This window comes from Acidovorax sp. SUPP2825 (assembly GCF_030158995.1).
Classification (GTDB): domain Bacteria; phylum Pseudomonadota; class Gammaproteobacteria; order Burkholderiales; family Burkholderiaceae_C; genus Paracidovorax.
Genome location: NZ_BQXK01000008.1, coordinates 112,672 through 169,449 on the forward strand (window position 1 = coordinate 112,672; position 56,778 = coordinate 169,449).

General features: G+C 69.9%; 48 protein-coding genes and 1 tRNA gene (1 of these 49 only partly in view). 26 read left to right on the forward strand and 23 right to left on the reverse strand.

Annotated features, from left to right (window positions below; all coding sequences use genetic code 11):
* From bamA to rpsB, 9 genes are all read right to left on the reverse strand, one after another.
* Positions 1–812, reverse strand: partial view of an outer membrane protein assembly factor BamA gene (bamA, locus tag AVAK2825_RS12255; protein WP_272568493.1) — the 5' end (the start) only. 1,486 nt of this gene lie to the left of the window's left edge; only the first 812 of its 2,298 coding nucleotides appear in the window; the start codon lies at positions 810–812; its stop codon lies beyond the left edge, outside the window.
* A 42-nt stretch (positions 813–854) separates the two neighbouring features.
* Positions 855–2,219 carry an RIP metalloprotease RseP gene (rseP, locus tag AVAK2825_RS12260; RefSeq protein WP_284398743.1) on the reverse strand — a complete coding sequence of 455 codons (1,365 nt, stop codon included), beginning with the start codon at positions 2,217–2,219 and terminating at the stop codon, positions 855–857.
* A 27-nt stretch (positions 2,220–2,246) separates the two neighbouring features.
* Positions 2,247–3,425, reverse strand: coding sequence for a 1-deoxy-D-xylulose-5-phosphate reductoisomerase (ispC, locus tag AVAK2825_RS12265; RefSeq protein WP_284398746.1), 1,179 nt, complete (start codon positions 3,423–3,425; stop codon positions 2,247–2,249).
* The gene (locus AVAK2825_RS12270; RefSeq protein WP_284398750.1) at positions 3,422–4,276 is read right to left on the reverse strand and encodes a phosphatidate cytidylyltransferase; all 855 of its coding nucleotides are present in this window, start codon (positions 4,274–4,276) and stop codon (positions 3,422–3,424) included. Before AVAK2825_RS12270 ends, ispC begins: the two co-directional genes overlap by 4 nt.
* Positions 4,277–4,288: 12 nt before the next feature.
* On the reverse strand, positions 4,289–5,020 hold the full coding sequence (gene uppS, locus AVAK2825_RS12275; protein ID WP_284399043.1) for a polyprenyl diphosphate synthase: 732 nt from the start codon (positions 5,018–5,020) through the stop codon (positions 4,289–4,291).
* 33 nt (positions 5,021–5,053) lie between these two features.
* Positions 5,054–5,614 (reverse strand): ribosome recycling factor, encoded by a 561-nt coding sequence (gene frr / locus AVAK2825_RS12280; RefSeq protein ID WP_272568485.1) that lies wholly within the window; start codon positions 5,612–5,614, stop codon positions 5,054–5,056.
* A gap of 48 nt (positions 5,615–5,662) precedes the next feature.
* Complete coding sequence (pyrH, locus tag AVAK2825_RS12285; protein WP_272568484.1) at positions 5,663–6,385, reverse strand: UMP kinase; 723 nt, start codon at positions 6,383–6,385, stop codon at positions 5,663–5,665.
* 56 nt (positions 6,386–6,441) lie between these two features.
* Positions 6,442–7,368, reverse strand: coding sequence for a translation elongation factor Ts (tsf, locus tag AVAK2825_RS12290; protein ID WP_284398757.1), 927 nt, complete (start codon positions 7,366–7,368; stop codon positions 6,442–6,444).
* A 104-nt stretch (positions 7,369–7,472) separates the two neighbouring features.
* Positions 7,473–8,225, reverse strand: coding sequence for a 30S ribosomal protein S2 (rpsB, locus tag AVAK2825_RS12295; protein ID WP_272568482.1), 753 nt, complete (start codon positions 8,223–8,225; stop codon positions 7,473–7,475).
* Positions 8,226–8,535: 310 nt separating this feature from the next.
* On the opposite strand from rpsB, the gene AVAK2825_RS12300 reads away from it, so the two are divergent.
* From AVAK2825_RS12300 to AVAK2825_RS12310, 3 genes are all read left to right on the forward strand, one after another.
* Positions 8,536–9,783, forward strand: coding sequence for an FAD-dependent oxidoreductase (locus tag AVAK2825_RS12300; RefSeq protein ID WP_284398762.1), 1,248 nt, complete (start codon positions 8,536–8,538; stop codon positions 9,781–9,783).
* Positions 9,784–9,798: 15 nt separating this feature from the next.
* Entirely contained in the window at positions 9,799–11,364 is a 1,566-nt protein-coding gene (locus tag AVAK2825_RS12305) for an NAD(P)H-hydrate dehydratase (RefSeq protein WP_284398765.1), read from the forward strand.
* A 170-nt stretch (positions 11,365–11,534) separates the two neighbouring features.
* Complete coding sequence (locus AVAK2825_RS12310) at positions 11,535–11,717, forward strand: hypothetical protein (RefSeq protein WP_272568478.1); 183 nt, start codon at positions 11,535–11,537, stop codon at positions 11,715–11,717.
* A 79-nt stretch (positions 11,718–11,796) separates the two neighbouring features.
* On the opposite strand, the gene AVAK2825_RS12315 is transcribed toward AVAK2825_RS12310, so the two are convergent.
* From AVAK2825_RS12315 to AVAK2825_RS12330, 4 genes are all read right to left on the reverse strand, one after another.
* Positions 11,797–12,489 (reverse strand): hypothetical protein, encoded by a 693-nt coding sequence (locus AVAK2825_RS12315; protein ID WP_284398770.1) that lies wholly within the window; start codon positions 12,487–12,489, stop codon positions 11,797–11,799.
* Positions 12,486–13,493 carry an MlaD family protein gene (locus AVAK2825_RS12320; RefSeq protein ID WP_284398773.1) on the reverse strand — a complete coding sequence of 336 codons (1,008 nt, stop codon included), beginning with the start codon at positions 13,491–13,493 and terminating at the stop codon, positions 12,486–12,488. The genes AVAK2825_RS12315 and AVAK2825_RS12320 overlap by 4 nt, the downstream gene beginning before the upstream one ends.
* 144 nt (positions 13,494–13,637) lie before the next feature.
* Entirely contained in the window at positions 13,638–14,441 is an 804-nt protein-coding gene (locus tag AVAK2825_RS12325; protein ID WP_284398774.1) for an MlaE family ABC transporter permease, read from the reverse strand.
* Positions 14,442–14,571: 130 nt separating this feature from the next.
* Positions 14,572–15,033, reverse strand: a complete 462-nt coding sequence (locus AVAK2825_RS12330; protein WP_284398777.1) for a MerR family transcriptional regulator — start codon at positions 15,031–15,033, stop codon at positions 14,572–14,574.
* Between the two features lie 79 nt (positions 15,034–15,112).
* On the opposite strand from AVAK2825_RS12330, the gene AVAK2825_RS12335 reads away from it, so the two are divergent.
* From AVAK2825_RS12335 to AVAK2825_RS12380, 10 genes are all read left to right on the forward strand, one after another.
* Complete coding sequence (locus AVAK2825_RS12335; protein WP_284398780.1) at positions 15,113–17,254, forward strand: heavy metal translocating P-type ATPase; 2,142 nt, start codon at positions 15,113–15,115, stop codon at positions 17,252–17,254.
* 302 nt (positions 17,255–17,556) lie between these two features.
* A complete protein-coding gene (locus AVAK2825_RS12340) occupies positions 17,557–18,192 on the forward strand; it encodes a YitT family protein (RefSeq protein WP_284398784.1) in 636 nt (211 codons plus the stop codon).
* 65 nt (positions 18,193–18,257) lie between these two features.
* Positions 18,258–18,704 (forward strand): hypothetical protein, encoded by a 447-nt coding sequence (locus AVAK2825_RS12345; protein ID WP_284398787.1) that lies wholly within the window; start codon positions 18,258–18,260, stop codon positions 18,702–18,704.
* A 94-nt stretch (positions 18,705–18,798) separates the two neighbouring features.
* A complete protein-coding gene (locus tag AVAK2825_RS12350) occupies positions 18,799–19,167 on the forward strand; it encodes a hypothetical protein (RefSeq protein ID WP_284398788.1) in 369 nt (122 codons plus the stop codon).
* On the forward strand, positions 19,164–20,621 hold the full coding sequence (locus tag AVAK2825_RS12355) for a TolC family protein (protein WP_284398790.1): 1,458 nt from the start codon (positions 19,164–19,166) through the stop codon (positions 20,619–20,621). Before AVAK2825_RS12350 ends, AVAK2825_RS12355 begins: the two co-directional genes overlap by 4 nt.
* Before the next feature lies 1 nt (position 20,622).
* Positions 20,623–22,029 (forward strand): multicopper oxidase domain-containing protein, encoded by a 1,407-nt coding sequence (locus AVAK2825_RS12360; protein WP_272568465.1) that lies wholly within the window; start codon positions 20,623–20,625, stop codon positions 22,027–22,029.
* 125 nt (positions 22,030–22,154) lie between these two features.
* Positions 22,155–22,688, forward strand: coding sequence for a DUF411 domain-containing protein (locus AVAK2825_RS12365; RefSeq protein ID WP_284398795.1), 534 nt, complete (start codon positions 22,155–22,157; stop codon positions 22,686–22,688).
* Positions 22,685–23,131 carry a copper-binding protein gene (locus tag AVAK2825_RS12370; RefSeq protein WP_284398798.1) on the forward strand — a complete coding sequence of 149 codons (447 nt, stop codon included), beginning with the start codon at positions 22,685–22,687 and terminating at the stop codon, positions 23,129–23,131. Before AVAK2825_RS12365 ends, AVAK2825_RS12370 begins: the two co-directional genes overlap by 4 nt.
* 34 nt (positions 23,132–23,165) lie before the next feature.
* Positions 23,166–24,176, forward strand: a complete 1,011-nt coding sequence (locus tag AVAK2825_RS12375; RefSeq protein ID WP_284398801.1) for a P1 family peptidase — start codon at positions 23,166–23,168, stop codon at positions 24,174–24,176.
* Positions 24,173–25,552 carry a TAXI family TRAP transporter solute-binding subunit gene (locus tag AVAK2825_RS12380; protein ID WP_284398804.1) on the forward strand — a complete coding sequence of 460 codons (1,380 nt, stop codon included), beginning with the start codon at positions 24,173–24,175 and terminating at the stop codon, positions 25,550–25,552. The genes AVAK2825_RS12375 and AVAK2825_RS12380 overlap by 4 nt, the downstream gene beginning before the upstream one ends.
* Here the strand turns inward: AVAK2825_RS12380 and AVAK2825_RS12385 are convergent.
* On the reverse strand, positions 25,539–27,926 hold the full coding sequence (locus AVAK2825_RS12385) for a DUF1631 family protein (protein ID WP_284398807.1): 2,388 nt from the start codon (positions 27,924–27,926) through the stop codon (positions 25,539–25,541). The genes AVAK2825_RS12380 and AVAK2825_RS12385 overlap by 14 nt on opposite strands.
* A gap of 51 nt (positions 27,927–27,977) precedes the next feature.
* Positions 27,978–29,639 carry an energy-dependent translational throttle protein EttA gene (gene ettA / locus AVAK2825_RS12390; RefSeq protein ID WP_272568457.1) on the reverse strand — a complete coding sequence of 554 codons (1,662 nt, stop codon included), beginning with the start codon at positions 29,637–29,639 and terminating at the stop codon, positions 27,978–27,980.
* A 400-nt stretch (positions 29,640–30,039) separates the two neighbouring features.
* On the opposite strand from ettA, the gene AVAK2825_RS12395 reads away from it, so the two are divergent.
* The 3 genes from AVAK2825_RS12395 (at position 30,040) to AVAK2825_RS12405 (ending at position 35,060) form a co-directional block, all read left to right on the forward strand.
* Positions 30,040–31,887 carry a DEAD/DEAH box helicase gene (locus AVAK2825_RS12395; RefSeq protein ID WP_284398812.1) on the forward strand — a complete coding sequence of 616 codons (1,848 nt, stop codon included), beginning with the start codon at positions 30,040–30,042 and terminating at the stop codon, positions 31,885–31,887.
* A gap of 59 nt (positions 31,888–31,946) precedes the next feature.
* Positions 31,947–33,020 carry an endonuclease/exonuclease/phosphatase family protein gene (locus tag AVAK2825_RS12400; RefSeq protein WP_284398815.1) on the forward strand — a complete coding sequence of 358 codons (1,074 nt, stop codon included), beginning with the start codon at positions 31,947–31,949 and terminating at the stop codon, positions 33,018–33,020.
* Between the two features lie 150 nt (positions 33,021–33,170).
* Complete coding sequence (locus AVAK2825_RS12405) at positions 33,171–35,060, forward strand: M14 family metallopeptidase (RefSeq protein ID WP_502870531.1); 1,890 nt, start codon at positions 33,171–33,173, stop codon at positions 35,058–35,060.
* Positions 35,061–35,267: 207 nt separating this feature from the next.
* Here AVAK2825_RS12405 and AVAK2825_RS12410 read toward each other — a convergent pair whose 3' ends face one another.
* Positions 35,268–37,013 carry a cation:proton antiporter domain-containing protein gene (locus tag AVAK2825_RS12410; protein WP_284398821.1) on the reverse strand — a complete coding sequence of 582 codons (1,746 nt, stop codon included), beginning with the start codon at positions 37,011–37,013 and terminating at the stop codon, positions 35,268–35,270.
* 225 nt (positions 37,014–37,238) lie between these two features.
* Between AVAK2825_RS12410 and AVAK2825_RS12415 the strand changes: the two genes are divergently transcribed.
* Positions 37,239–37,315: transfer RNA gene (locus tag AVAK2825_RS12415), tRNA-Arg, on the forward strand.
* Between the two features lie 109 nt (positions 37,316–37,424).
* On the opposite strand, the gene AVAK2825_RS12420 is transcribed toward AVAK2825_RS12415, so the two are convergent.
* The 3 genes from AVAK2825_RS12420 to AVAK2825_RS12430 all read right to left on the reverse strand — a co-directional run bounded on the left by AVAK2825_RS12420 (position 37,425) and on the right by AVAK2825_RS12430 (position 42,349).
* Positions 37,425–37,631, reverse strand: a complete 207-nt coding sequence (locus tag AVAK2825_RS12420) for a hypothetical protein (protein ID WP_284398822.1) — start codon at positions 37,629–37,631, stop codon at positions 37,425–37,427.
* A gap of 195 nt (positions 37,632–37,826) precedes the next feature.
* A complete protein-coding gene (locus tag AVAK2825_RS12425) occupies positions 37,827–41,216 on the reverse strand; it encodes a PAS domain S-box protein (RefSeq protein ID WP_284398824.1) in 3,390 nt (1,129 codons plus the stop codon).
* A gap of 149 nt (positions 41,217–41,365) precedes the next feature.
* On the reverse strand, positions 41,366–42,349 hold the full coding sequence (locus AVAK2825_RS12430) for a GlxA family transcriptional regulator (protein WP_284398826.1): 984 nt from the start codon (positions 42,347–42,349) through the stop codon (positions 41,366–41,368).
* Between the two features lie 338 nt (positions 42,350–42,687).
* Between AVAK2825_RS12430 and AVAK2825_RS12435 the strand changes: the two genes are divergently transcribed.
* The 8 genes from AVAK2825_RS12435 (at position 42,688) to AVAK2825_RS12470 (ending at position 52,539) form a co-directional block, all read left to right on the forward strand.
* Positions 42,688–43,794 carry an S-(hydroxymethyl)glutathione dehydrogenase/class III alcohol dehydrogenase gene (locus AVAK2825_RS12435; RefSeq protein ID WP_284398828.1) on the forward strand — a complete coding sequence of 369 codons (1,107 nt, stop codon included), beginning with the start codon at positions 42,688–42,690 and terminating at the stop codon, positions 43,792–43,794.
* A gap of 32 nt (positions 43,795–43,826) precedes the next feature.
* Positions 43,827–44,756, forward strand: a complete 930-nt coding sequence (locus tag AVAK2825_RS12440) for an alpha/beta fold hydrolase (protein WP_284398832.1) — start codon at positions 43,827–43,829, stop codon at positions 44,754–44,756.
* Positions 44,753–45,616, forward strand: a complete 864-nt coding sequence (fghA, locus tag AVAK2825_RS12445; protein WP_284398835.1) for an S-formylglutathione hydrolase — start codon at positions 44,753–44,755, stop codon at positions 45,614–45,616. The genes AVAK2825_RS12440 and fghA overlap by 4 nt, the downstream gene beginning before the upstream one ends.
* Before the next feature lie 82 nt (positions 45,617–45,698).
* Positions 45,699–47,429, forward strand: a complete 1,731-nt coding sequence (locus AVAK2825_RS12450) for a phosphoethanolamine transferase (protein WP_284398838.1) — start codon at positions 45,699–45,701, stop codon at positions 47,427–47,429.
* 29 nt (positions 47,430–47,458) lie between these two features.
* The gene (locus tag AVAK2825_RS12455; protein ID WP_284398841.1) at positions 47,459–48,367 is read left to right on the forward strand and encodes a LysR family transcriptional regulator; all 909 of its coding nucleotides are present in this window, start codon (positions 47,459–47,461) and stop codon (positions 48,365–48,367) included.
* 202 nt (positions 48,368–48,569) lie between these two features.
* Positions 48,570–49,394 carry a putative hydro-lyase gene (locus AVAK2825_RS12460; protein WP_284398847.1) on the forward strand — a complete coding sequence of 275 codons (825 nt, stop codon included), beginning with the start codon at positions 48,570–48,572 and terminating at the stop codon, positions 49,392–49,394.
* A 44-nt stretch (positions 49,395–49,438) separates the two neighbouring features.
* Positions 49,439–50,686 carry an MFS transporter gene (locus tag AVAK2825_RS12465; RefSeq protein WP_284398850.1) on the forward strand — a complete coding sequence of 416 codons (1,248 nt, stop codon included), beginning with the start codon at positions 49,439–49,441 and terminating at the stop codon, positions 50,684–50,686.
* Positions 50,687–50,904: 218 nt separating this feature from the next.
* Positions 50,905–52,539 (forward strand): methyl-accepting chemotaxis protein, encoded by a 1,635-nt coding sequence (locus AVAK2825_RS12470; protein ID WP_272568417.1) that lies wholly within the window; start codon positions 50,905–50,907, stop codon positions 52,537–52,539.
* 140 nt (positions 52,540–52,679) lie between these two features.
* Here the strand turns inward: AVAK2825_RS12470 and AVAK2825_RS12475 are convergent, their stop codons facing one another.
* From AVAK2825_RS12475 to AVAK2825_RS12485, 3 genes are read right to left on the reverse strand one after another with little or no spacing between them, the layout of a single operon-like run.
* A complete protein-coding gene (locus AVAK2825_RS12475; RefSeq protein ID WP_284398860.1) occupies positions 52,680–53,558 on the reverse strand; it encodes a bile acid:sodium symporter family protein in 879 nt (292 codons plus the stop codon).
* A 14-nt stretch (positions 53,559–53,572) separates the two neighbouring features.
* Positions 53,573–54,340, reverse strand: a complete 768-nt coding sequence (locus tag AVAK2825_RS12480) for a class II aldolase/adducin family protein (protein WP_284398863.1) — start codon at positions 54,338–54,340, stop codon at positions 53,573–53,575.
* A gap of 47 nt (positions 54,341–54,387) precedes the next feature.
* Entirely contained in the window at positions 54,388–54,990 is a 603-nt protein-coding gene (locus AVAK2825_RS12485; RefSeq protein WP_284398866.1) for an HD domain-containing protein, read from the reverse strand.
* 120 nt (positions 54,991–55,110) lie between these two features.
* Between AVAK2825_RS12485 and AVAK2825_RS12490 the strand changes: the two genes are divergently transcribed.
* Entirely contained in the window at positions 55,111–55,827 is a 717-nt protein-coding gene (locus tag AVAK2825_RS12490) for a Crp/Fnr family transcriptional regulator (RefSeq protein WP_284398869.1), read from the forward strand.
* A gap of 42 nt (positions 55,828–55,869) precedes the next feature.
* Here the strand turns inward: AVAK2825_RS12490 and AVAK2825_RS12495 are convergent, their stop codons facing one another.
* Entirely contained in the window at positions 55,870–56,745 is an 876-nt protein-coding gene (locus tag AVAK2825_RS12495; RefSeq protein WP_284398872.1) for a pirin family protein, read from the reverse strand.
* Positions 56,746–56,778: the final 33 nt, after the last annotated feature.

A 56,778-nucleotide genomic window follows, 5' to 3' on the forward strand; every position in this document is an offset into this window, starting at 1 on the left:
CCCTCGGTCACGTTGACGGTGATCGTGATGTCCTGCTTGTCCGGGGAGATGGCCACCTGCGTGGAGTCGATGCGGAACTCGAGGTAGCCGCGCGCCAGATAGTAGGAACGCAGGGTTTCCAGGTCGGCATTCAGCTTGGTGCGGGAGTAGCGGTCCGACTTGGTGTACCAACTGAGCCAGCCGCCCGTGTCCTGGTCGAACAGCCCTTTGAGCGTCGATTCGCTGAAGGCCTTGTTGCCCACCAGGTGGATTTCCTTGATGCGCGCGGGCTCGCCTTCGGTCACGGTGAAGGTGAGGTTGACGCGGTTGCGCTCGATGGGGGTAACCGTGGTCACGACCTCGGCGCCGTACAGGCTCTTGTTGATGTACTGGCGCTTGAGCTCCTGCTCCGCGCGGTCGGCCAGGGCCTTGTCGAAAGGCCGGCCTTCGGTCAGGCCCACATCGCGCATGGCTTTCTTGAGCGTGTCCTTGTCGAATTCACGGGCACCGGCGAAGTCCACGTCAGCGATGGTCGGCCGCTCTTCCACGACCACCACGAGCACGTTGCCGCTGGCCTCCAGACGCACATCCTTGAACAGGCCCAGCGCGAACAGCGCACGGATCGCCGCAGCGCCCTTCTCGTCGTTGTAGTCGTCACCCACCCGCAGCGGCATCGACGCGAAGATCGTGCCCGGCTCGACGCGCTGCAAACCCTCCACCCGGATATCCTGCACCTTGAACGGCTCCAGGGCCCATGCCGCATTGGCAGCAAAAACCATGGCGGCCACGGCACATGCCTTGCGCACGCCCAAGCGATTGAATTGTTTTTTCATGAGTGAACTGGTACCGCACGGTGAACGCGCGCGGCAAAAAGGTTAGCCAAAAAGCCGGGTGATATCGTTGAACAGGGCGATGGACATCATCAGGAGGAGCACCGCCACGCCGCCGCGCTGCAATCGCTCCATCCAGGCGTCGGACACGCCCTTGCCGGTCACGCCTTCCCAAAGATAATACATCAGGTGCCCACCGTCCAAAACCGGCAGCGGAAGCAGGTTCAGCACGCCCAGGCTCACGCTGATGAGGGCCAGAAACACCAGGTACTGCGTGAGCCCCATGCTGGCCGAACGGCCCGCGTAATCGGCGATGGTGAGCGGGCCGCTGAGGTTCTTGAGCGAGGCTTCGCCGATCACCATGCGCCCCATCATGCGCAGGGTCAGGGCCGACACCTCCCAGGTGCGCACCACTCCGTTCCACAATCCTTCGAGCGGCCCGTGCCGCACGGTCACGAACTCTGGCTGAGCGCCCACGAACGCTCCCACGCGGCCGACCGGGCCGGAAGGCTCGCTGTGCAAGTCCGGCAGCACATCCAGCGTCAAGGTCTGGCCGCCGCGTTCGATGCGCCACGGCTGGGATACGGCCACCCCGCCACTGACCGATGCACGGATGAGCTCCCGCAACTGCTGGCCATCCACCACATTCGTCGCACCGAGCCTGACGACCAGGTCCCCTTGCCGCAATCCAGCGCGTTGCGCCGCCCCCCCCTGGACCACCTCGCCAAGCACGGGCCGCGTCCACGGACCCACGATGCCGATCTTGCGAAAGAGCTGCGCATCCGCCTCCCGCGCATCGAATTGCGCGAGTTCCAGCACCATCTGGCGCTGCGGCGCACCGGGCGACGGCTGCACCTGCAGGCGGACGTCGGTGCCGTCGAGCGCACCGCGGGTCAGGAGCCAGCGCAGGTCCTCGAAGGATCGCACCGGCTCGGATTCTTCGTTGCCGAGGGCCGCTTCCAGCACGAGCTCGCCGCCTTGCAAGCCGGCTTTCTGGGCCACGGACCCGGGCACGGGGCTGGCGAGAACCGCCTTCGGCTCCTCCACGCCCATCCAGTTCACTGCCGCGTACAGCAGCACGGCGAGCAGCAGATTGGCCGCCGGGCCCGCTGCCACGATCGCAGCGCGGGATCGCAACGGCTTGGCATTGAACGACAGGTGGCGCTCATGGGCATCGACGGGGGCCTCGCGCTCGTCCAGCATGCGCACATACCCGCCCAGGGGAAACGCGCCGATGACGAACTCCGTGGGCGATCCCTTGGGCTGCCAGCGCAGCAGGGGCTTGCCGAAACCCACCGAAAAACGAAGCACCTTCACGCCGCAGGCGACCGCTACGCGGTAGTGGCCGTATTCATGGACGGCGATGAGCACGCCCAGCGCGACGATGAAGGCAATGACGGTCAGCAACATGGTGTCTTTCTGCCCGGAGGCGATCGCTCAGGCGGCCAGCCGCTGCGCACTGCGCAGAGCGACGGACCGTGCTTCGGCATCCAGCGCCAGCAGGGCCCCGAGCGATTCGGGGTTGGAGGGCGTCACCGCCTCCAGAGTTGCAAGGTTCAGCCGATGAATCTGATCGAAACGGATGCGGCGCTCCAGGAACGAGGCCACAGCCACCTCGTTGGCGGCATTGAGCACCGCCGTGGTGCCGCTTTGCGCGCGCAGCGCCTGCCAGGACAGATGCAGCCCCGGGAAGCGGGTGGCGTCGGCTTCCTCGAAGGTGAGCGCGGACAGCGTGGAAAAATCCAGCCGCGGCGTTCCGCTCTCGATGCGCTCCGGCCAAGCCAGCCCGCAGGCGATCGGAACGCGCATGTCCGGCGTTCCCAGTTGCGCCAGCACCGACGCATCCACGAACTGGACCATGGAATGGATGATCTGCTGCGGATGGATCACCACCTTGATCTGCTCCGGCGCCAGATCGAAGAGCCAGCGCGCCTCGATGACCTCCAGGGCCTTGTTCATCATGGTGGCCGAATCGACCGAGATCTTTCGCCCCATCGAGAAATTGGGATGGGCGCAGGCCTGCTCCGGCGTGACATCGCGCAGCGTGGCCGGCGCCCGGGTGCGAAACGGCCCGCCGGATGCGGTCAGCAGAATGTGGTCCACGCGGCGGGCCCAGGTCTGCGGGTCTTCCGGCAGGCATTGAAAGATCGCCGAATGCTCGCTGTCGATCGGCAGCAGCGTGGCCCCGCCCTCCCGGACGGCGGACATGAAGACCTCACCGCCCACCACCAGCGCTTCCTTGTTGGCGAGCAGCAGGCGCTTGCCGGCCCGGGCCGCCGCAAGGCAGGGGCCCAGGCCCGCAGCGCCGACGATGGCCGCCATCACCACGTCCACCTCTTCGTGGGAGGCAATGGTGTCCAGCGCGTCCGGGTCCTGCAACACCCGCGTTGCCAGGCCATGCGCCGCGAGCCGCTCCTCGAGCAGCCGCGCATGCGGCGCGCTGGCCATCACGGCGAAGCAGGGCTGGAAACGGACACACTGCGCCAGCATGGCGTCGACCTGCGTGGCAGCGCTCAGGGCGAACACCTCGTAGCGCTCGGGATGGCGTGCCACCACATCCAGGGTGTTGGTACCGATGGACCCCGTGGATCCCAGGACCGTGATGCGTTGTTTCATGCGGAAGCGAAGTGGGTCAACATCATGGCCAGCGGCAAGGTGGGCAGCAGCGCATCCACGCGATCGAGCACGCCGCCGTGGCCCGGAAGCAAACCGCTGCTGTCCTTGGCGCCGATGCTGCGCTTGACGAGGGACTCGGTCAGGTCGCCAACCACGCTCATGGCCGCCATGAACACGGCACCCAGCAACAGCAGCCACCAGCCGCGCGCGAACAGGTGGGTATAGAAACTCGCGACCGATGCACTGGCGGACGCGTCGGCGACCACCCAGCCCACAGCCAGAACCACCACACCGGCCATGCCGCCCCACACGCCTTCCCAGCTCTTGCCGGGGCTGATCGAGGGGGCCAGTTTGTTCTTGGTGAAGCGCAGGCCGAAGGCCCGGCCTGCGAAGTACGCAAAGATGTCGGCCACCCAGACAAGAACCAGGATCGACATCAGAAAATTGATGCCCGCCATGCGCGCCTGCACCGCGGCCAGCCACGCCAGCCACAGCACGAACACGCCGCCGACCAGCCGCACGGCCTTGGGAACCTGGGGCCAGCCCTGGACACCCGCGCGCAGCATCCATGCACCGACAAGCACCCACGCGGCGCCACCCAGGGTCCACAGCCAGGCCAGCGGTTGCTGCAACCAGCCCAGTGACCAGCTCGCCGCGCAAAGCGCGACGCAGGCGGCCCCCACCCCCACGGCCGCGCCAGAGCCCAGCCCTTGAAGACGGCCCCACTCCCAGGCACCCGCGGCCATCAAGACCAGGATGACCGTGGCAAAGGGCCACGGAGACGGGTAAAAAAGCGCCGGCAGCAAAATGGCCAGCAGGACGATGGCAGTGATGACGCGCTGTCGAAGCATGGGAAAGCCCTTTCAGACCTGCAGCGAGGCAGGTGACGACGCCAGTATTTGCTCGGATGTCTTGCCGAAACGGCGCTCTCGGGCATTGAAGGCGGCAATGGCCTCATCCAGGGCCTTGCCGTCGAAGTCCGGCCAGAGCCGGTCACTGAAGTAGAACTCGGAATAGGCCGACTGCCACAGCAGGAAATTGCTGATGCGCATTTCGCCACCCGTGCGGATCACCAGGTCCGGATCCGGCACGTGCGCCAGGCCCATGGCCGCATGCAGGCTGGCCTCGGTGATGGGCTCGCCCCGCGCCGCGACGGCCGCAGCGGCCTGCGCGATGTCCCAACGGCCGCCGTAGTTGAAGCAGACGTTCAGGACCAGGCGGGTATTGTGCGCGGTGTCCAGCTCGGCCTGGCGCAGGCCCGCACGCACCTTCTCGGACAACCCGGCCTTCTCACCGACGAAATGCAGGCGCACTCCGTCCTTTTGCAACTGGGGGACTTCCCGGGACAGCGCCTTGGCCAGCAAGTCCATGAGGCCCGACACTTCATCGGCAGGCCGGTTCCAGTTTTCCGAAGAGAAAGCGAACACCGTCAGCACGGCCACGCCCCGCTCCACGCAGGCCTGCGCGCAGCGTTTGAGAGATTCCACGCCCTGCTTGTGCCCTGCCAGCCGCGGCAGGAAACGGCGCGTGGCCCAACGGCCATTGCCATCCATGACGATGGCAACGTGGTGCGGAATGGCCGAAGAGGCGGACATGCAGGACATGCGATCGATTCCCGGAACCGGGGATCAGACCGCCATGATTTCCTGTTCCTTGCCGGACACCAGCGCATCGACTTCAGCGATGTGCTTGTCGGTGACTTTCTGGATCTCGGTTTCCGAACGCTTCTGGTCGTCTTCGGAGGCCAGCTTGTCCTTGACCAGCTTCTTGACGGCTTCGTTGGCGTCACGGCGCAGATTGCGCACGGCGATCTTGGCGCTCTCGCCTTCGTTGCGCGCGAGCTTGGTCATTTCCTTGCGGCGCTCTTCGCTCATGGGAGGCATGGGTACGCGGATCAGGTCGCCCATGGAGGCGGGATTCAGGCCCAGATCGCTTTCGCGGATGGCTTTCTCGATCTTGGCGCCCATGCCTTTTTCCCAGGGCTGGACGCTGATGGTGCGCGAGTCGATCAGGGCCACGTTCGCCACTTGCGACAACGGCACGAACGAGCCGTAGTACTCGACCTGCACGGAATCGAGCAGCGCTGGATTGGCGCGGCCGGTGCGGATCTTGGACAGATTGTTCTTGAACGCTACGATGGACTGGTCCATCTTGGTTTCTGCATTCTTCTTGATATCGGCAATGGTCATGTTTTTCTCCTCAGCATGAAGCCGGGCGCGCCAGGGCGCGCCCAACGCTCAAGCGTACACCAGCGTGCCTTCGTCCTCACCCATGACCACGCGCTTGAGCGCGCCGTGCTTGATGATGGAAAACACGCGGATCGGCAACTTCTGGTCACGGCACAGGGCAAACGCCGTCGCATCCAGAATCCCCAGATTGCGCGACATGGCCTCGTCGAACGTGAGCTTGGTGTAGCGGGTCGCCGTCGGGTCCTTCTTGGGATCGGCGGTGTACACACCGTCCACCTTGGTCGCCTTCAAAACCACCTCGGCGCCGATTTCGGCACCCCGCAGCGCTGCCGCGGTGTCGGTGGTGAAGAAGGGATTGCCGGTACCGGCGGCGAACACCACCACCTTGCCCTCTTCCAGGTATTGCAGGGCCTTGGGGCGCACGTAGGGCTCGACGACCTGCTCGATGGCGATCGCCGACATCACGCGGGCCGTCAGTCCCTGCTTGTCCATGGCGTCGGCCAATGCCAGCGCGTTCATGACCGTGGCCAGCATGCCCATGTAATCGGCGGTGGCGCGGTCCATGCCGACCGAGCCGCCGGCCACGCCGCGGAAGATGTTTCCACCACCGATCACCACGGCCACCTGCACACCCATGCGGGTGACCTCAGCGATCTCCTCCACCATCCGGACGATGGTGGCACGGTTGATGCCGAAGGCATCGTCCCCCATGAGCGCCTCGCCAGACAACTTGAGCAAAATGCGCTTGTGGGCTGGTGCAGCGATGGACATGGGGACTTCTCCGTGGGGCAATGGAATGGCGGGTGAGGTGGCGATGGGGTCTGCGATCAAGCGGCAGACTTGGCGGCTGCCACCTGGGCGGCCACTTCGGCAGCGAAGTCGTCCACCTTCTTCTCGATGCCTTCGCCGACCACGTACAGCGTGAACGCCTTGACCGTGGTGTTGGCGCCCTTGAGCATCTGGCCCACGGACTGCTTGCCGTCGGCGGCCTTTACGAAGACCTGGTCGAACAGGGACACTTCCTTGAGGTATTTCTGCACGCCGCCTTCGATGCGCTTGCTGACGATTTCGTCGGACTGCACGGCCTTGCCCTCGGCTTCCGCCTTGGCCTTGTCTTCCGCGGCCTTTGCAGCGGCGACCGAGCGTTCCTTCTCGATCAGGTCGGCAGGCACGTCGGCGCTGGTCAGCGCGACGGGCTTCATGGCAGCGATGTGCATGGCCACGTCCTTGGCAGCGGTTTCGTCGCCTTCGAACTCGACCACCACGCCGATGCGGGTGCCGTGCAGGTAAGAGGCCAGCTTGTTGCCGGAGAAGTGCTTGAAGCGGCGGAACGACATGTTCTCGCCGATCTTGCCGATCAGGCCCTTGCGCACTTCTTCCAGGGTGGGGCCGAAGCCGTCCTGGCTGTAAGGCAGGGCACCCAGGGCTTCCACGTTGGCGGGATTGTGCTTGGCCACCAGTTCGGCAGCGGCCTTGGCCAGCGCGAGGAAGCTGTCGTTCTTGCTCACGAAGTCGGTTTCGCTGTTCACTTCGATCAGCCCGCCGGTCGTGCCGTCGATGTAGCTGGCGACCACGCCTTCCGCGGTGATGCGGGCGGCGGCCTTGCCGGCCTTGGTTCCCAGCTTCACGCGCAGCAGCTCTTCCGCCTTGGCCAGGTCGCCTTCGGCTTCCGTCAGGGCCTTCTTGCATTCCATCATGGGGGCATCGGTCTTTGCACGCAGTTCGGCGACCATGCTTGCGGTAATTGCAGCCATCTTTTTCTCCAGTCTCAGTTCAGTTCGTTACAGCATTCGGGCTAAAAAAAAGGGGGCTAACCAGGAGCCCCGCTTTCATTCGCGACAGGTCGCGCGGCCGGGAATCAGGCAGCGGTTTCTTCCACTTCCACGAATTCGTCAGAGCCTTCGGCAGCCACGGCCTTGACCACGTCGTTCACGGCATTGGCACGGCCTTCGATGATCGCGTCGGCGATACCGCGGGCATACAGGGCCACGGCCTTGGCCGAGTCGTCGTTGCCGGGGATCACGTAGTCGATGCCTTCAGGGGAGTGGTTGGAGTCCACCACGCCGATCAGCGGAATGCCCAGCTTCTTGGCTTCAGCCACGGCGATCTTGTGGAAGCCCACGTCGATGATGAAGATGGCATCAGGCAGTGCATTCATTTCCTGGATGCCGCCGATGTCCTTTTCCAGCTTTTCCATTTCGCGGGTGAAGGTGAGCTGTTCCTTCTTGCTCATGGCGTCGAGGCCGCCTTCTTGCTGGGCCTTCATGTCCTTCAGGCGCTTGATGGAGGTCTTGACCGTCTTGAAGTTGGTCAGCATGCCGCCCAGCCAGCGCTGGTCGACATAGGGCACACCGGCGCGCTGCGCTTCGGTGGCGAGGATTTCGCGGGCCTGGCGCTTCGTGCCTACCATCAGGATGGTGCCGCGGTTGGCGGTGAGCTGCTTGGCGAACTTTTGGGCGTCCTGGAAGAGCGGGAGCGACTTTTCCAGGTTGATGATGTGGATCTTGTTGCGATGGCCGAAGATGTACGGGGCCATCTTGGGGTTCCAGAAACGGGTTTGGTGACCGAAGTGGACACCGGCTTCCAGCATTTCGCGCATGGTGACGGACATGAGAATTTCTCCGAAGGTTGGGTCTAAAATCCAGCCCCAATAACTGCCGGCTTGCAAGAAGAAGGCAGCACCTTGAAAGGGCTGGTTTGCGATTTGTCTTGCCAAGTTGTCGGCCACGCACTGCGCAGCCACCAGCAAAACCCAAAGATTCTAGCATGGCAGATTGACCGAGCCCAAACGGACCCTTGCGCCACCGGCGCGGCCGGCGCCGGCAGGGCCCGCCTGGAAACAGGCCCTTGGAAAACACAAAAACAGTAGCAGCCAGCGCAGTGTCCATTAGCGCCGGTGCCTGAAAGAGCTCAGAAACCAAATGCACATCGCCATCGTGGGCGCCGGGATCGTCGGCGTCACCACTGCTTACGAACTGACGTGCGACGGCCACGAGGTTTCGGTTTTCGAACAACGCAGCGCCGCGGCCGAGGAATCGAGCTTCGCCAATGCCGGCCTGTCCTCGCCTGCCCTTCTCATTCCCCTGGCGGCCCCCGGCATCGGCGGCCCGCAAAGCACCCGGCTCTGGGGACGCCATGCGGCGGTGCGGATCGCGAAGGGGGTGACGGCTTCCGAGCTGCGATGGCTCTGGCGTTGGCGCAAGGCCGGCCGTTCGCCGGCCCTTCCGATGGCCCTTTCCGCACTGGAGCAACTGGGCCGCTACAGCCAGGCGCGCATGCGGTGGGTGTCGGAGCAGTTGCAGGTGGACGCGGAAACCGGCCGCGGCGCGCTGGTCCTGCTGCGCACGGTCGAAGACCTGGCGCACGTGCAGCCGGCCCTGCAACTGCTCCGGGACGCGGGCATGGCCATCCACGACGTGGATGCCGAGACCGCTCGCCAGATCGAGCCGGGCCTGTCGCCCGACGCCCCCATGATCGGCGCCCTGCACATTCCCGACGGCGAGTCCGGCAACTGCCGCCTCTTCGCCCAGATGCTGCGCTATGCCGCGCAGGAGCGCGGGGCGCAATTTCATTTCAATGCCCAGGTCACCGGGCTGGATGCGGCGCCCGCGGGCCTGCGGATCGCCGGCGAGACGCTGCCGCGCCGGTTCGATGCCGTCGTCGTCTGCGCCGGCGTGGCAGCGGCGGCGCTGTTGCGCCCCTTGGGCGCCGAGCTACCGATGGCCGCGCTCCACGGCTACTCGATCAGCGCCCCGGTGCGCGAAGACTCCCATGCCCCGCAAGGATCGGTCGTGGACCCGCTCCACCGGGTGACGATCACGCGCCAGGGCCAACGCGTGCGCATCGCGGGTGGCGCTGAACTCGGCCGGGGCGATGGCGCGCACCATGCGCCCACGCTGCAAACGCTCTACCAGGCCATCTCCGGCTGGTTTCCCGGCGGGGTGCAGGTTTCGTCGGGCCAGGTGCAGGTGTGGCGCGGCGCCCGCCCCACCCTGCCGGACGGTGCCCCGGTCGTGGGTCCGAGCGGCCTGCCGGGGGTGTGGGTCAACGCCGGCCACGGCGGATGTGGCTATGCGCTCGCCAGTGGCAGCGCGCGGGCCCTGGCCGACCTGATGGCCCAGCGCGCGCCCGAGGTGGATCTGCAGCACTTCGCGCTGCGCCGCTTCTGAGCCGGACCTTCCGCCATGCGCTCCGAGCCGCCCGCAGCAACAGCGCCGCAGCCCACCCTGCGCCGGATCACGGCCGATCGGCCCCATCCCCTGTTCGACACGCCGGCCACGCGCCGGATCGAACAGGCCCTGGCAGCGCAGTGCCCCCCGCACACCCTGATGCAGCGGGCCGGTTGGGCGGTGGCCCGGCTGGCCCAGGCCATCGCCCCGCACGCACGCAACGCATGGGTGGTCTGCGGCGCGGGCAACAACGGCGGCGACGGCCTGGAAGCGGCGTTCCACCTGCACCGGGCGGGGCGCATCGCCACCGTGACCTGGCTGGGCCAGCCGGACACGGCGCCGCCCGATGCGCTCGCGTCCTATCGGCGCGCTGCGGCCGCGGGTGTCGTTTTTTCCGATGTCCCGCCGCCCGACATGGGGCCCGATGACGTGTGCGTGGACGCGCTGCTGGGCATCGGCCTGGCGGGCGGCGGCAAGCCCCGTGCGGCCGACCCGCGCATCCAGCACCTGCTGGCCCAACTGCATGCCACGCCTGCCCCAGTGCTGTGCGTGGATACGCCCTCGGGCCTGTCGGGCGACACGGGCCAGTTCTCGGCCGGACTGACGCCGCCGCCGGGCGCCGCGGCGTCTGCGCGGCACACCCTGGCCCTGCTCACCTTGAAGCCCGGGCTGTTCACCGGGAACGGGCGCGACGCGGCCGGACAGGTCTGGTTCGACGACCTGGGCTGCGGCGCGACGGACGTGGCGCCCTGCGCCTGGCTGGCGGCAGCGCCACCGCCCGCCCACCGCGCCCATGCCAGCCACAAAGGCAGCTACGGCGATGTGGCGGTGGTGGGCGGAGAAGGGCTGCGGGCCCGGGGCATGGGCATGGCGGGCGCAGCGCTGTTGGCGGCATCGGCGGCGCTGCACGCGGGCGCCGGGCGGGTGATGGTGGCCCTGCTGGACGGGGGCGACCTGTCCCTCGACCCCATGCAGCCGGAATGCATGTTCCGGCGTTTCGAAGCGCTGCACCTGGAGCAAGGCACCGTGGTCTGTGGATGCGGCGGGGGCGAGGCCATCCGGGCGGTGCTGCCGAAGGTCCTGGCCGAGGCGCGCCGCCTGGTGCTGGATGCGGATGCGCTCAATGCCGTGGCCGGCGACACCTCCTTGGCGAAGGCGCTGCGCGATCGCGCGGCGCAGCCGGGCCGGCATACCGTACTCACACCCCACCCGCTGGAAGCGGCCCGGCTCCTGGCGGTGGACACGCCAGGCGTGCAGGCCGACCGGCTGGCCGCGGCCTCCCGGCTGGCGGAGCAATTCGGCTGCGCCGTGGTGCTCAAGGGCTCGGGCAGCGTGATCGCTGCCCCGGGGCAAACGCCCCGCATCAATCCGACCGGCAACGCACGCCTGGCGACGGGCGGCACGGGCGATGTGCTGGCGGGACTGGTGGGTGCGCGGCTGGCCGCGGCGTCCGACGTGCCGAACGCCGCCTTCGATGCGGCCATGGCAGCCTGCTGGATGCACGGCGAGGCGGCAGACCAATGGCCTGACGGCACCGCCCTGACGGCGTCGGCACTCGCCCGGCGGCTGACGCCTGGGTGAATTCAGCCCAAAACGGTTGATTTGCGTCAACGGATCGCAACCAACCGTAACTGTCGTCGCAACAGCCTTCCAAAAGGCCTTGTCTGACAGACCGGGCCAGAACGCAAGCGGTTTAATGCGTTCACTCCACCCGCCGTGCAGGCCCCCACCCCTCTTGAAGGACATCTGTCATGAAACGCAAAATCCATTCCGGAACCCGCGCTTTCGCAGCCTTTACGGTGACAGTGCTTCTCGCGGTGGCCGCCACCGCCATGACGCTGGTGCCGGACGAGGCGGTGCAGGCCGCCGACTCGCTGGTGAATCTGCCGGGCAACCTCGAGCAGATTCTTCCCGCGGAATCGTTTCTCAACTGAGTCCGGCATCCCGGCACGGCGCGGGCCGGGGCCGTCCCCTGAACCTCCGCGCCACCCCCTCCCCCTTTGGGTTTCTGCGTCAGCGCTTCTCAGCGCTGAGCCCCTGCTCCAGCACCGACAACCGCCTGCGGGCGGCGGCAGCCGCGGGCCCATCGCCCCTTTGATCGGCACGCTGCGCCGCCAGGGTCAGCCAAGCCAGCAACGGCCGTCGCCACCCCTGCGCAGAGGCGGCCTCCACGGCGGAGTCGACCACCTGCGGCGTTTCCCGGCCGGATTTCACCCACACCCCTGCGGCCACCAGGCGCGACAGCGGATCGGCCAGGCCGGCTTGCGCAGCCGGGCCGGCCGCCCAAGCGCTGCGTTGCGGCTCGGGCAGGTGGGCAGCGGCGGTACTGTCGATGGTGCCGGCCAGGTAATCGGCATAGGCCTGGTCCTGCGGCGCGGCGTCGGCGCGCAGGGCCTCGAAAGCCGTGCACGGCTCCACCACCAGGCTGGCGACCTGGGCGGCGCAGCGCATGAGTTCCACGCGCGCCAGCAGGTCGGGCCGCCCCGTGCGGGCCACTTCCGCCCGGGCCCGGTCCCACTCCAGCTGCGCGATGCGCGGCTCGCCCGACAGGTATGCCTCGGTGGCCTTGCGGGCCGCGCCGTGGGCATTCATCTGCCATTCCGGCGTGGGCGGCTTGGCCGAGCAGGCCCAAAGGGCCAGGCAGGGGAGCAGCGCGGCGGCACGCAACACCGGTGTACGCAGCGGGGAAGACAGCAGGGGTTTCATGGCAGCTTGAGTTCCGTGTCGCGCGCAAACGGCCATTTGCGCTGGATGTCGTTGACCAGCCCCTCCACCTTGCGCAGGTTGCTCTCCACTTCGGCCCGCAAGCTGCCCAGATCGGTGGTGGCTTCGCGCGCGTTGGCGCCGATGGCCTGGGCTTCGGCCAGCACGGCATCGACCTTTTTCAGGCTCTGGCGCGTGTCGGCCAGCAGGCCGTTGAGCTGCACCACCGTGGCCCGCACCTCGGGCACGAGCCCCGGATCGCCCGCCGCTCCGAACACCTGCCGGTCGGCCTTGGCGGCCATGCCGTCGATGCGCGCCAGCAACTGGTTGGTGCGATCCAGCGTGGCGGTGATCTTTTTGGCGTCCGCTTCACTGCCCATGAGCACGTTGAGCGCGCCACCCGGCGCGTTGAGCCGTTCGGTCAGCGTGCGCACGTTGGACAGCGTGCCGCCCAGCGCGGCATCCTGGGCCGTCATGGCCTGCAGGTTGGACAGCAGTTCGCGCGCCGAGGCCATGAGCTGCGGGATCTCGGCCGTGGCATCGCCGCGCAGCACCGGGCGTTCGGCGCCGTCGGCCAGCAGCGGATCGGTGAGGATGCCGCTGTAGGCCTTGATGGTGGTGCCGCCCACGATGCCGCGCACCAGCGTGAAGACGCTGGACTCGCGCAGCCAGTGCGCGTCCTTGCGCGGCACGTCGATCAGGATGCGCACGTTGCCGTCGGGCGACAGCTCGATGCCGCGCACCCGCCCGATCGGGAAGCCCGAAAACGTCATGTCCATGCCGACCACCACGCCCTCGGAGTCGTCGGCCGTGAGCACCAGGCGCTGCGTGGGCTCGAACACGCCGCGTGCGTATAGCAGGTAGAACGCCGAGCCCACGATGAGCGCCAGCGTGAACAGGAGCAGCGCCGCGGCCTTGCGCTCCAGGTTCGCCACCGGGCGCTGCGCTTCGAGCAGCGCCTCGCTGGCGGCATCGTCCGCTTCGGGGGAAGGGGGCCGCTCAGCCATGGCGCGCACCGCCGTGGGCCCGCGGGCCGAAAGCGCCGGCGGGGAAGGTGTCTGGGTCGGGCATGAAAGCGTTTCCTCGGTGAGGCCACGGCGCGCAGCGCGGGCCATGGCCGGTGTCGTTCGTCATATGGGTCACGGAACGGGTTAGTAGTAATTGCCCAGCAGGGACGCGACTTCGATCAGCAGCAGCACGGCGAACATGCGCGCGAGCCCGCCCAGTTCGGAGCCGTGGCGGCCCCGGCCGTCGCCGTTTTCGTAGAGCCCCGCCGCCATGGGAATGAGGGCCACGGCCAGGCTGAAGAACAGGGTCTTGAGCACGAACACCAGCGTGACGGCCGGCGTGAACACCTGGCCGAACATGCGCGTGTAGCTCGGCAGCCCTGCGGTGTTGAGCCCATACACCCCGAAATAGGCCATGGCGAGCGCGACCACGCACGACAGCGCCGCAAGCGTGATGCTGGCGTAGATGCCGGCCACCACCCGGGGCAGCAACTCGACGCGGATCGGGTCGGCGCCGTGCCGGCGCAGGCTGTCCAGGCGGCCGGCCTGGCGCATGAGGGCGAGCTGGGTGCCGTTGGGGATGGTGGTGCGCATGGCAACGAAGAGCGCGGCGGTGAGCGGGATCAACTCCAGCACCAGCACGCGGATGACCATCTCCAGCGCGTAGCGCGACAGGCCGTAGCTCAGCGCCGTGACGACGACGATGCGGGTGATGACCAGGCTGACCAGCGCCGCCAGCACCGTGAACCCCAGCAGGATGGGCGCCGTGTCCTGGTACATGTGCCGCGCGAGCCGCCAGCGCGTGGCGCGCCCGTAGCTGGACGGCGAAAGCATGAGCACCAGCGCCACCGACCCGAGGTGCACGATGCGCCACCAGGCCACCGCCCAGCCCCGCGCGGCGCGCCAGATGCGGTCGATCAGCGAGGGGGATGGCAGGCCGGCGATCATGCGGCCATCATAGTGGACGGGCCGCCGGCGATGCGTAACAAAATTGGCCTCCAGCGCATATTCCACTAGGGCGTTCCGCTATCAATTTCATTGCAATGCGGGTGGTGACCGGGGGTCGCGTGGCCTGGCGTCACACGTGCCGTTTGGCCATCGGCGCGGGCGGCGGCACGGTTTCGGCATCGGCGCGGGCGTGCAGCGCCTCGATCACGCGGCAGCGGCCGGCATCGGTGCCGTCGCAGCGGCCGCGCAGCGAAAGCAGCTCTTCCTCCAGCGTGCGCAGCTCCTGCAGCCGGGTGCGCACGTGCTGCAGATGCTCGTCCAGGGTGTCGCAGGCCGCGTGGTCAGCCGCTGCGCCGCTGTGGTCCAGCGCCAGCAGGGTGCGCACCTCGTCCAGCGACATGTCCATGGCCCGGCACAGCCGGATGAAGCGCAGGCGGTGCACCTCGTCCGCGCTGTACAAGCGGTAGCGGTTGTCGGCGCGGGTCTGCTGGGGCAGCAGGCCTTCCTTCTCGTAATAGCGGATGTTGGCGGCCGGCACGCCCGACAGGCGGGCGGCATCTCCGATACGGTGGCAGGGGCTTTGGGCAGACATGGCTTGACCTTCGAGCGGCTTCAAGGTTTTCAATCATGGCACGGCGGCATCGCGCGCGCCCCGACACACCAGGAAAACCATGACGAAACACAGCCACGACCTTTCCCCTGCCGGCCACGACGGCCATGACCACGCGGGGCACGGCCACGGCCCGACGCCGGCCCCGGCCTCCTCCGCCGCCGCCCGGCCGGCCACCGCACCCCGCATCGATGTGTCCTGCTGCGGTGGCGGGTGCTCGGCCCCCGCGCCCCAGGCCGGCACGAAGGCGGCAGCCGCTCCGGCGGGCGAAGCACACGGCGAACACGGCCATGCCTCCGAAGGCGACCACGACGGACACGACCACGGCGCCCTGCCCGGCTGGGGCCGCCTCGCCGCCGCCCTGGTGGCGGCCACCGGCGCCGAACTGCTGCACCTGCTGGGGCCGGACACCACGCCGTGGCGCGTGGCGGGCATGGGCGTCGCCGCGGCGGCCATCCTGCTGGCGGGGCTGGGCATCTACCGCAGCGGCCTGCGCTCGCTGATGCGAGGCCAGTTGGGCATCAGCGCGCTGATGGCGGTGGCCGTGACGGGCGCGTTCCTGATCGGCCAGTGGCCCGAGGCCGCCATGGTGATGGCGCTGTACGCCCTGGCCGAGCGCATCGAGGACCGCGCCGTCGGCCGTGCGCGGGACGCCATCGGCGCCCTGCTGGCGCTCAGCCCCGACCAGGCCGACGTGCGCGGCCCGGACGGCCAGTGGCGCACGGTGCCCGCCGCCGACGTGGCCGTGGACAGCACCGTGCGCATCCGCCCCGGGGGCCGCGTGCCGCTGGACGGCGTGGTCACCACCGGCCGCAGCGCGGTCGACGAATCCAGCGTGACGGGCGAGAGCCTGGCCGTGGACAAGGCGCCGGGCGATCCGGTGTACGCCGGCACGCTCAATGCGCAGTCGGAACTGGAGTTCCGCGTGACGGCCGCGGCCGGCCAGACCACGCTGGACCGCATCATCCGCGCCGTGGAGCAGGCCCAGAGCGCCCGGGCGCCCACGCAGCGCTTCGTGGACCGCTTCGCCGCCGTGTACACGCCCGCCGTATTCGCCATGGCCGTCGCCGTGGCGATCGGCGCCCCGCTGCTGTTCGGCTGGACCTGGCTGGATGCGATCTACCGCGCGCTGGTGCTGCTGGTGATCGCCTGCCCCTGCGCGCTGGTGCTGGCCACGCCCGTCACCGTGGTGAGCGGCCTGGCCGCCGGGGCCCGGCGCGGCATTCTCATCAAGGGCGGCAACTGGCTGGAGTTGGCCCGCGGCGTGCGCGCCGTGGCCTTCGACAAGACCGGCACCGTGACCGCCGGGCGCCCGGTGCTGGTGGGCCGCGAGTCCTTCGGCAGCGATGGCGCCCAGGATGTGGCGGCGGCGCTGGCCGGGCGCTCGGACCACCCCGTCTCGAAGGCCATCGCGGCCGGGCTGGGCACCCCCGCCGACCTTCCCGAGGTGGAGGACTTCACCGCCCTGCCCGGGCGCGGCGTGCAGGCGCGCATCGCCGGTGCCACCTGGCTGCTGGGCAACCGCCGGCTGGCCCAGGAAAAGGGCCTGTGGACCGATGCCGTGGAGGCCGCCGCCGCCGCGCACGAGGCCCTGGGCCGCAGCGTCACGCTGCTGGCCGACGGCCAGGCAGTGCGGGCGCTGTTCGCCGTGGCCGACACGCTGCGCCCGCAGTCGGCGCAGGCCGTGGCGGACCTGCGCGCGCTGGGCATCGTGCCGGTGATGCTCACCGGCGACCACGCCGCAGCGGCCCAGGCGGCCGCGCGCGAGGCCGGCATCGACGAAGTGCAGGCGGGCCTGCTGCCCGAGCAAAAGCTGTCGGCCATCGCCGCGCTGCAGCAAAAGCACGGCATGACCGCCATGGCGGGTGACGGGATCAACGACGCGCCGGCCCTGGCCAAGGCCGACATCGGCTTCGCCATGGGCGGCGCCGGCACCGACGTGGCGATGGAGACGGCCGACGTGGTCATCATGAACGACGACCTGCGCCGCGTGGCCGAGACCGTGCGCCTGTCGCGCCGCACGCATGCCGTGCTGATGCAGAACATCGTGCTGGCACTGGGCATCAAGGCGGTGTTCTTCGGCCTGGCGCTGGCGGGGCACGCCACCATGTGGATGGCCGTGTTCGCGGACATGGGCGCCAGCCTGCTGGTGGTGGCGAACGGCCTGCGCATGCTGCGCAGCGAATCGCTATCAAAACAATAGCATCCGGCACAATCAAAACCCCGGCACCGGCCCGTTTTCGCTGGATTTTCTTGGCGCAGCCCGCCGGCCCCGGGGAGGGGCCGGTCCGCGGCCTTCCCGGGCGGACGGCGCGCTGGCGGCACGGCAGGCCCGGATTTCGCTCTTTGAAGGTCGCGCTTCGCACATTCGCGTGCGGGCGCAGGCGCAGCGTGGGGTAATCATGGGTTCGACACCTCCTAGAATCCGCCCACCTTCTTCAACGGCGCCAGACCGCGAGCCCTTCAAGAGGCCCCGTTCCCCGGCCACGCCGCCCCTCTTCCCGCATGAGCACCCCCGCCCCGCCCACCCCGACATCCCCGCCCACCATGGTTCCCCACACCGCCACCGAAGACACCGCCGCCCTGTTCACGGGCGTGCTGCTCATTTCGGTGGGTGTGGGCTTTTTCGGCAGCGCCGGCCTGCTCACGGGCGGCACGGCGGGGCTGGCCTTTCTTTTGCACTACGCGACCGACATGGGCTTCGGCAAGCTCTTCTTCCTGCTCAACCTGCCGTTCTACTGGCTGGCCTGGCGCAAGATGGGGCGCAGCTTCACCCTGAAGACCTTCGTGGCCGTGGTGCTGCTGTCGGCGCTGACCGAGGCCCAGCCGGGTCTGATGGAATTCGTCGCGCTGCAGCCGCTCTATGCCGCGGTGGCGGGCGGGCTCATCACGGGCACGGGCTTTCTGGTGCTGTTCCGCCACCGGTGCAGCCTGGGCGGCATGGGCATCCTGGCGCTGTACCTGCAGGACCGCTACGGCTGGCGCGCGGGCAAGGTCCAGATGGCGGTGGACTGCTGCATCGTGCTGCTGGCGCTGTTCACGGTGGACCCGATGCGCGTGCTCTGGTCCATCGCGGGCGCCGTGGCGCTCAACCTGGTCGTGGCGATGAACCACCGCCCGGGCCGCTACATGGCCATGTAGCCGGCGCAGGCTCCGCCCGGAACTCCCGCAGCGCGGGGCTATCATTCCCGCCTATGCGCCGCGGCATGTTCATCTTTCTCATCGTGCTCATGGCCCTTCGGGGCCTGGCGGGCAATGCCATGGCGGCCGGCATGCTGCCGGCGGTGGGCACGGCGGTGCATGCGGCCCATGCAGCGGCCGAACCGCGATCCGGCACGCCCCCGGCGCACACCCTGCACACCGCGGCGCCCTCCGATGCCGCGGCGCTGCCGCCCTGCCATGGCGAGGCCAGCGCCCCGTCGGCCGAAGCCGCGGAGGCCCCCCACGGCGGCGCCGGCGATGCGTCCCCCCACACCAGCCACCACGCCCATGACGGCGGTTGCTCGGCCTGCGGCATCTGCCACTCGGCCATGTTGACGCCCGCGCTGGCGGACCCCGCGCGCACCGCGCTGCCCCGTGCGCCCCTGCCCCTGGCAGAGCGCCGCTTTGCCAGCGCCCTGGCCGCGCAGGCCATCAAGCCACCCATTTCCTGAGCCCCGACGCCCGAAGTGCGTCCGCGATCCGCACCCGCCACCGGCGGCGCGCGGGTCGGCGGCCGCTGGTTTCGCCCTTGCTCAGGAGATCGCCGTGCGCGCCCCCTCATCCCTTTCCGTTCGTTCTTCGCTCCTGCGCGGTGCCCTGGCCGCCGCCGCGCTCTTGCCGCCATGGCCGGCCCTGGCCCAGGCCCCCGGGCCGGTAGCCGACCCGCTGGCACCTGCCGGTGCGCTGGTCCACCGCAGCGTGTTCACCGCCGCCGCGCCGCCCGTCGAAACCGGCACGGTGGCCTGGCGCGATGCGCAGGCCGCCGTGGCGGCCACGCCGCGCGGCCATGCCGACATCGTGGCGTGGGAAGCCCGCCAGGCCGCGCCCTCGGCGGCATCGGCAATGCCGGCAGCAGGCCACGGTGCGCACCACCACCCGCCGTCCGACCCCACGCCCGCGCGGGGGGCGCCATGACCGCGCCCCGCACCGCCGCATGGGGCGCGCTGGCCGCCGCCCTGCTGCTGGCCGGCTGCGCCAGCGTGTCGCCCGACGGCCTGCGAGGCCAGGTGCAGGCGCTGGCCGATGGCCGCAGCGCCGGCGTGCCCGCGCCCGCGCTGCCCTCCGCCGACCCCGCAGCGCGCGCGCAGGCCGACGCGGCCATCGCGCAATGGCTGGCCGGGCCGCTCGCCGCCGACGACGCCGTGCGCATCGCGCTGCTGCGCAACCCGGGCCTGCAGGCGCAGCTGGCGGCGCTGGGCGTGGCCGATGCGCAGCGCGTGCAGGCCCTGACCCTGCCCAACCCCACGCTCACGCTGGGGCGCTTTCGCAGCGGGCACGAGCGCGAGATCGAGCGCACGCTGGGCCTGGGCCTGATCGATCTCGTCACCCTGCCCTGGCGCACGCGCTGGCAGGGCCAGCAGATGGAGCAGGCCACACTGGACGCCGCGCAGGACGTGGTGCGCCTGGCCTTCGACACGCGGCGCGCCTGGCTGCGCGCCGTGGCGGCCGAGCAGGTGGCCGCCACGCAGGAGCGCATGCACGAGGCGGCCGACGCCGGTGCCGAACTGGCGCGCCGCATGGCCCGCGTCGGCAACTGGAGCCGGCTGCAGCAGGCCCGCGAACAGGCGCTGTGGGCCGACAGCGCCGCCCAACTGGCCCGCGCGCGGCTGGACGCCGCCACCGAGCGCGAGCAGCTGTCGCGGCTGATGGGCTTGTGGGGACCGGATGCGCACTACACGCTGCCCGACCGGCTGCCCGACCTGCCGGCACAGCCCGAGGCCAGCGAAGGCATCGAGGCCCGGGCCCTGCGCGCACGGCTGGACGTGCGCGCCGCACGGCTGGAGCTGGACCGCGTGGCCGACACCGAAGGCTTTGCCGGCGTGGCACCCTGGGCCGGCGGGATCGGCCTGGCCTACACCCGCAACACCACGACCGATCAGGACACCGGCCACGCCGACGTCAAACGCGGCTGGGAGGTGGAACTGGCCGTGCCCCTGTTCGACTGGGGCGGCGCCGCACGCTCCCAGGCCCGGGGCCGCACGCTGCAGAGCGCGGCGCAGCTGCAGGACGTGGCCCTGCGCGCCCGCAGCGAGGCGCGCACCGCCTGGCTGGGCTACCGCACCGCCTACGACCTGGCGCGCCAACAGCGCGACGCGGTCGTGCCGCTGCGCCGCTTCATCAGCGAGGAAACCACCCTGCGCTACAACGGCATGCTCGCCAGCGTCTGGCAGATGCTCACCGAGGCGCGGGCCAGCAGCCAGGCCGTGGCCGATGCGATCCAGGCCCAGCGCGATTTCTGGCTCGCCGAGGCCGACCTGCAACGGGCCCTGGCCGGCACCTCGGGCGGTGCGTCCAGCGCTGTCGCATCCGCCGCCCTGCCCGGTGCCGCCGCCGGCCGCGCCGCCAACCCCGAATCCCAAGGCCACTGACATGAAACGCCGCCACTTCTTCTCCGGCGCCGCCACCGCCGTGGCCGCCGCCTCCGTGGGCCGCGCCGCCCTGGCCGCGCTGCCCGAAATCCCCCAGCACGGATCGGCCGACACCGCCGTGCCGCCCGCGCCGCCCACCGGGCGCCCGTTCCGCCCCGTGGTCACCCTGAACGGCTGGAGCCTGCCCTGGCGCATGAACGCCGGCGTGAAGGAATTCCACCTGGTCGCCGAGCCCGTGGTGCGCGAGTTCGCACCCGGCTTCGTGGCCCACCTGTGGGGCTACAACGGGCAGAGCCCCGGGCCCACGATCGAGGTGGTCGAGGGCGACCGCGTGCGCATCTTCGTCACCAACCGCCTGCCCGAGCACACCAGCGTCCACTGGCACGGCCAGCGCCTGCCCAACGGGATGGACGGCGTCTCGGGCCTGAACCAGCCGGCGATTCCCGCGGGCAAGACCTTCGTGTACGAGTTCACCGCGCGGCGCCCGGGCACCTTCATGTACCACCCGCATGCCGACGAGATGACGCAGATGGCCATGGGGCTGATGGGCCTGTGGATCACCCACCCGCGGCTGGATGCGCGCGGGCGCCACCCGCTCATCGCCACGGCCGACCGCGACTACGCCTTCCTGCTCAACGCCTTCGCCGTGGAGGCCGGCACGCGCACGCCGCGCGTGAACGAGATGACCGACTTCAACATCTGGGCCTGGAACAGCCGCGTGTTCCCCGGCATCAGCCCGCTGGTGGCGCGGCGCGGCGAGCGGGTGCGGGTGCGCGTGGGCAACCTCACCATGACCAACCACCCCATCCACATCCACGGCCACGAATTCGAGGTGACCGGCACCGACGGCGGCGCGGTACCCCCCGGCGCCCGCTGGCCCGAGGTGACCACCGACATCGCCGTCGGCCAGATGCGGCAGATCGAGTTCGTCGCCGACGAGCCCGGCGACTGGGCCGTGCACTGCCACAAGAGCCACCACACCATGGGCGCCATGGGCCACGACGTGCCCACCATGATCGGCGTGGACCACCGGGGGCTGGTGGCGAAGATCCAGAAGATCGTGCCCGATTACATGGTGATGGGCGAGCGCGGCATGGCCGACATGGGCGCCATGGAGATGCCGCTGCCCGAGAACACCCTGCCCATGATGACCGGAACCGGCCCCTACGGGCCGCTGGAGATGGGCGGCATGTTCAGCGTGCTCAAGGTGCGCGAGCACCTGGCCGCCGGCGACTGGCGCGACCCGGGCGACTACGTGCAGCCGCCCGGCACCCAGGCCTGGGAATGGCAGGGCGCCGCGGCGGACCTGCCCCCCGCGCCGGCGGCCCCGGCCGCCTCCACCGCGCCGCAGGCCGGGGCCGCCACCGTGCGCAAACCGGGCCCGGGCGGCACCGGCCACGCCCATTGACCGGCCATGCAGGCAACCCCATATGCTATTAATTTAATAGCAACATGCCCTAGAAGAATATGCACTGGAGCCGTTTTTTACTTGAAACCCGGGTGGACAACCCCACCCACCGAAAGGACCCAGCCATGCCCCTGACCCCTCCCGCCACTGGCGCCGCCCGGACCCCGCTGGCCGCGCGCCGCCGCGCCCTGCACGGCATCGCCGCATGGAGCGCTGCCGCCGCCCTGCCCTGGCCGGCCTTCGCGGCCGGCCCGCAACCCATTGCCATCGAAGTCTGGAAGGACCCCAGCTGCGGCTGCTGCCAGGACTGGGTGGACCACATGCAGGCCAACGGCTTTCGCGCCACGGTGCATGAGACCGGCAACGCCGCCGTGCGCAGCCGCCTGGGCCTGCCGCAAAAGCTGGGCTCGTGCCACACGGCACTCGTCGGCGGCTACCTGATCGAGGGCCATGTGCCGGCCGCGGACGTGCAGCGCCTGCTGCGCGAAAAGCCCAAGGCCCTGGGCCTGGCCGTGCCCGGCATGCCGGTGGGCTCGCCGGGCATGGACGGCGCGATCTATGGCGGGCGCAAGGACGCCTACGACGTGCTGCTGGTGGCGCACGGCGGCGCCAGCACCCGCGTTTTCAGCCACTACCCGCCATCCAAGGAGCCCGCATGACCCGCCGCCCCTCCACCACGGGCCGTGCCGCCCTGCCCCCCTTCATCGCCGCCATCGCCTCCATCGCCGTCTTTGCCCTGGCGGGCACGGTCCCCGCGCAGGCGTCATCGCACGGCCAGGCCGGGCACGGCGGACACGATGGACATGCCGGCCACACCGCCGCGGCAGCCGCCCCGTCCGATGCGGCGTCCGCTCCGAACAACGCCACCGCGGTGGACGCCGAACTGTCCCAGGGCGAGGTCGTGCGCTGGGATCCGTCGGCCGCCCGGCTCACGCTGCGCCACGGCGAACTGAAGAACCTCGCCATGCCGCCCATGACCATGGTGTTCCGCCTGCAGGACCCGGCGCCGGACGTGCCGCTCGCGCCCGGCACGCCGGTGCGCTTCCATGCCGAGAGCCAGCGCGGCGCGCTCGTCATCACCCGCATCGAGGCGGCCCGCTGAAGGCCTCCGGCGCGGCGCCATAATCGCCGCCCATATGACCGCAGCAACCCGTTCGGCCAGCGACGCTGGCAGCATCACCCGCGTGGCGGGCATCGAGGTCGGCCACTACACCGACGCCCGCCGCCCCACGGGCTGCACCGCCATCCTCGCGCGCGAGGGCGCCGTGGGCGGCGTCGACGTGCGAGGCGCCGCGCCGGGCACGCGCGAGACCGACCTGCTCGCGCCCTCCAACCTGGTCGAGAAGGTGCATGCCATCGTGCTCGCCGGCGGCAGCGCCTGGGGCCTGGAGGCCGCCACCGGCGCCGTGCGCTGGCTGGAGGAGCGCGGCGTGGGCCTGGACGTGGCCGTGGGCCGCCTGCCCATCGTGCCGGCGGCCGTGCTGTTCGACCTGCTGGTGGGCGACATGCGCATCCGCCCCGACGCCGCGGCCGGCTACGCCGCCTGCGCCGCCGCGTCGCGCGACGATCCGGCCGAAGGCAACGTGGGCGCGGGCACCGGGGCCGCGGTGGGCAAGCTCTTCGGCATCGGGCGCGCGATGAAGGGCGGCATCGGCACGGCCTCGGTGTCGCTGGACGGCATCACCGTGGGCGCGCTCATCGCCTGCAACGCCGTGGGCGACGTAGTCGACCCGCACACCGCCCGCCCCGTGGCCGGCGCGCGCTCGGAAGACGGCCAGCGGCTGATGGACACGCGGCGCGCGCTGCTGGGCGGCGTGCCGCCCGAGCCCGTGCTGCCCGGCACCAACACCACCATCGGCGTGATCGCCACCGACGCGGTGCTGACCAAGGCCCAGGCCCATCGCCTGGCGGTGTCGGGCCACGACGGGCTGGCGCGCAGCATCAACCCCGTACACACCCAATTGGACGGCGACACGCTGTTCACCCTGGCCACCGGCGCCACGGGCCGCCACGCGGGCATGCTGGTGCTGGCCACCATGGCGGCCGAGGCCGTGGCCCGCGCCACGCTGCGCGCCGTGCAGGCCGCGCAGTCCCTCACCACCCACGAAGGCCTGTACCTGCCGAGCGCGGCGGACCTCGGCCGATGAACGCCCTCGCCGCCCGCTCCCGCACCGTCACGCGACGGGTGCACACGGCGCTGCTGAACCTGCGCGACCTGATCCTGTCGGCCGGTCCGATCGCCTTCCTGGCGGTAGGGCTGCTGGTGCTGGCCTACTGGTGGCTGCAGCCCGCGCCCCCGAAGCGCGTCACCCTGGCCACCGGGCCCGCGCAGAGCGCCTATGCGGACTTCGGCCAGCGCTACCAGAAGGCGCTGGCGGCCGACGGCATCGAGGTCGTCCTGCGCGAGACGGAAGGCTCGTCCGCCAACCTGCAACTGCTGCGCAGCGGCGAGGCCGACCTGGCCTTCGTGCAGGGCGGCACCGGCGAACTGCGGCCCGAAGACGCCGACGCCCTGGAATCGCTGGGCAGCCTGTTCGTGGAACCGGTGTGGATCTTCTACCGCACCGAGGCCGCGCGCCGCGTGGTCAAAAGCGGCCGGCTCGACAGCCTGGCGCAGCTGCGCGGCCTGCGCGTGAACGTGGGCACCGCCGGCAGCGGCGTGCCCACGCTGATGGAAAAGCTGCTGGAGGCCAACCGCATGGAGCCCCGCGCGCTGCGGCTGTCCGAGCTGGGGCAGACGCCGGCGACGGTGGAGTTCCTCGCGGGCCGGCTCGACGCGCTGGTGTTCGCCTCGGCGCCGCAGTCGCTCATGGTGCAGATGCTGCTGCAGACGCCGGGCGTGCGGCTCATGGACTTTCCGCAGCACGAGGCCTACGGGCGGCGCTTTCCGTTCCTCACGCCCGTCACGCTGCCGCGCGGCGTGGTGGACCTGGCCGGCAACGTGCCGCCCGCCGACGTGCGGCTGGTGGCCTCCACCACGTCGCTGCTGGCGCGCGAGGGCACGCACCCGGCGCTGCTGCAGCTGTTCGCGCAGAACGCGCAGTCCCTGCACGGCAGTGCCGGCTGGTTCAACCGGGCACGGGAATTTCCGAGCACCCGCCACAGCGAGCTGCCCATCGCCGCCGAGGGCGAGCGCGCCATCAACGAGCCCGCGCCGCTGCTGCAGCGCTACCTCCCCTTCTGGATGGCCAACCTGATCGAGCGCATGTGGCTGGTGCTGGGCATCCTGCTGGCCGCCATGCTGCCGCTGTCGCGCGTGGTGCCGCCGCTCTACCAGTTCCGCGTGCGCTCGCGCGTGTTCCGCTGGTATGGCCGCCTGCGCGAGATCGAGGACGAAATGGACGCCGGACAATCCGCGCCCCAGGCGCTGCACGAGGCCCTGGACCGGCTGGAAGCGCAGGTGGAAAAGGTGAGCGTGCCGCTGTCGTATGCCGACGAGCTGTACGCGCTGCGCAACCACATCCAACTGGTGCGCAAGAAGCTGCGCGCGGCGCCGGGCGTCGCGCCGGCTAGCGCGGCCTGACGGGCTTGCCGGCGCCCTTGCCGCGCTGCGCGCGGCCGTGGGCGGCCGCCACCGCGGGCGGCGGGCCGGGCAGCACCCGCAACGCCCCTTCGGCCATCAGCTTGTCGCGCATGCGGCGCGTCATCGACTGCGTGCTGCCGTCGGCCGCGGTGAACAGGAACAGCGTGTGGTGCGGACTCGACCAGGTCAGTTGCGTGTACACAGCGCGCTGGTTGGAGATCAGCTCGACCCAGCTGCCCAAAGGAAAGTCGTTGGTGGCCTCGGCGCCGCTGGCGGCGGCATCGCCGCCCTCGTCGGCCACGCCGGGTTCGTGCAGCGAGCCATAGAGCGATTCCGGCGGCACGATGGTCTCCATGCCGTCCGGCTCCTCGGCGGACGCACCGGCCGGCTGCAAGGCCAGGCTGGCGGCACGCTCCATCGCGGCCTGGTGCAGGCCGGCGATGCGCTCGAGCACGGCGCCTGCCATGGCCTCGGCATGGCCCACGCTGTCCAGGCCCTGGCGCACGGTGCCGAGCATGCGCGTGACGGTGCCGCCCAGCCGCTCGGGCTCGGCCGCGGCCACCTCGGGCTGGGCGATCCAGAACAGCTCGGGCACCAGGGCGAGGTAGCCGCCGGGGTCGCCATCGGCACTGCCGGGGTCGTCCATCTGCGCGAGCGCCACCACGTCGGCCCAGGGGCCGGCGGCGAAATCGAGAATGTCCCGGGGCACCTGGTCCGCCCCCGCCAGCGCGCGGATGTCGGCCGCGATGCGCTTGGACAGGGCCTCGCGCTGCTGCACGCGCAGGGCGGCCTGCCGCTCGGCCTCCTGGGCCTCGCGCAACTGGCGCTCCTGCGACGCCCAGGCCGATTCAAGCGCCGTCAGCACCGTGGCGAAGGTGTCGGCGTCCTGGCTTTCGCTGGTGGCCAGGTGGCTCACCGCCTCGTCCACGAGCCGCATGAAGCGGTCGAAACGGGGGTCGGCATCGGATTCGAAGTCCAGCGCGCGCTGCGTCAGCTCGTCCAGCAGGCGGCGCGCGGGGTGCTTTTCGTCGGTGAAGAACCGCCGGTCGTGCCGCACCAGCTGCTTGATGGCGGGCCGCAGGTTCTGCACGGCCCGCTGGATGGGCGGGGGCAGACGCTGGTCCTGCGCGATGTTGTCCATCATGCGGCTCACCACCTCGGTGGCCGTGCGCGATGGCGAAGGCGGCGCGGGGGCGGCGACCGTCGCCGGGGCCGCGACGGCCGCAGCGCCGCTCCAGGCCCCCAGCGCCGCGGGCTGGCTGCCGGCCAGCCGGCCCACGAGGCGCTCCAGCTGGGCGATGTCTTCCATCGCCTCGGCGGCCGCCGCGGAGCTGGGCGCAAAGTAGTCCGAGCCCCCGGCGCCCATTTGCGAGCTGGCCGGGCCGCCGCCGCGGGCCTCGGTCCAGGCCGCTGGCTGCGAGGGTACGCCGCCGAACGCGGCGACGGGCGCCATGCCGTAGGCGAAGGCATCGCCGGAACTGGCGAGCATCTGGCGCAGCATGCCCACGGTCAGCAGGGCTTCCTCGGCCTCGGCGGCGAGCGGCATGCCCAGCGAGGCCGGGCTGCCACCGCTGCCCATGCCGCCGGGCATGCCGTACTGGCTGGGGTACGCACCGGGATGGGGCGCGCCGTAGCTGCTCACGGGGCCGCCGTAGCCGCCGCCGTGGCTGCTGGGATACGCGCCGCCATAGCCGGTGGCACGCCCCGCTGATTGGCCCGCCTGCCCCGCCACCGCGTAGCCCACCGGGGCGATGCCGTTGTCGCGAAGGCTCTGGGCGGCGGTTTTGTAGACGGAGACGAGTTCGTCGCCCAGCACCTTGCGCATGTGGGCCATCCACACCTGGCGGACCTCGGCGGACACGCCCGTGTCGCCCACCACCTGCTGCAGGGCGCGGATGTAGTTCTCGGGGCGCAGGGGATTGCGCTCGGGCTGCACGCGCTGCAGGCCCTGGGCGGAGCTGACCAGGGTGTTGAGTTCGGCCAGCGTGGCCTCGGTGGCATGCACTGCGATCTGCTGGGCCCGCGACAGCTCGACCTGGGCCAGCACCTCGGACTCGTCCATGAGCGACAGCTCGCCGAAGTCCATGCCCGTTTCGTCGCCCGGACGGGCGCGCGCGGTGGAGGGACCTTCGGCGAACACCTCCAGCAAGGCCATGGGGTAGGCCTTGGCCAGGGCGTCCTCGTGCTGCTTGATCAGCCGCAGCGCATCGGCCAGCAGCGTGCGCTGCTGGATGTTGCGCTCGGTGGATTCATCGCTGGCCAGCGCCCCCTGGGTCACGCTGGTCAGCCGTCCCATCAACGCCTCGCCCTGCCGCACCGCGTTGACGACGCAGGCACGAAAGACCGTTCTGGACCGGGACGCGGGCAGGGACATGGTGGCGGGCGAGGAAAAGCGGCAGCAGCGACGATCCTAACGGGTTGTTGCTTACTTGAGTGCCTTGTAACGCATGCGCTTGGGCTTTGCGCCCTCTTCGCCCAGGCGTTTTTTCTTGTCGGCTTCGTATTCCTGATAGTTTCCGTCAAAGAACACCCACTGGCTGTCGCCTTCCGCGGCCAGGATGTGCGTGGCGATCCGGTCCAGGAACCAGCGGTCATGGCTGATCACCAGCACGGTGCCTGCGTATTCCAGCAGCGCGTCTTCCAGGGCGCGGAGGGTTTCCACGTCCAGGTCGTTGGAGGGCTCGTCCAGCAGCAGGACGTTGCCGCCCGCGATCAGCGTCTTGGCCAGGTGCAGGCGCCCACGTTCGCCGCCCGAGAGGCTGCCGACCTTCTTTTGCTGGTCCGAGCCGTTGAAGTTGAAGCGGCCCGCGTAAGCACGGCTGGCCATCTGGAATTTGCCGACGTTCAGGATGTCCAGGCCGCCGGAGATGTCTTCCCACACGGTCTTGTCGTTGCCCAGTTCGTCGCGGTGCTGGTCCACGAACGCCATCTTGACGGTGGAGCCCACCACCACCTGGCCGCTGTCCGGCTGCTCGCGGCCGGCCAGCAGCTTGAACAGCGTGGACTTGCCAGCGCCGTTGGGGCCGATGATGCCCACGATGGCGCCCGGGGGAACGCTGAAGCTCAGGTCGTCGATCAGCACGCGGTCGCCGAAGGACTTGCTGACGTTATGGAACTCGAACACCTGCTGGCCCAGGCGCTCGGCCACGGGGATGAAGATTTCCTGCGTTTCGTTGCGGCGCTGGTATTCGAAATCGCTCAGTTCCTCGAAGCGGGCCAGGCGCGACTTGCTCTTGGCCTGGCGGGCCTTGGGGTTCTGGCGCGACCATTCCAGCTCCTTCTTCAGGGCCTTGGCGTGGGCTTCCTCGCTCTTTTGCTCCTGCGCCAGGCGGTCGCCCTTTTGCTCCAGCCAGGTGCTGTAGTTGCCCTTCCATGGAATGCCGCGGCCGCGGTCCAGCTCCAGAATCCATTCGGCGGCGTTGTCGAGGAAGTAGCGATCGTGGGTGATGGCCACGACGGTGCCGGAAAAGCGCTTGAGGAACACTTCCAGCCACTCGACCGACTCGGCGTCCAAATGGTTGGTGGGCTCGTCGAGCAGCAGCATGTCGGGCTTGGACAGCAGCAGGCGGCACAGGGCCACGCGGCGCTTTTCGCCGCCGGACAGCAGGCCGATCTTGGCGTCCCAGGCGGGCAGGCGCAGGGCGTCGGCGGCGATTTCCAGCTGGTGCTCGGAGTCGGTGCCGGCCGTGGCGATGATCGCCTCCAGCTGGGCCTGCTCGGCCGCCAGGGCGTCGAAGTCGGCGTCTTCGGCGCCGTAGGCCACGTAGACCTCTTCCAGGCGCGCCTTGGCCGCGAACACCGCGCCCATCGACTCTTCCACGCTCTCGCGCACGGTGTGCTCGGGGTTGAGCTTGGGTTCCTGCTCCAGGTAGCCGATGGTCAGGCCCGGCATCGGAATGGCTTCGCCTTCGATTTCCTTGTCCACGCCGGCCATGATCTTGAGCAGCGTGGATTTGCCCGAGCCGTTCAGGCCGAGCACGCCGATCTTGGCGCCGGGGAAGAACGACAGGGAGATGTCTTTCAAGATCTGCCGCTTCGGCGGCACGGTCTTGCTGACGCGGTTCATCGAATACACGTATTGGGCCATTGGCTTTCTTTCCTTAGATGGGGGCTGCGCTGCCGGGGTGCACGAGCGGCCGGGGAGGCCTGCCGGAAAAGCGCGTTCAGGCGGATTATCGGATGCTTTGGCGCCGGCGCTTTCGGCAACCCCGCAACGCGGTGCCCGCGCGCGACAGTTTGCCCCAGGGGCGGCCCGCCCGCGCCGCCTGCGTAAAGCCCCGACCGCCGGCGGGCATCTCGTGCCACAATAGCGCCCAGCCACCGGCTCCAGTGATCGGTGGCCTCAGCAACCTGCTGGGGACGACGAAGCCGCCATGCGGCGTTCTGGCTCCCATTCGTGAATCCCATCTGCCTTGACTGGCCGCAGCCCCGACATGGGTCCTGCGACAGGCCGATGCCCCCAGCGCCCGGACAGGGCGTTTCCTTGAATGAACTTTGACGAACTGAATCTGGCCCCAGCCATTCTGAAGGCCGTGCACGAACAGGGTTACGAAACCCCGACCCCCATCCAGGCACAGGCCATCCCCGCCGTGCTCGAGGGCCACGATCTGCTCGCCGGCGCACAGACCGGCACCGGCAAGACCGCCGCCTTCACCCTGCCCATGCTGCACCGCCTCTCGCAGGGCACGGCCCCCAAGAGCAAGTTCGGCGGCAAGGGCGTGCGCGCCCTGGTGCTCACGCCCACGCGCGAACTGGCCGCCCAGGTCGAGGAATCCGTGCGCGACTACGGCAAATACGTCGACATCTCGTCCACCGTCGTGTTCGGCGGCGTGGGCATGAACCCGCAGATCGACCGCATCAAGCGCGGCGTGGACGTGCTGGTCGCCACCCCCGGCCGCCTGCTGGACCTGCAGCAGCAGGGCTTCCTGGACCTGTCCACGGTCGAGATCCTGGTGCTTGACGAAGCCGACCGCATGCTGGACATGGGCTTCATCCACGACGTGAAGAAGATCCTCGCCCTGGTGCCCAAGGACAAGCAGAGCCTGCTGTTCTCCGCCACGTTCAGCGACGAGATCCGCGAGCTGGCCAACACGCTGCTCAAGAACCCGCAGAGCATCCAGGTCACGCCGCGCAACACCACGGTGCAGCGCATCACGCAGGTGATCCACCCCGTGGGCCGCGGCAAGAAAAAGCAGGTGTTGCTGCACATCATCCAGGAGCACGACTGGAGCCAGGTGCTGGTGTTCACCCGCACCAAGTTCGGCGCCAACAACGTGGCCGAGTTCCTGACCAAGAACGGCGTCAACGCCATGGCGCTGCACGGCAACAAGAGCCAGAGCGCCCGCACGCAGGCCCTGGCCGGCTTCAAGAGCGGCGACATCCGTGCGCTGGTGGCCACCGACATCGCGGCCCGCGGCATCGACATCGATGAGCTGCCGCACGTCGTCAACTACGAAATCCCCAACGTGTCGGAAGACTACGTGCACCGCATCGGCCGCACCGGCCGCGCGGGCGCCAGCGGCCAGGCGGTGAGCCTGGTCTGCATGGACGAAGAGGGTTTCATGATGGAGATCGAGCGCTTCACCAAGCAGGAGATCCCGGTCCAGATCCTGGAAGGCTTCGGCCCTGAGCCCGGCGAGAAGGCCGAGCCCATCGCCATGGGCCGCCAGACCATCTGGGGCGGCGCAGGCAAGCCCCCGAGCCGCGAAGTCATGCAGGCCGCCGCCAAGGCCGCCCGCAGTGAAATGATGGATCGCATCCGCACCAACAAGGCCACGCAGGGCGGTGGCGGCGGCGACCGAGGCGGCAAGCCCGCAGGCGGCGGCGCACGCTCCGGCGGCGGCCCCCGCGCCGCGGCCGGCGAAGGCGGCGGCAACGGCGCTCCCCGCGGGCGCGGCGGCAACGGCCCGCGTGCCGGCGGCCCTGGCGGCAATCCCCGCGGTCCCGGCGCCCAGGCGGCCGGACGTGGCGGCCGCGGCCCCGGCGGCGGCAATGCCGGTGCTGGCGGCTACGGCGGTGGCAACGGCGGCGGTGGTGGTGGCGGTGGCAACCGCTTCGACGACGGCCAGCCGCGCCGGGAGAACGCGCACCTGGGTACCCAGACGGGCGGCCATCTCGGCGCCCCTCGCCATGCCGGTGCCGGCGGCGGCCAGCCCGACCCCATGCGCACGAGCGTGGACAGCATGGCCGGCTCCGGCCGCCGCGGTGGCGGTGGCTACCGCAGCGGTGGCGGCGGTGGTGGTGGCGGCTACGGCGGTGGCGGCAACCGCGGTAATTCCGGTGGCGGCTCGCGTGGCGGCCCCCGGGGTGGTGGCGGTGGCGGCTACGGCCGCTGAAGCACCGGCCCCGCCCGTGCACGGCCGCAGCCGGCCCGCGCCCCGATCCTGAGGAACGCATGCGCCCTGCCGATCCCGCGCGGCCCATGGACACCTTGCTGGTGTCCACCTGCAACACCCTGAACCTCGCCCTGCCCGGGCGGGTGTTCTATCCCAACCAGGACGCCTATACCCAGGCCGAATTCGAACGCAAGGTCGATTGGCTCGGCGGGCGCCTGTGTGCGCTGAATGCCGATGTGCTGGCCGTGCAGGAGGTGTGGGACGAACAGGCGCTGCAGACGGCCATCGGCCGCAGCGGCCTGCGCTACGACTTCGTGAGCGTGCCTGGCGCCGAGAACACCGGCGCCTCGCACGGCGCCCAGGGCACGCCGCGCGTGGGCATCGCCACGCGGCTGCGCGTCGAATCGCTGCGCTCGATAGTGGAGTTTCCTCCCGCGCTGGCGGTCGATGTGCCGGGCTTGGGAACGCACCACCGGTTCGAACGCCCGCCCCTGCTGGCCACCCTGCGCATGAAGCACGGCCAGACGGTGAACGTGGTCACGGCGCACCTCAAATCCAAACGCCCCAAATTCCTGCTCGACGCCCTCGGGCAGCCGCTGGAGGACCGCGACGACCGCAAGGTCGCGGCCCTGGCTTCGCTGCGCTCGCTCATCATGCGCGGCGTGGAGGCGGCGGCGCTGCGCTGCCTGGTCGTGGACCTGCTGCAGCGTACCGACGTGCCGCTGGTGCTGCTGGGCGACTTCAACGACACGCCCGACAGCGTGACCACGCAGCTCATCTGCGCGACCACCGAGGTCGCCTACGACCGCAGCGCGCGCGACGTGGCCCTGTACAACGCCTACGACGTGCAGGGCGACGCCGCCCTGAAAAAGGACGTGGCCTACTCGCACATCCACCAGGGCATGCCCGCGGTGCTGGACCAGATCCTGGTCAGCGAGGAATTCGTGCCCAACGCCCGGTCGGGCGCGAACACCGGCGACGTGCGGCGGGTCGATTACTTCAACGACCACCTGCACGAGGGGCGCGACCGCACGCGCTCCGACCACGGCTTCGTCCGCGCCTTGCTGCGCCTGCAGATGCCCGCCCCCGCGCCCACGAGGCCCACGCCCCCCGCCGTGCCACCTGCGGCCTGACCGGCGCCCGCCGCGCGCAGCCCGGCCGCGCCGCCGCGGCCTTGCGCGAAAACCCGGCAGAGCCGCGTGTTTGGCCGACAGGCCCCGTCTGCAACGCCGGGTAACATCGGCGCAGCCCCATAGCAGCCCCCTTGGCCGGATCCACAGACCATGAAACAGCCCATTCCCCACCGACGTGCCCTTTCATCGCCTCCCCTGACCGGCCCTGCCGGCGCGGAGCCCTGGAAAGCGCGCACCTTGTGGACTTGCAGCACGGTCCTCGCCTCGGCCGTGCTGGCGGCATGCAGCAGCACCCCGCTGCCGCCCTGGCCCTCCTCCGCGCCGCCCCAGGCCACGGTGCCCGCGGCGCCCCGCCCCCAGACCGCGCGCGTGGTGCCGCCGCCACTGGGCACACAGCGCGCCGAGGTCGTCACCTCGCCGGTGCTGTCCACCCCCATCATTCCCAGCGCGGAGCCCGCGCCCGGCGCCACGCCGCCCGCCGCGGCCGCGCCACCGGCCGACCTGCCCTACAGCGCGGCGGTCGCCGCCCGCTTCCCCGCGCCGGCCGTGCACTACGACACCCCCGGCCTGGCCGACGGGCGCCGCGCGTTCACCACCAATGCCGAGGCCGCCCAGTGGCTGCGGCAGCTCGCCGCCACCCCGCAGGGCGCCACCAAGGCCACGGTGCTGGACCTGGGCATGTCCCAGCGCGGCACGCCCCTGCAGGCCCTGGTGCTCACGCACGCGCCCAACACCGACGTGGCCAGCCTGGATGCGAGCGGCAAGCCCACGGTGCTGCTGATCGGGCAGCAGCACGGCGACGAGCCCGCCGGCGGCGAAGCCCTGCTGGTGATGGCGCGCGAACTGTCGCAGGGCCTGCTGGAGCCGCTGCTGGACCGCATCAACGTGGTCGTGGTGCCGCGCGCCAACCCGGACGGCGCCGAGGCCGGCACCCGCGCCACGGCCAACGGCACGGACATGAACCGCGACCACCTGCTGCTGAACACGCCCGAGGCCCAGGCCCTGGCGCGGCTCACGCGGGACTACCGCCCCATCGCCGTGCTCGATGCGCACGAATACACCGTCGCCGGCCGCTTCCTGGAGAAGTTCGGCGCCATCCAGAAGTACGACGCGCTGCTGCAGTACGCCACCACGGCCAACGTGCCCGAGTTCCTCACCAAGGCGGCGCGCGAGTGGTACCACCAGCCCATGGCGGCCGCGCTGCAGGGCCAGGGCCTGACCAGCGAGTGGTACTACACCACTTCCACCGATCCGCAGGACCGCCGCGTGTCGATGGGCGGTACGCAGCCCGACACGGGCCGCAACGTGAACGGCCTCAAGAACGCGGTCAGCCTGCTGGTGGAGACGCGCGGCGTGGGCATCGGGCGGCTGGACATCCAGCGCCGCGTGCATGCCCAGGTGACCGCGCTGTCCAGCGCGCTGCGCAGCACGGCCGAGCGGGCCGGCAACCTGGAGCAGGTGCGCTCGTTCGTGGTGCGCGACACCGCGGCGCAGGCCTGTCGCGGCCAGGTCGCCATCGAGGCGGCGCCGACCGCCACGCAGCGCGACCTCGTCATGCTCGACCCCGCGACGGGCGCGGACCGCACCGTGCGCGTGGACTGGAACTCGTCGCTCGAATTGCGCACCGTTGCATCGCGCCCCCGGCCCTGCGGCTACTGGCTCTCGCCCACGGCGGGCCAGGCGGCCGAGCGGCTCAAGCTGCTCGGGCTGCAGGTCATGCGCGTGGCCGAGCCGGGTTCGCTCCTGAGCGACAGCTACCAGGAAACCGGCCGCGAGGAAGGCGTGCGCCAGGACGTGCGCGGCACCATCGCAGGCCAGCAGGACATCACCCGCGTGCGCGTGACCACCGTGCGAACCGCCATCGACGTGCCCGAAGGCAGCTACTACGTGCCGCTGAACCAGCCCCTGGCCAACCTGGCCGTCGCCGCGCTGGAGCCCGACACGCAGAACAGCTACTTCGCCAACCACCTGATCCCGGCGCTGGGCGACACGGCCCGGGTCATGGCCACGCCGTCGCTGGTGTTCGAAGAGGCCGACTGAAGCCGGGGAAAGACAGGCGCGGGGCCAGCCCCACGGCGCCGGCCAGCCTGCAGACGACCTGACGACCTGACGACCTGACGACCTGACGACCTGACGGACAGACGGACAGACGGACAGACGGGATGAGGCGCGCCAAGGCCCCTGTAGATTGCTACAAAAATAGTAGCAATATGCCCTAGTCAATCATGCCGTGGAGCCCGATTCGGCTCAAACCGAAGCGTGCCGCTCCTCCAGCGCACCCGGCGCCGTCGCCTCGGCCTGGCGCTCGCCGGCGCGGCCCAGCACATGCGTGGTCATCGCCGCGGCCAGCGCCTCCTCGCCGAGGAACACCTTGGCCACGCCCTCTTCCTGCTCCAGCAGCCGGGCCTCGGCCTCGTTGTGGCTGCGGACCACGGTTTCGATCTCCGGGTTGAGCGTGCGTGCCGTCGCGATGATCTGGCGCACGTCCAGCGTGTTCGGCGTGGCGATCACCAGCATGTGCGCCCGGGCGATGTGCGCCTGGATCAGCACGGCCGGCTCCACCGCGTCGCCGTAGACCGCCGCCATGCCGCCGTTGCGCAGCGTCTCCACCAGATCGCGGTTCTGCTCGGCCACGACGAAGGGAATGTCGCTCTCCGACAGCGCCGCCGCGATGCGCCGTCCCACGCGGCCGTAGCCAACCAGCACCACCTGGCGCGCGAGGTACCGGCGGTGCGTGCTCAGGGGCAGCTCCGCCAGCGGGTCGTCGCGCTGCTCCAGCCGGCGCGCCAGGGCCGAGCGGGCGCGCAGCCACTCCTGCAGCGGGGCGATGGCATGGAACAGCAGCGGGTTGACCGCGATCGAGATGAGCGCACCGGCCAGCACCAGGCTGGCCCCTTCCGGCGGCAGCAGCCCCAGCGAGGCGCCCAGGCCCACCAGGATGAAAGAGAACTCGCCGATCTGCGCCAGGCTGGCCGACACCGTGAGCGCCGTGTTCAGCGGGTAGCGGAAGGCCAGCACCAGGGCGGCCGCCGCGAGCGTCTTGCCCAGGATGATGATGGCCACCACGGCCAGTACCTGGAAGGGGCGCTCCACCAGCACCCAGGGGTTGAACAGCATGCCCACGGAGACGAAGAACAGCACCGCGAACGCATCGCGCAGCGGCAGCGACTCCTGGGCGGCGCGGTGGCTGAACTCCGACTCGCGCATCACCATGCCGGCGAAGAACGCCCCCAGCGCGAACGACACGCCGAAGAGCGCGGCGGAGCCGAAGGCGATGCCCACCGCCGCCGCCACCACGCACAGCGTGAACAGCTCGCGCGAGCCGGTGCGCGCCACCTGCCAGAGAATCCACGGGAACACCCGCCGCCCCACCACCAGCATCAGCGCCACGAAGCCGCCCACCTGCGCGATGGTCCAGCCCAGCGTCTTCCACAGCTCGCCCGTGCTGCCCGCCCCGGCGGTGCCGTTCAGCCACTGCGCCAGCGGCGGCAGCAGCACCAGGACCAGCACCATGGCCAGGTCCTCCACCACCAGCCAGCCGACGGCGATGCGGCCGGTGTACGAATCCAGGATGCCCAGCGTCTCCAGCGCCCGCAAGAGCACCACGGTGCTGGCCACCGACAGGGCCAGGCCGAACACCAGCGCCCCGCCCAGGCCCCAGCCCCACCACAGCGCCAGGCCCATGCCCAGCAGCGTGGCCACCGCCATCTGCACCAGCGCCCCGGGCACGGCGATCTTGCGCACCGCCAGCAGGTCGCCCAGCGAAAAATGCAGCCCCACGCCGAACATCAGCAGCATCACCCCGATCTCCGCCAGCTGGCTGGCCATTTCGCCATCGGCCACGAAACCCGGGGTGAAGGGGCCGATCACCACGCCCGCGAGCAGATAGCCCACCAGGGCCGGCAGGCGGATGCGGGTCGCAATGAAGCCCAGCACGAGCGCCAGGCCCAGCGCCGCGGCAATGGTGTTGATGAGTGAGAGGCTGTGCGGCATGGGGTGATGGGGGAGCGGGCGCACCCGATGCGCGCCTGCCCTTGCGTTATACCCGCAAGCCCCCGGTTGCCGCAAAACGCCAGGGGCCAAAAAGACCGGGGAGGCCCCGGCAGGCAGGTATCATTCACGCCTCGCACGGACCCGCCTGCCATCGTCCCGATGTGCCACACGGCGTCTGGCCCGTGCTGCAGGGCCTGAAGCCCCGCGTCTTTTTTCTTTTTCCGTCTGCCCGTAGCTCAACCGGATAGAGCAATTGCCTTCTAAGCAATAGGTCGGGGGTTCGAGTCCCTCCGGGCAGGCCAATCCATTTTTTACAACCACCGGGGGCGCACTCCCCGGCATCGCTTCAGTGCCTGCCCACGCCTTGCATCCAGCAGCGGCGCGGAAAGCGCGCTGTCGACAACCCCGGCTTCAGCCTTGGGCCTGGGTCTCGAAACGGCAGCTGTCGCCGTATTGGTATTCGGATGCGGCAGAGCGGAAGGCCTGCTGGCCGTCTCCGTCGATGGCGCCATCGCCCTGTTGCCACTGGAGGCCGAAGCCGCCGAATTCCCCCATCTGGGTGGAGGGGGCGCTTTCGCCGAAACGCAGCGGCGAGGGAACAGCCGGGTTGGAAAACATGGGGAAACCCTCCAAAAACAGACCCGTCGTCTGGGGCTGCCATTGGGCGCCCGCACCGCAGAGCAGCGCGTCGGAAGGCCGGGCCGGCCGGCGTAGGCGCAATCCGACACCCCCCGCGCCCCGCCCCCTCCTCCGCCGGCTGGCGGATCAAAGGCGGATCAAGGTCCGGTGGCCGGGCGGAATGCGGCAGACGGGCTACTGCGGAGGGGCCTGCCGTGCCGGCGCATCCGGCAATGCGGCGCGGCGCGATTCCAGCCGTTCGACCAGCTGGGCGGCCAGGAACTGCAGCATCTCCACCTGCCGGGCCTCCAGCTCCCGCGGCACGCGGTCGATCACGCACAGCGTTCCGAGCGCCTGCCCGGTCGAGGTGATGAGCGGCGCGCCGGCATAGAACTTGATGTTGGGCTCGCCCGTGACCAGCGGGTTGTCGGCAAAGCGTTCGTCCCGCGAGGTATCGCTCACGATCATCACGCTTTCCGGCACCTGGATCGCGTGGGCGCAGAAGGAGTGCTCGCGGGGCGTCTGCCGCGCTGCCAGCCCCACCTTGGCCTTGAACCACTGCCGGTCGGCATCCACCAGCGAAACGAGCGCGATGGGCGTCTGGCACAGGGCCGCCGCCAGCCGGGCGAACTCGTCGAAGGCCGCTTCCTCGTCGGTGTCCAGGATGCGCATGGATTCCAGTTCGGCCTGGCGCAGCAGTTCCGACTGCGCCGCATCCGCCGCGGCCGATGGGGGCAGTGCCGCGCGCACCTTGCGGCGGCGCGGCCGCGCGGCGTCCGCGCCGCGGTGGATGCTGTCGTGCAGCACCTGGGCCAGTTCGTCCAGCGAATAGGGCTTGGGCAGCAGCGTGAAGCCGTGGTCGGGGCTTTGCGCCAGCACGTAGCTGTAGCCGCTGGACAGCACGATGGGCAGGGTCGCGCCGTAGCGCTGGCGGATCTCACGGCCCAGTTCGATGCCGCTCATGCCGGTCATGACCACATCGGAGAACACCGCCACGAAGCGGCCCGGGCCGGCCTTCAAGGCCTCCAGCGCCTTTTCGCCGCTGGCCGTGACCACGGTGGTGTAGCCCAGTTCGTGCAGGGTCTGCTCGACGGACGCGGATACTTCCGCGTTGTCCTCCACCACCAGCACGCAGCCGCCGTTGCCCAGGGCCAGCCGGTCGTCGCCCTCGGCGGCCTGCGCATCGTAGCCAGGGCGCGCGGCGCGCGGCAGGTACAGGGTAAAACGGCTGCCCTCACCCAGCGTGCTTTCCACACGGATGTCGCCGCCGGACTGCTTGGCGAAGCCGAACACCTGCGACAGGCCCAGTCCCGTGCCGTGGCCCACGCCCTTGGTGGTGAAAAAGGGCTCGAAGATCTGCGTGAGGTGCTCCGGCGCGATGCCCGTGCCGCTGTCGATGATGGACACGGCCACGAATTTGCCCGGCACCGCGGGCTGCGACTGCAGCGCGGGAATCTCGGAGACGGCCCGCACCTCGATGGTGAGCTTGCCGCTGCCCTGCATGGCGTCGCGGGCATTGACGGCCAGGTTCACCAGGGCGGTGTCGAACTGGCTCGGGTCGGCGTGCACGAAGCAGGCCGTCTCCGCCAGGTTCAGCTCGATCTCGATGCGCGCGCCCGCCAGGCTGGCGATCATGTCGCTGACCGCCCGGGTGTTGTGCCCGGCATCGAACACCGTGGGCTGCAGGGCCTGGCGCCGCGCGAAGGCCAACAGCTGGCCCGTGAGCTTGGTGGCCCGCGTCACCGCGTTGGAGATGGACTCCATGAAACGGTGGCGTCGCTCGTCGGTGAGCTGCACGCGCCGCAGCAGGTCGATCGACGTGCGGATGACCGCCAGCACGTTGTTGAAATCGTGCGCGACCCCGCCGGTGAGCTGGCCGATGGCTTCGAGCTTTTGCGACTGGCGCAGCGCCTCTTCGGCCGTGCGCTCGCGCGTCACGTCGCGCGCCACCGCATGGACCAGGCCCTCCTCGGGCACGGCGGTCCAGCTCAGCAGGCGGTAGCTGCCGTCTTCCTTGCGCCAGCGGTTTTCGAACACCAGCGTGGGCGCGCCGGCCTCCAGCTTGGCCAGTTCGGCGGCCATGCCCTCGGCATCTTCGGGGTGGATGAATTCGGCCACGGCGTGGCCGGCCATCTGGGGCTTTTCCCATCCCAGAAGGCGCGTGGCGGCGGGATTGACCGCGGCGATCACGCCCTGGAAGTCGCACACCAGCATGAGTTCGCGCGAAAGCGCCCACAGGCGGTTGCGGTCGCGCACGCTTTCGGCCTGCACCAGCTTTTGCTCGTGGATGTCGGTGCTGGTGCCGATCCACCGGCTGATGGCCCCGCCCCCCGTGCGCAGGGGCAGCGCCCGCACCAGGTGCCAGCGCATCTCGCCGTCCGCGCGGCGGATGCGGAATTCGGTTTCGTACTGCTCGCCGGAGGCGACGCTCGCCTGCCAGAGTTGGGACACCGCCGGCATGTCTTCAGGGTGCACGAGGCCCGTCCATCCGTCGCCATCCAGCGTGCCCGGCTCGGCCTGGCTGTATTCGTATACCCGGTCGTTAAACCAGTCCAGCTGGCCATCGCTCCGGGAGGTCCACACGTGGCTGGGCAGCGACTGGGCGAAGGTGCGGAACTCCGCCGCGCTGTCGGCCACCGCCTGCAGCGCCGCCTTGCGGTCGGTGATGTCCTGCACCACCCCGACCATGCGAACGATCGCGCCGTCCGGGCTGCGCACGAATTCGGCCTTGCGGGCGATCCAGCGCAGGGCGCCATCGGTGGCGCGTCGGATGCGGTACTCCACATCCAGCGGGGCCGATTCGGCGTTGCGGGTTTCGCGGGCGGAGCGCACCTCGGCGTCCTCGGGGATCACCAGCGCCTCCAGCGCCTTGGCGGGAATGGTTTCGGCTTCGGGCACGCCGAAGATGCGATAGAACTCGCGCGTGCCGTACAACAGGTCGGTGGCCAGTTCGAGGGAGAACGTGCCCACGCCGCCCGCCTTCTGCGCGCGGTGCAGGCGTTCTTCGGACTGGCGCAGCGCCTCAGCGGCGCGGTGCTGCTCGGTGCGGTCGCGCAGCACCTTCACGAAGCCGATCGGCGTGCCGTCACCATCGCGGATCGGCGTCATCTCGCCGTTGGCCCAGAAGCGCTCGCCGGATTTGCGCACATGCCAGCGCTCGTCGGTGCCCACGCCCCGCGTGAGCGCGGCCTGCATCTCCATCTCCATGCGGTGCGCAGCACGGTCTTCGGGGGTGAAGATCCGGGCGGCGTCGTGGCCCAGCATTTCGGACTCCGTCCAGCCGAGCACGCGGCGGGCACCTTCGTTCCACCGCGTGACCTGGCCCTGCAGGTCGAAGGCGATGATGGCGTAGTCGATGGCGCTGTCCAGGATCTGGCGGTTGCGGATGTCGGTATCCGGCAAGGGTGCCGATGGCGCGGCGGCCTCGCTCCACTGCGCGATCGCGGCCTGCACGGACTGCGGCCAGCGTGCTACGGGCCCCAGGGGGGTCAGGGACCAATCGAACTCGGCGATCGCTCGCGCGTCGGGACGGCTACCCAGGGGATCGGCAGGGCCGGCGGCCGCTGGGCCGGGGACGGTGTGCATTGAGAAAAAACCTTTGAATCGCTCGCTCGTTTGGGTGTCGATGTGCAGTCGGGCCCGGCCGTTGCCGGCGGTCTCGCAGCGCTGCGCAACTTGTCATCATGCCTTTTTTCCAAAAGGCCCGGCGACCCGCCGGGCCGCCGGGCGGAGGCTCAGCCCGGCCCGCCGAACCGCTCGCGGTAGGCCTGCGGAGTGATCCCCAGGCGGCGCAGGAACAGCCGGCGCAGCGGCTCGTCCGACCGAAAGCCCACCCGCGCCGCCACGGTTTTGAGCGGCAGGCCGTTCTGTTCCTCCAGCAGCCGGCGGGCGCCTTCGAGCCGGGCGGTCTCGATGAAATCCGACGGGCTTTGCCCGCATTCCTGCAGGAACACACGGCGGAAGTTGCGCTCGCTCATGGCCGCCCGCGAGGCGAGCTGCTGCAGCGCCAGAGGCTCGGCCAGGTGCGACAGCACCCACGCCTGTACCTCGCGGATGCCCGGGTGGCGCGTGCCCTGGCTGGCCAGGTGCATGCTGAACTGCGATTGCCTGCCGGGGCGCTTCAAGTACATCACCAGGTCGCGCGCCACCTCCAGCGCCAGCGTGCGGCCGAAGTCCTCCTCCACCAGGGCCAGCGCCAGGTCGATGCCGGCGGTGACCCCGGCCGAGGTCCACAGGTTGCCGCTGCGCACGTAGATCGCGTCGGCATCCACGCGCACGGCGGGAAAACGGCGCTGCAGCAGATCGGCCACGCTCCAGTGCGTGGCCGCCTGCGCGCCGTCCAACAGGCCGGCCGCCCCGAGGAAGAAGCTGCCCGAGCACAGCGCCACCATGTGCCGCACCCGCGGCGCGGTGGCCGCCGCCCAGGCCACCACGCCGGGGGAGGCAGCCAGCGCCGTCTCGATGTCGCGGGACCCCACCACCAGCGCGATGTGCGGGTCCGGCCCCTGCCCCAGCTGGCGCGTGGCCCGCAGCGACATGGCCGTGTCGGAAGACACGTCGCCCAGCCCTTCAGCCGCCACCGACACCGCATAGCCCGGTGGCTGGCCGCGCCGCGCCAGGTGCACGTTGGCATAGTCGAACACCGACATGGGGCCGATCGCCTCCAGGGCCTTGAAGCCGGGGTAGACGACGATATCGACGGTGTAGGGAGTGGACATGACGGGCAGAAACCAAGAAATCAAAAGACTGCGGGCGGCACGACCCGCTCCAGCGGCCAAGATGCCCAGCACGGCGGCCAAACACGGCCGGGGCCCGCGCGGCGCGCGGCGGAGCGGGCCAAACGCTTTTACGCTCGCGGCACCAGCATGCAGGACCGTCCGGGCGCCGCCCGGGCAGGATTGTCGCCGGCCGATCCGGCCATGCCAGGCGGCCGGACCTGCCGCATCTGCTAGAAAGACTGCTGAAGACGCCCGAGGCGCCGCGCCCGCCGGCATAAGACGCCGCCGTGCCCCCCTTTGCGAGCCACCGAACCACCCACTGACAGGAGCCCCATCCCATGAAAACCCAAGCCGCCGTCGCCTGGAAGGCCGGAGAACCCCTCACCATCGAAACCGTGGACCTGCAGGGCCCGAAATTCGGCGAGGTGCTGGTCGAAATCAAGGCCACCGGCATTTGCCATACCGACTACTACACCCTCTCGGGCGCCGACCCGGAAGGGATCTTCCCCGCCATCCTGGGCCACGAAGGCGCGGGCATCGTGGTGGACGTGGGGCCGGGCGTGACCACCCTCAAGAAGGGCGACCACGTGATCCCGCTGTACACGCCCGAATGCCGCCAGTGCAAGTTCTGCCTGTCGCGCAAGACCAATCTGTGCCAGTTGATCCGCGGCACGCAGGGCAAGGGGCTGATGCCGGACGCCACCAGCCGCTTCAGCATCGACGGCCAGCCCATCTTCCACTACATGGGCACGAGCACGTTCAGCAACTACACCGTGGCCCCCGAGATCTCGCTGGCCAAGATCCGCGAGGACGCCCCGTTCGACAAGGTCTGCTACATCGGCTGCGGCGTGACCACCGGCATCGGCGCGGTGCTGTTCACTGCCAAGGTGGAGGCCGGCGCGAACGTGGTGGTGTTCGGCCTGGGCGGCATCGGCCTGAACGTGATCCAGGGCGCCAAGATGGTGGGCGCGGACAAGATCATCGGCGTGGACATCAACCCCGCCCGCCAGGAGATGGCGCGCCAGTTCGGCATGACGCACTTCATCAACCCGAATGAGGTCGAGAACGTGGTGGACACCATCGTGCAGCTGACCGACGGCGGTGCGGACTATTCCTTCGAATGCATCGGCAACACCAAGGTGATGCGCCAGGCGCTGGAGTGCACGCACAAGGGCTGGGGCCGCAGCATCATCATCGGCGTGGCCGAGGCCGGCGCCGAGATCAGCACGCGCCCCTTCCAGCTCGTGACGGGCCGCAAGTGGGAAGGCTCGGCCTTCGGCGGCGCCCGGGGCCGCACCGACGTGCCCAAGATCGTGGACTGGTACATGGAAGGCAAGATCGACATCGACAGCCTGATCACCCACACCATGCCCCTGGCCGACATCAACCACGGGTTCGACCTGATGAAGCGCGGCGAGTCGATCCGCGGCGTGGTCATCTACTGACCGCCCCGCGGCAGACCCCGATGGTGCCCGCCATGGACCGCATGGAACCCCTGCGCCGGATCGAGGCCGGCGTGCTCAATATCGCGTATTTCGAGGCGGGCCCCGCCGCGGGGCCGCCCGTCGTGCTGCTGCACGGCTTTCCCTACGACATCCATGCCTATGCCGAGGTCGCGCCGCGGCTGGCTGCGCAAGGGTGCCGGGTGGTGGTGCCGTTCCTGCGGGGCTACGGCCCCACGCGGTTCCTGAGCGCGGCCACGCCGCGCTCAGGCGAGCAGGCGGCGCTGGGCGCGGACCTGCTGGCGCTGCTCGATGCGCTGGCGATCGAGCGCGCGGTGCTCGCCGGCTACGACTGGGGCGGGCGCGCGGCCTGCGTGGTTGCGGCGCTGTGGCCCGAGCGGTGCGCCGGGCTGGTCTCGCTCAACAGCTACAACATCCAGGACATCGGCCGGGCCATGGTGCCCGACACGCCGGCCAACGAACAGCGCCTGTGGTACCAGTACTACTTTCACAGCGCACGGGGCGCGGCCGGCCTGGCAAACGACCGGCGGGCCCTCACCCGCCTGCTGTGGCAGTCGTGGTCGCCGACCTGGGCGTTCGACGAGGCCACCTTCGAGCGCAGCGCCGCCGCGTTCGACAACCCCGACTTCGTGGACGTGGTGATCCACTCGTACCGCCACCGCTTCGGCTTGGTCACGGGCGATCCGGCGTACGCCGGGATCGAATCGCGCCTGGCGGCGCAGCCGGCCATCCGCGTGCCGGCCATCACCTTCGACGGCGTGGACGACGGGGTTCGCCCGCCGGCCGATGCCTCGGCCCATGCCGCGAAGTTCAGCGGCCTGCGCACGCACCGCTGGGTGCCCGGCGCCGGCCACAACCTGCCGCAGGAGGCCCCCGAAGCCTTTGCCGATGCGGTGCTCGAACTGGTCCGTGCCACGCCTTCTTCTTCACTTCCCACGCCATGACCCATCCCCTTCAGACCCTGTCGGAACACCGCAGCTTCGGCGGCACCCAGCGCTTTTACCAACACGACTCCACCGAGATCGGCCTGCCGATGAAGTTCTCGGTGTACCTGCCGCCGCAGGCCGCCCACGGCCCGGTGCCCGCGTTGCTGTACCTGGCAGGCCTGACGTGCAACGAAGAGACCTTCATGGTCAAGGCCGGCGCGCAACGCCGGGCCTCGGAACTGGGCCTGGCACTGATCGCGCCCGACACCAGCCCCCGCGGTGCCGCGGTGGAGGCCCTGCCGGACGCCACCGCCCGCTGGGATTTCGGCATCGGCGCGGGCTTTTACCTCGATGCGACCCAAGCGCCCTGGCGCACGCACTGGCGCATGGAAAGCTACCTGGTGCAGGAACTGCTGCCCCTGCTGGGCCGGCACCTGCCGATCGACCTGGATCGCCTGGGCGTCTTCGGCCACTCGATGGGCGGCCATGGCGCGCTGACACTGGCGCTGCGCCACCCCGGCCGCTTCCGGTCGCTCTCGGCCCTGGCGCCGATCTGCGCGCCCACGCAGTGCCCCTGGGGCGAGCGGGCATTCACCGGCTATCTGGGCGCGGACCGCACGGCGTGGGGCGAGCATGACGCCACGGTGCTCATGGAAAACCAGCCGCTGGCCCCCTACCCGGCCGGCATCCTGATCGACCAGGGGCTGGGTGACAAATTCCTCGCCGAGCAGCTTTACCCGGAGCGCTTCGAAGCCGCATGCCAGGCCATCGGCCAACCCCTCACCCTGCGCCGCCACGAGGGGTACGACCACGGCTACTACTTCATCCAGACCTTCATCGAAGACCATCTGGCACACCACGCAGCGCTGTTGGAATAGGCCGGCGGGCCCACCTACCCGTTTTGTAACGCCACGGGTAAACCCTTAATTTGCTCTTAAGGCTGGCGCTCAAGAATGCGCCATGACTCACATTCCGCAGCCGCAGTTGCGGCTTATTACAAAGACGAGCAAGGGAGCGTTGGGACATGCGGGGCTGGACCCCCGCAACGCCCTGCATCCGGCTTGGATCATCACCATCATCAGCCTCTGGCTGGCCACGGCCTGCAACGTGCCGTTGTGGCGAGCCCTGCTGCAATTGCCCAATGCCCACAGCCTGCGCGGCTGGGCGTTCCTGATGGCATTCGTCTTGGCAGTGGCCGCCGCCAATGCCGCGGTCATCGGCTTTCTCGCGTGGGGTCGCCTTCTCAAGCCCATGCTGGCCGTGGGTATCTTGCTGGCCGCTCTTGGTTCTTACTTCATGACGGCCTACGGCATCGTGATCGACACCGGGATGATCACCAACGTGCTGCAGACCGATCCGCGCGAGGCGGCCGACCTGCTCGACTGGCGCCTGCCGCTCACGATCGTGGCGCTGGCAGGGCCGCCCCTTTGGTGGCTGGCGCGCACCCGCGTGAAACCGCTCGGCTTTGCCCGGCAGATCATGTTCCATGGCCTGCTGCTGCTGGGCTCGCTGGCCCTGGCCGCGGGCTTGGTCTTCGCCGTGTTCCAGGATTTTTCCTCCGCCATGCGCAACCACACGCAGCTGCGCTACCTGATCAACCCCCTGAACAGCCTCTATGCCGTGGGCAATGCCGCTGCGCGCCCCCTGCGCCGGGATGCCGGCCCGCTGATGCCGCTGGGGCGCGATGCCAGGCTGGGGGCGTCCTATGCCGGCCAAGGCAAGCCGCCGCTGCTGGTGCTGGTGCTGGGCGAGACCGGGCGCAGCGGCAATTTCGGCCTCAACGGCTACGGCCGCCCGACGACGCCCGAGCTGTCCGCCCGCAACGACCTCGTCAGCGCCCGCAACGCCTGGTCCTGCGGCACCAGCACGGCGGCATCCGTGCCCTGCATGTTCTCCAACCTGGGGCGCACCGCCTACGAGGCCAGCCGCATCCGCTCCGAGGGGTTGCTGGACGTGCTGCAGCATGCCGGACTGGCCGTGCTGTGGGTGGACAACCAGTCGGGCTGCAAGGGCGTGTGCGACCGCGTGGCCGAAGCCAGCACCTCGGCCAAGCCCGATGACCCCCAGTGGTGCGCCGACGGCAAGGAATGCCTGGACGACGTGATGCTCAAGGGCCTGGACGCCCGCATCGCGGCGCTGCCGGCCGAGCAGCGGGCGCGCGGGACCGTGGTGGTGCTGCACCAGATGGGCAGCCACGGCCCGGCGTATTTCAAGCGGTCGCTGCCTTCGCAAAAGCCCTTCCAGCCCGAATGCCGGACCTCGGCGCTGCAGGAATGCCAGCGCCAGGAAGTGGTCAACGCGTACGACAACAGCATCGTGTCCACCGACCATTTCCTCAATGCCACCATCCAGTGGCTGGCCGCGCAGTCGGGCACCGCGCAGACCGCGATGATGTACGTGGCCGACCACGGCGAGTCGCTGGGCGAGAACAACATCTACCTGCACGGCATGCCCTACGCCATCGCGCCCGATGTGCAAAAGCACGTGCCCTGGATCACCTGGCTGTCGCCCGCCATGCAATCGCGCACCCGCACCACCACCGCCTGCCTGCAAAAAGACCTGGGCGAGCGGCGACTGTCGCACGACCACTACTTTCACTCCATCCTCGGGTTGATGGACGTGCAGACCAGCGTTTACGAGGCGTCGAAGGACATGTTCGCCACCTGCCGGGGCGTGGCCGCCGCAGGCTGATCCCCCGCCGCGCGGCGACAATCGCGCCCATGAACCTGCGGTTTGTCGAAGCCTTCCACTGGGCCGCCTCGCTCAAGAGCATCACGCGGGCGGCCGAAAAGCTGCACATCACGCAGTCCGCCCTGTCCAGCCGCATCGCCGCGCTGGAGGAGGAACTGGGCGTGATCCTGCTGGACCGGCGCGAGCGCCTGTTCCGCCTCACCGCCGCCGGGCAGCGCTTTCAGCTGCTGGCCGTGCGCCTGCTGGAGCTGCAGCGGCAGGTGAAGGAAGAACTGGGCACCAGCCCGCACGCGCCGGTGGCGCTGCGCATCGGGGCCATCGAATCGGTCGTGCACAGCTGGCTCACCGGCTGGTTGCAGGAGATGCACAAGACCCGCCCCGACTTCGAGCTGGAGCTGACCGTGGAAACCTCGCCCGTGCTGGTGGACCAGGTGCGGCGCGGGGCGCAGGACCTGGTGTTCACCTCCCTGCCCGCCACCGACACCGCGGTGCGCACACGGACCATGCCGCCGCTGGAACTGGTGTTCGTCGGGCACCGCACCCTGCACTCCGCGGGGCGGTACGACCTGCAGCGGCTGGCGCAGCACGACCTCATCACCTTCCAAAAGGGCTCGCACCCGCACCAGAGCCTGCTGCAGCTGTTCCAGGAATCGGGCGCGGCCGTGCCGCGCATGCACGCCATCTCGTCGATTTCGGCCATGCTGCAGTTCGTGGAAGCGGGATTCGGCATCGCGGTGCTGCCGCGCGCCGTGACGCAGCGGCTGTCGCACCGCATGCCGCTGCACATCTTGCGGGCCTCGTGCGCGCTCACCGCCCTACCCATCCACGCCAGCTACCGCGAAGACCCCGGATCGGGAATCACCGAATCGGTGCTGGAATCGGCGCAGGCGTACGTGGCCCAGACCCAGACTGCCCGAAAAAAGCGCACGCCGCGCTGACCGCACCGTCGCAGTGCACGCGCCCCCGGGAAAGCCCGGATGGCATTGGCATGCTTTTCGCAATATTGAAAATTCAGTGGTCGCCATCGATTTTTTCGATGACGTGAACGCAAAATTTTGCGTTGGATTCGCCGCCGTGCGGCTTTCAGAATCCGCGGCATTGCCACCACCGCAAGCCCCGCATTCCAGGGCTTTCACGACGATGCCATCCCCTGTTCTTTCCCCCGGCGCCGCCGCCGGTCTGACCGCCCGGTCCACCGCCCGCGACGTGCGCGCGGCCGCCCGCGCCGGGCACCTGTCCGACCACACGAGCGGCCTGGCCAGCGACTACGTGCAGGTCAACCTGGCCATCCTGCCCCAGGCGCTGGCCACCGAGTTCCAACGTTACTGCGAGCGCAACCCGCGCGCCTGCCCGGTGCTGGCGGTCAGCGAGCCCGGCTCGCCCGCCCTGCCCGCGCTGGGCGCGGACATCGACATCCGCACCGACCTGCCCCGCTATGCCGTGTGGCGCGACGGCGTGCAGGTGGACGCGCCCACCGACCTCTTCGCCCACTGGCGCGACGACCTCGTGACCTTCGCCATCGGCTGCTCGTTCTCGTTCGAGCACGCGCTGCTGGCGGACGGCATTCGCCTGCGGCACATGGACCAGGGCCGCAACGTGTCCATGTACCGCACCGACCGCGCCACCGAGCCCAGCGGCGCGTTCCGCGGGCCGCTGGTCGTTTCCATGCGCCCCATGGCAGCTGCGGACGCGATCCGAGCCATCCAGATCACCTCGCGCATGCCGCAGGTGCACGGCGCCCCCGTGCACCTGGGCGACCCGGCACTCATCGGCATCCACGACCTGTCCCGGCCCGACTACGGCGACGCCGTGAGCGTGCAGCCGCACGAGCTGCCGGTGTTCTGGGCCTGCGGCGTGACGCCCCAGGCCGCCATCGCGGCGGCCCGCCCCGCCTTCTGCATCACCCACGCGCCGGGGCACATGCTGGTCACCGATCTGCTCAACCGCGATCTGGTGACCGCCTGACGCCGCCCTTACTGTCCCACCCCTTCCAAGAAAGACTTCGCACCATGTGGCTCCGGCACACCTCCCCCACCGAGCGGCGCACCCTGGCCGCCACCTTCGCAGGCTATGGCGTCGATGGCTTCGACTACATGATCTACACCTTCCTCATCCCCACGCTGCTGGCCGCGTGGAACATGTCCAAGGCGGAGGCCGGCTACATCGCCACCGGCGCGCTGCTCACCTCCGCCATCGGGGGCTGGGCCGCGGGCGTCCTGGCCGACCGCTACGGCCGCGTGCGGGTGCTGCAGTGGACGGTGCTGTGGTTCACACTGTTCACCTTCCTGAGCGGCTTCACCGAATCGTTCGGCCAGCTGTTCTTCACCCGGGCCATGCAGGGCTTCGGCTTCGGCGGGGAGTGGGCCGTGGGCTCGGTGCTGATCGCGGAGACCATGTCGGCCAAGCACCGCGGCAAGGCGGCCGGGCTGGTGCAAAGCAGCTGGGCCGTGGGCTGGGCCGCTTCGGCGCTGGCGTTCTGGGGCGTGTATTCGGTGCTGCCGCCGGAGATCGCCTGGAAGGTGCTGTTCTGGATCGGCATCGTGCCCGCCGTGCTCATCATCTACATCCGCCGCAACATCCAGGAGCCCCCGGTCTACCTGGCGGCCCAGGCCCGTGCCCGCGCCGCCGGCACGCAGGGCAGCTTCCTGCGCATCTTCCACCCCTCGCTGCTGCGCACCACCGTGCTGGCCAGCCTGCTGGCCACCGGCATGCAGGGCGCCTACTACTCGGTCACCACCTGGCTGCCAACCTTCCTCAAGACCGAGCGGCACCTGTCCGTGCTGGGCACCAGCACCTACCTGCTGGTGCTCATCGCCGGCTCGTTCTTGGGCTACCTCGCCAGCGCCTGGCTGTCGGACGTGATCGGCCGGCGCCGCTGCTTCATCCTGTTCGCGGCGATGGGCATGGCGCTGGTGCTGGCGTACACACAGATCCCGATCACGGACGGGTGGATGCTGGTGCTGGGCTTTCCGCTGGGGTTCTTTTTGTCAGGCATCTTTTCCGGAATGGGCGCATTTTTGTCAGAACTGTTCCCCAGCGACGTGCGGGGCTCGGGCCAGGGGTTCTACTACAACTTCGGCCGCGCCATCGGCGCCATCTGCCCGGCGCTGGTGGGCACGCTGAGCAACACGCTGCCGCTGGGCCAGACCATCGGCTGGATCACCGCGATCTGCTACGGGCTGGTGATCGTGGCGGCGCTCGCCCTGCCCGAAACGCTGGGCCGGGAACTGGGCGCCGAGGCCGCGCCCATCCACTGAGCCGGCATTGCGCGGTGCGGAAACGCGCAAAAGGAAGCCCCGTTTTCGCCGGGTGGCAGGCCGCGGGGTGCGGATCGAGCACGTAACTTGCATATGTATCAAACCGTTGCGAACACCCGACAGAAAGGGGTAGCCCGACTGCCAGACGAGGGGTGTTCACGGCCATACTGCGACCCATCCCAATGCCTTCCGTACGCCCTCCTGAAAGGACCCCTTCCATGAAAAAACTGACCTTGCGGCAAAAGCTCTGGCTCCCGCTGGTCCTCGCGTTGCTGGGGCTGCTGGCACTGACCTTCGTGAACGCGTGGCAGACCCGGCAGATCCAGTACCAGGCCCGGCAATCGGCCCTCTCCGACATCACCGACATGGCGCTGACCGTGGCCAGCGATTACGAAAAGCAGGCCCAGGCCGGCAAGATGAGCCAGGAGGAAGCCCGCAGCGCCGCCCTGGCGCGCATCGCCTCGCAGCGCTACGGCAAGGACGGCTACGTCACGGTGATCGGCTCCGACTCCATCATGGCGATGCACCCGATCAAGCCCGAGCTGAACGGCAAGAACATGATCGCCTTCAAGGATGCCAAGGGCAACCTGCTCTACGTGAACATCGCCGCCGCCGGCGCGCAGGGCCGCGGGTTCCTCGAATACTGGTGGCCGCGCCCGGGCAGCGACGCCCCCAGCCCCAAGATCGGCTACGTGGTGCGCTTCAAGCCCTGGAACTGGGACCTGGTGGCCGGCGACTACGTCGACGACATCGAACAGGCCTACCGCGCCTCGCTGTACCGCGCGATCGGCTTGCTGGCCCTGCTGGGGCTGGTGATCTCGGCCCTCACCGGGCTGGTGGTGCGCGACATCGAACGCTCCGTGGGCGGCGAGCCACGGGCCGCTGCCGGCGCCGCGATGCGCATGGCCGACGGCGACCTGCAGGCGGAGATCCCGCTGCGCGCCCGCGACGAGCAAAGCCTGATGTACGCCATCGGCTTCATGCGCGACCGGCTCGCCAGCATCCTGCACCGCATCCAGCAGGCCACCAGCACCATCGACCATGCGGCCAGCGAAATCGCCCAGGGCAACGGCGACCTGTCGCGCCGCACCGAGCAGCAGGCCTCTTCGCTGCAGCAGACCGCCTCCAGCATGGAAGAGCTGACCGCCACCGTGCGCCAGAACGCCGACAACGCCCGCCAGGCCGCGCAGTACGTCTCCAGCACCGCCCAGACCGCCGTGCAGGGAGGCCAGGTGGTCAACCAGGTGGTCGAGACCATGCGTTCCATCAGTGCCAGCTCGCGCAAGATCAACGAGATCATCGGCGTGATCGACGGCATCGCGTTCCAGACCAACATCCTGGCGCTGAACGCGGCGGTGGAAGCCGCCCGCGCCGGCGAGCAGGGCCGCGGCTTCGCCGTGGTGGCCTCCGAAGTGCGCGGGCTGGCCCAGCGCAGCGCGGCCGCCGCCAAGGAAATCAAGACCCTCATCAGCGAATCAGTCAACGAGGTCCACACCGGCTCCGAGCTGGTCGAGAAAGCCGGCAAGACCATGGGCGAAGTGGTCGAGTCCGTGCACCGCATCTCGGGCCTGATGGAAGGCATCGCCTCGGCCAACGTGGAGCAGACGGCCGGCATCGAAGAGGTGAACCGCGCCGTCTCGCAGATGGACGAGATGACGCAGCAGAACGCCGCCATGGTGGAAGAAGCCAGTGCCGCCACCTCGGCCATGGCCTCGCAGGTGGCCGTGCTGCGCGAGGCGCTGGCCGTGTTCCAGCTGGGCGAGGCCGCAGCCCTCGCGGCCGAGCACCACCCCACGCCGGCCCCGGCGCCCAAGGTCTCGCCACGGCCTTCCACCCGGCTGCTGCGCGCCTGACCAGGCCCGCAGCGCGGGCCGGCCGGAACGGCGCCGGCGGCCCGCGGGGGGCAGATGGTTCTGGGTGGTGTGCGCCGCGGCACCCTCGCGTGAAACGGGCACCGCAGGCGCTCTAGCTCTGAGCCGGCACCGCAGGCGCACTAATTCTGAGCCGGCACCGCAGGCGCCGGACGGCGAAGCAGCAGCCAGCCGAACAGCGGCGCCGTGATGTACATCAGCACCGAGTAGATGGCCGCGGGCAGCGCCAGTGTGTAGCTGCCCAGCACGCTCAGTGCGATGAAGATGGCCAGCGTCGAGTTGTGGATGCCGATCTCATAGCTCACCGCGGTGGCCAGCGGCTTGTCCAGCCCGGCCGCGCGGCTCAGGTAATAGCCGGACAGCAGGCTCGCCAGATTGAACACCAGCACCGCCGGCCCGATCTCGGCGAAGGTGCTGGCGATCGAACTCCACTCCTTGGCGATGGACAGGATGGACACCACCGCCAGCACCAGCGCGCTGAAGACCTTCACCGGCTTTTCCATGCGCGCCGCGAAGGCCGGCCAGCGCGCCGCCGCGGCCATGCCCAACCCCACCGGCACCAGCACGATGGCGATCACCTCCAGGAGCTTGCCGGTCTGGATCGGCACCACCTGCCCGCTCTGGGCGAAGTGGGCGATGGCCGCGTTGGCGATGATCGGCAGCGTGACGATGGACAGCAGCGTGTTCACCGCCGTCAGCGAGATGTTCATCGCCACGTTGCCGCCGAACAAATGAGAAAACAGGTTGGCCGAGATGCCGCCCGGCGACGCGGCCAGCAGCATGAGGCCGATGGCGAACATCGGCGACAACCCGAAGGCGCGGATGATCGCGTAGCACAGGATCGGCAGGCCGATCACCTGCAGGCCGAGCGCGATGCCCACGGCCTTGGGACTGTGCAGCAGCCGCCGGAAGTCGGCCACCCGCAGGGTGAGCCCGAGCCCGAACATGACGAGGGCCAGCGCGCCGAACAGAAAGCGCGTGACGATGAGGGTGCTGTCCATCGGGGCCGCCGCGCTCAGTCGCGGTAACCCGTGTCGGTGCGGTCGAGCTTGCGGATCAGCGCGGGCCAGACGAACTGCCCGCCCAGGCCGCCCGTCTGCACCTTCATCGCATGGCCCACCCCCTGCACGATCTGCGGGTGCACCCGCGTCAGCTCCCCGCCGCCGGACTGCGCGGCGATCTGGATCTGGCAGGTGGATTCGAACGTGTACATGGCCAGGAACGCATCCGCCACCGTCTTGCCGCAGGTGAGCAGGCCGTGGTTGCGCAGCATGAGGAAGTTGGCGTGGCCCAGGTCGGTCTGCAGGCGGGTCTTCTCATCGTCGCGGATCGCCACGCCTTCATAGTCGTGATAGGCCAGCGAGGCCAGCACGAAGGTCGACTGCTGGCTGATGGGCAGCACGCCGTCCTTTTGCGCGCTCACGGCGATGCCGGCCCGCGTGTGGGTGTGCAGCACGCACTGGATGTCGTCGCGTGCCGCATGCACTGCGCTGTGGATCACGAAGCCCGCCGGGTTCACCGGGTGGGGCGAGTCGATCACCTTGTTGCATTGCGAATCCACCTTGACCAGGCTGGACGCCGTGATCTCGTCGAACATCAGGCCGTAGGGGTTGATGAGAAAGTGGTGCTCCGGCCCCGGCACCCGCGCGCTGATGTGGGTGAACACCAGGTCGCTCCAGCCGTGCAGGGCCACCAGGCGGTAGCAGGCGGCCAGATCGACGCGCAACTGCCACTCTTCGGCAGACACGAGTTGCCGGACTTCGGACGGGGTGATCGCATTCATGAACATTCCTTGGGTTGGGTGCATGGGACAGAGGGCGCCGGCAGCCGTCAGGCGGCGGCCGGCTGCGGCGGCTGCAGCGCCGCCTTGTAGAGGCTCTGGCGCGGCTGGGCCAGCACGCGCCGCAGCATCGGCATGAACGTGTCGAGCGGCAGCGTCTCGGCGTGCGGGTCGAACGCCGGGTTGTCGTAGCGCTCGCAAAAATCGGCCGTCTGCTGGTAGTGCGGGTGCCCCGCGAACTGGTCGCGCAGGTGGCGGTCCAGCCCGATATGGTGAAAGAAATAATGGCCCTGGAAGATGCCGTGGTGCTGGACCATCCAGTGGTTGGCCTCGCTCACGAACGGCTGCAGGATGGCGGCCGCGATGTCGGGGTGGTTGAACGAGCCCAGCGTGTCGCCGATGTCGTGCAGCAGCGCGCACACCACGTACTCCTCGTCCCGGCCGTCACGCAGCGCGCGGGTGGCGGTCTGCAGCGAATGCGTGTAGCGGTCCACCGGAAAGCCGCCGTAGTCGCCTTCCAAGATGCGCAGGTGCGCCGCCACCCGGTCCGCCAGGCCGCGCGAGAACTGCATGAATTCGCCGCCAATCGTCTGCCAGTCCTCGCGCGTGCTGTCCTGCATGCGCACGAAAGTCGCCTTTTGATGGGTCTGCATCGTTTTGTCTCCGTGGGGGAACCGGGCCACTGTAGGCGCGCCCTGCCCCGCCAACTGTCCAATAATTGACAGTTCGACCCCTTGGTTTACCCGCCCGCGCCGGACCGCACACCGCCCTGCATGCCCCACACGCCCCCGCTGTCACCCGCCCAACGCCGCACCCTGGAAGGCAATCCCTGGTTCGCGGCCCTGCCAGCCGCGCAGCGCAATGGCCTGCTGGGCACGGCGGAACTGGTGCACCTGCAGCGCGGCGCCATGCCCTTTCGCCAGGGCGACCCGGTGGGCGCGGCCGGCAGCGGGTTCTACGGCCTGCTGGCCGGCACCCTCAAGATCTCCACGCTGCGCGACGATGGCCGCGAAGCCATCCTGGTGCTGCTGGAGCCGGGCAACTGGTTCGGCGAGATCACCCTCATCGACGGCTCGCCGCGCACGCACGACGCCACCGCGCTCACCGGGGTGGACCTGCTGGTGGTGCCGCCCGCCGCCTTCGCCGCGCAGATGGCCGACCCCGTGTTCGCCAACGCCATGGCCACCCTGCTCGCCTCGCGGGTGCGGGGCCTGTACAGCATGATGGAAGACGCCACCCTGCGCGGGCTGCGCGTGCGCGTGGTGCACCGCCTGCTGGCCCTGGCGCGCGGCGACGCCACCCAGTCGGCCACCCTGCGGCCCAGCGTGGCCGTGCCGCAGGAGGCCCTGGCCATGATGCTCGGCGTGACGCGGCAGACCCTGTCGAAAGAGCTCAACGCCCTGGCCCAGGAAGGCCTGATCGGCCTGCGCTACCGGCGCATCGAACTGCTGCACCTGGAAGCACTGCAGCGCTTGGGCGGCGCTGGCTGAACGGGCCCGTGCCCACCGTGTTCGCCCGGCGGCGCGATGCCGTCAGCCGCTGAACACCGCCGTGCGCCGCTGCTGCCCCGCAGGGCGCAGTGCCATGCGCTCGGCCAGCGCCTGAATGCCTGCCTCGCCCTTCGCCAGGGCCGCCCGGCTGGTATGCACCGAATACATGCCCGTTACCAGATCGTGCGGATGCGGCTCGGCGGACCCGATCACGAACACCGCGCTGCGCTCCTGCGAGGCCTGCAGTTCGATCGTGCCGGATGCGCCGAACACCGCCATCTCGCCCGTGGCCACCGCGTTGGGGCCGACCAGCTGGCCGTGGCTGACCGCCAGCCAGGCCGCATCGTGCCCCTGGGGCGGCGCATACGTCCATGCCTGGCCGGGCTGCAGCGTGACGAGCAGGTAGTGAACGCCCTCCGGTGCCCGCACCGGGCTGCGAAGGCCGGCGTATTCGCCGAGGATTACCGTGACCGGGCCGCTGGCGGGCATGGCCCTGGCCTCGATGTACTGGCTGTCCACCGGGCCGTTTTCCAGTTCGGGCGGCAGGGCGAGCCACAGCTGGAAACCCGCGATGCGCGGCGACTGCCCTGGTGAAAGCTCCTTGCCATGCCACACGCCGCCCCCGGCGCGCATCCACTCCACGCCGCCGTAGGCCAATTCCCCCTCGCCCGAGACCGCATCGTCGAAGCGAAAGTCGCCTTCGGTCACCACCGTGACGGTGGCCAGCCCCGAGTGCGGGTGAATGGGCATGCCACCGGCAAACGACGATTCGCCCTGGAACAGATCCAGAAACACGAAAGGCTTGAGCACCTGGCCCAGGTCGCCAGGGCTCATCAGCCGGGTGATGGGACCGTGTCCACGGCCGCGGGTGCGCCGCACGATGGTTCGTTGGGCGGTGGGGGAAAGCAAGGCGGACATGGTGGGTGCTCCTGAAAAGACGGCCGGACAAAT

Coding starts and splice junctions, on each gene's coding strand:
- AVAK2825_RS12370 (WP_284398798.1), top strand. CDS start 22,685: ATGACCCGCCGCCCCTCCACCACGGGCCGTGCCGCCCTGCCCCCCTTC.
- AVAK2825_RS12400 (WP_284398815.1), top strand. CDS start 31,947: ATGCGCCCTGCCGATCCCGCGCGGCCCATGGACACCTTGCTGGTGTCC.
- frr (WP_272568485.1), bottom strand. CDS start 5,614: ATGACCATTGCCGATATCAAGAAGAATGCAGAAACCAAGATGGACCAG.
- ispC (WP_284398746.1), bottom strand. CDS start 3,425: ATGAAACAACGCATCACGGTCCTGGGATCCACGGGGTCCATCGGTACC.
- AVAK2825_RS12410 (WP_284398821.1), bottom strand. CDS start 37,013: ATGCCGCACAGCCTCTCACTCATCAACACCATTGCCGCGGCGCTGGGC.
- AVAK2825_RS12355 (WP_284398790.1), top strand. CDS start 19,164: ATGACCGCGCCCCGCACCGCCGCATGGGGCGCGCTGGCCGCCGCCCTG.
- AVAK2825_RS12380 (WP_284398804.1), top strand. CDS start 24,173: ATGAACGCCCTCGCCGCCCGCTCCCGCACCGTCACGCGACGGGTGCAC.
- AVAK2825_RS12340 (WP_284398784.1), top strand. CDS start 17,557: ATGAGCACCCCCGCCCCGCCCACCCCGACATCCCCGCCCACCATGGTT.
- AVAK2825_RS12475 (WP_284398860.1), bottom strand. CDS start 53,558: ATGGACAGCACCCTCATCGTCACGCGCTTTCTGTTCGGCGCGCTGGCC.
- AVAK2825_RS12335 (WP_284398780.1), top strand. CDS start 15,113: ATGACGAAACACAGCCACGACCTTTCCCCTGCCGGCCACGACGGCCAT.
- AVAK2825_RS12360 (WP_272568465.1), top strand. CDS start 20,623: ATGAAACGCCGCCACTTCTTCTCCGGCGCCGCCACCGCCGTGGCCGCC.
- AVAK2825_RS12330 (WP_284398777.1), bottom strand. CDS start 15,033: ATGTCTGCCCAAAGCCCCTGCCACCGTATCGGAGATGCCGCCCGCCTG.
- AVAK2825_RS12440 (WP_284398832.1), top strand. CDS start 43,827: ATGGACCGCATGGAACCCCTGCGCCGGATCGAGGCCGGCGTGCTCAAT.
- AVAK2825_RS12270 (WP_284398750.1), bottom strand. CDS start 4,276: ATGCTTCGACAGCGCGTCATCACTGCCATCGTCCTGCTGGCCATTTTG.
- AVAK2825_RS12465 (WP_284398850.1), top strand. CDS start 49,439: ATGTGGCTCCGGCACACCTCCCCCACCGAGCGGCGCACCCTGGCCGCC.
- AVAK2825_RS12305 (WP_284398765.1), top strand. CDS start 9,799: ATGCGCTCCGAGCCGCCCGCAGCAACAGCGCCGCAGCCCACCCTGCGC.
- AVAK2825_RS12455 (WP_284398841.1), top strand. CDS start 47,459: ATGAACCTGCGGTTTGTCGAAGCCTTCCACTGGGCCGCCTCGCTCAAG.
- ettA (WP_272568457.1), bottom strand. CDS start 29,639: ATGGCCCAATACGTGTATTCGATGAACCGCGTCAGCAAGACCGTGCCG.
- AVAK2825_RS12460 (WP_284398847.1), top strand. CDS start 48,570: ATGCCATCCCCTGTTCTTTCCCCCGGCGCCGCCGCCGGTCTGACCGCC.
- AVAK2825_RS12300 (WP_284398762.1), top strand. CDS start 8,536: ATGCACATCGCCATCGTGGGCGCCGGGATCGTCGGCGTCACCACTGCT.
- AVAK2825_RS12435 (WP_284398828.1), top strand. CDS start 42,688: ATGAAAACCCAAGCCGCCGTCGCCTGGAAGGCCGGAGAACCCCTCACC.
- AVAK2825_RS12480 (WP_284398863.1), bottom strand. CDS start 54,340: ATGAATGCGATCACCCCGTCCGAAGTCCGGCAACTCGTGTCTGCCGAA.
- AVAK2825_RS12320 (WP_284398773.1), bottom strand. CDS start 13,493: ATGGCTGAGCGGCCCCCTTCCCCCGAAGCGGACGATGCCGCCAGCGAG.
- AVAK2825_RS12325 (WP_284398774.1), bottom strand. CDS start 14,441: ATGATCGCCGGCCTGCCATCCCCCTCGCTGATCGACCGCATCTGGCGC.
- AVAK2825_RS12450 (WP_284398838.1), top strand. CDS start 45,699: ATGACTCACATTCCGCAGCCGCAGTTGCGGCTTATTACAAAGACGAGC.
- fghA (WP_284398835.1), top strand. CDS start 44,753: ATGACCCATCCCCTTCAGACCCTGTCGGAACACCGCAGCTTCGGCGGC.
- AVAK2825_RS12430 (WP_284398826.1), bottom strand. CDS start 42,349: ATGTCCACTCCCTACACCGTCGATATCGTCGTCTACCCCGGCTTCAAG.
- AVAK2825_RS12315 (WP_284398770.1), bottom strand. CDS start 12,489: ATGAAACCCCTGCTGTCTTCCCCGCTGCGTACACCGGTGTTGCGTGCC.
- AVAK2825_RS12490 (WP_284398869.1), top strand. CDS start 55,111: ATGCCCCACACGCCCCCGCTGTCACCCGCCCAACGCCGCACCCTGGAA.
- AVAK2825_RS12375 (WP_284398801.1), top strand. CDS start 23,166: ATGACCGCAGCAACCCGTTCGGCCAGCGACGCTGGCAGCATCACCCGC.
- AVAK2825_RS12420 (WP_284398822.1), bottom strand. CDS start 37,631: ATGTTTTCCAACCCGGCTGTTCCCTCGCCGCTGCGTTTCGGCGAAAGC.
- pyrH (WP_272568484.1), bottom strand. CDS start 6,385: ATGTCCATCGCTGCACCAGCCCACAAGCGCATTTTGCTCAAGTTGTCT.
- tsf (WP_284398757.1), bottom strand. CDS start 7,368: ATGGCTGCAATTACCGCAAGCATGGTCGCCGAACTGCGTGCAAAGACC.
- rpsB (WP_272568482.1), bottom strand. CDS start 8,225: ATGTCCGTCACCATGCGCGAAATGCTGGAAGCCGGTGTCCACTTCGGT.
- AVAK2825_RS12345 (WP_284398787.1), top strand. CDS start 18,258: ATGTTCATCTTTCTCATCGTGCTCATGGCCCTTCGGGGCCTGGCGGGC.
- AVAK2825_RS12495 (WP_284398872.1), bottom strand. CDS start 56,745: ATGTCCGCCTTGCTTTCCCCCACCGCCCAACGAACCATCGTGCGGCGC.
- AVAK2825_RS12365 (WP_284398795.1), top strand. CDS start 22,155: ATGCCCCTGACCCCTCCCGCCACTGGCGCCGCCCGGACCCCGCTGGCC.
- AVAK2825_RS12470 (WP_272568417.1), top strand. CDS start 50,905: ATGAAAAAACTGACCTTGCGGCAAAAGCTCTGGCTCCCGCTGGTCCTC.
- AVAK2825_RS12405 (WP_502870531.1), top strand. CDS start 33,171: ATGAAACAGCCCATTCCCCACCGACGTGCCCTTTCATCGCCTCCCCTG.
- AVAK2825_RS12425 (WP_284398824.1), bottom strand. CDS start 41,216: ATGCACACCGTCCCCGGCCCAGCGGCCGCCGGCCCTGCCGATCCCCTG.
- uppS (WP_284399043.1), bottom strand. CDS start 5,020: ATGTCCGCCTCTTCGGCCATTCCGCACCACGTTGCCATCGTCATGGAT.
- AVAK2825_RS12385 (WP_284398807.1), bottom strand. CDS start 27,926: ATGTCCCTGCCCGCGTCCCGGTCCAGAACGGTCTTTCGTGCCTGCGTC.
- AVAK2825_RS12485 (WP_284398866.1), bottom strand. CDS start 54,990: ATGCAGACCCATCAAAAGGCGACTTTCGTGCGCATGCAGGACAGCACG.
- AVAK2825_RS12395 (WP_284398812.1), top strand. CDS start 30,040: ATGAACTTTGACGAACTGAATCTGGCCCCAGCCATTCTGAAGGCCGTG.
- AVAK2825_RS12310 (WP_272568478.1), top strand. CDS start 11,535: ATGAAACGCAAAATCCATTCCGGAACCCGCGCTTTCGCAGCCTTTACG.
- rseP (WP_284398743.1), bottom strand. CDS start 2,219: ATGTTGCTGACCGTCATTGCCTTCATCGTCGCGCTGGGCGTGCTCATC.